55 protein-coding genes (2 of these 55 running past the window's edge) are annotated in these 55888 nt (G+C 68.8%); 44 read left to right on the plus strand and 11 right to left on the minus strand.

Annotated elements, in window-relative coordinates:
• Together ACVFI9_RS02400 and ACVFI9_RS02405 are read left to right on the plus strand one after the other, a co-directional pair.
• Nucleotides 1-281 carry the 3' end of an NAD(P)/FAD-dependent oxidoreductase gene (locus tag ACVFI9_RS02400; protein ID WP_474764444.1) on the plus strand. 940 nt of this gene lie to the left of the window's left edge, so 281 of the gene's 1221 nt are visible here — the last part of the coding sequence; the start codon falls outside the window, past its left edge; the stop codon is at nt 279-281.
• 86 nt (nt 282-367) lie between these two features.
• Nucleotides 368-1198, plus strand: a complete 831-nt coding sequence (locus ACVFI9_RS02405; RefSeq protein WP_474764445.1) for a mycofactocin-coupled SDR family oxidoreductase — start codon at nt 368-370, stop codon at nt 1196-1198.
• Between the two features lie 36 nt (nt 1199-1234).
• Here the strand turns inward: ACVFI9_RS02405 and ACVFI9_RS02410 are convergent, their stop codons facing one another.
• A complete protein-coding gene (locus ACVFI9_RS02410) occupies nt 1235-1924 on the minus strand; it encodes a TetR/AcrR family transcriptional regulator (protein WP_474764446.1) in 690 nt (229 codons plus the stop codon).
• 57 nt (nt 1925-1981) lie between these two features.
• Nucleotides 1982-3616, minus strand: a complete 1635-nt coding sequence (locus ACVFI9_RS02415; protein ID WP_474764447.1) for an AMP-binding protein — start codon at nt 3614-3616, stop codon at nt 1982-1984.
• 36 nt (nt 3617-3652) lie between these two features.
• On the opposite strand from ACVFI9_RS02415, the gene ACVFI9_RS02420 reads away from it, so the two are divergent.
• Entirely contained in the window at nt 3653-4543 is an 891-nt protein-coding gene (locus ACVFI9_RS02420) for an SDR family NAD(P)-dependent oxidoreductase (RefSeq protein WP_474764448.1), read from the plus strand.
• 7 nt (nt 4544-4550) lie between these two features.
• On the opposite strand, the gene ACVFI9_RS02425 is transcribed toward ACVFI9_RS02420, so the two are convergent.
• The gene (locus ACVFI9_RS02425) at nt 4551-5102 is read right to left on the minus strand and encodes a nuclear transport factor 2 family protein (protein WP_474764449.1); all 552 of its coding nucleotides are present in this window, start codon (nt 5100-5102) and stop codon (nt 4551-4553) included.
• A gap of 68 nt (nt 5103-5170) precedes the next feature.
• On the opposite strand from ACVFI9_RS02425, the gene ACVFI9_RS02430 reads away from it, so the two are divergent.
• From ACVFI9_RS02430 to ACVFI9_RS02440, 3 genes are all read left to right on the plus strand, one after another.
• A complete protein-coding gene (locus tag ACVFI9_RS02430) occupies nt 5171-6229 on the plus strand; it encodes an MBL fold metallo-hydrolase (RefSeq protein WP_474764450.1) in 1059 nt (352 codons plus the stop codon).
• A gap of 161 nt (nt 6230-6390) precedes the next feature.
• The gene (locus tag ACVFI9_RS02435; RefSeq protein ID WP_474764451.1) at nt 6391-7629 is read left to right on the plus strand and encodes an ABC transporter substrate-binding protein; all 1239 of its coding nucleotides are present in this window, start codon (nt 6391-6393) and stop codon (nt 7627-7629) included.
• Nucleotides 7630-7715: 86 nt separating this feature from the next.
• Nucleotides 7716-8240 carry a nuclear transport factor 2 family protein gene (locus tag ACVFI9_RS02440; protein ID WP_474764452.1) on the plus strand — a complete coding sequence of 175 codons (525 nt, stop codon included), beginning with the start codon at nt 7716-7718 and terminating at the stop codon, nt 8238-8240.
• On the opposite strand, the gene ACVFI9_RS02445 is transcribed toward ACVFI9_RS02440, so the two are convergent.
• Complete coding sequence (locus ACVFI9_RS02445; protein WP_474764453.1) at nt 8241-9191, minus strand: NADP-dependent oxidoreductase; 951 nt, start codon at nt 9189-9191, stop codon at nt 8241-8243.
• A gap of 44 nt (nt 9192-9235) precedes the next feature.
• Nucleotides 9236-10003 carry an SDR family NAD(P)-dependent oxidoreductase gene (locus ACVFI9_RS02450; protein ID WP_474764454.1) on the minus strand — a complete coding sequence of 256 codons (768 nt, stop codon included), beginning with the start codon at nt 10001-10003 and terminating at the stop codon, nt 9236-9238.
• 151 nt (nt 10004-10154) lie between these two features.
• Here ACVFI9_RS02450 and ACVFI9_RS02455 point away from each other — a divergent pair, with 151 nt between their 5' ends.
• Nucleotides 10155-10886, plus strand: coding sequence for an SDR family NAD(P)-dependent oxidoreductase (locus tag ACVFI9_RS02455; RefSeq protein ID WP_474764455.1), 732 nt, complete (start codon nt 10155-10157; stop codon nt 10884-10886).
• A gap of 202 nt (nt 10887-11088) precedes the next feature.
• Here the strand turns inward: ACVFI9_RS02455 and ACVFI9_RS02460 are convergent, their stop codons facing one another.
• Entirely contained in the window at nt 11089-11835 is a 747-nt protein-coding gene (locus ACVFI9_RS02460) for a glucose 1-dehydrogenase (RefSeq protein ID WP_474764456.1), read from the minus strand.
• A 55-nt stretch (nt 11836-11890) separates the two neighbouring features.
• A complete protein-coding gene (locus ACVFI9_RS02465) occupies nt 11891-13597 on the minus strand; it encodes a class I adenylate-forming enzyme family protein (RefSeq protein ID WP_474764457.1) in 1707 nt (568 codons plus the stop codon).
• A gap of 283 nt (nt 13598-13880) precedes the next feature.
• On the opposite strand from ACVFI9_RS02465, the gene ACVFI9_RS02470 reads away from it, so the two are divergent.
• The 7 genes from ACVFI9_RS02470 (at nt 13881) to ACVFI9_RS02500 (ending at nt 23030) form a co-directional block, all read left to right on the plus strand.
• Nucleotides 13881-15833, plus strand: a complete 1953-nt coding sequence (locus tag ACVFI9_RS02470; RefSeq protein ID WP_474764458.1) for an oxidoreductase — start codon at nt 13881-13883, stop codon at nt 15831-15833.
• Between the two features lie 57 nt (nt 15834-15890).
• On the plus strand, nt 15891-18662 hold the full coding sequence (locus ACVFI9_RS02475) for an ABC transporter permease subunit (RefSeq protein ID WP_474764459.1): 2772 nt from the start codon (nt 15891-15893) through the stop codon (nt 18660-18662).
• Nucleotides 18659-19345, plus strand: coding sequence for an ABC transporter ATP-binding protein (locus ACVFI9_RS02480; protein WP_474764460.1), 687 nt, complete (start codon nt 18659-18661; stop codon nt 19343-19345). The genes ACVFI9_RS02475 and ACVFI9_RS02480 overlap by 4 nt, the downstream gene beginning before the upstream one ends.
• 191 nt (nt 19346-19536) lie before the next feature.
• Entirely contained in the window at nt 19537-19929 is a 393-nt protein-coding gene (locus ACVFI9_RS02485; protein ID WP_474764461.1) for a Zn-ribbon domain-containing OB-fold protein, read from the plus strand.
• Nucleotides 19926-21047 (plus strand): thiolase family protein, encoded by a 1122-nt coding sequence (locus ACVFI9_RS02490; RefSeq protein WP_474764462.1) that lies wholly within the window; start codon nt 19926-19928, stop codon nt 21045-21047. Before ACVFI9_RS02485 ends, ACVFI9_RS02490 begins: the two co-directional genes overlap by 4 nt.
• Nucleotides 21040-22272 carry a cytochrome P450 gene (locus ACVFI9_RS02495; RefSeq protein WP_474764463.1) on the plus strand — a complete coding sequence of 411 codons (1233 nt, stop codon included), beginning with the start codon at nt 21040-21042 and terminating at the stop codon, nt 22270-22272. Before ACVFI9_RS02490 ends, ACVFI9_RS02495 begins: the two co-directional genes overlap by 8 nt.
• Nucleotides 22269-23030 (plus strand): SDR family NAD(P)-dependent oxidoreductase, encoded by a 762-nt coding sequence (locus ACVFI9_RS02500; RefSeq protein WP_474764464.1) that lies wholly within the window; start codon nt 22269-22271, stop codon nt 23028-23030. The genes ACVFI9_RS02495 and ACVFI9_RS02500 overlap by 4 nt, the downstream gene beginning before the upstream one ends.
• 26 nt (nt 23031-23056) lie before the next feature.
• On the opposite strand, the gene ACVFI9_RS02505 is transcribed toward ACVFI9_RS02500, so the two are convergent.
• Nucleotides 23057-23827 (minus strand): SDR family NAD(P)-dependent oxidoreductase, encoded by a 771-nt coding sequence (locus ACVFI9_RS02505; protein ID WP_474764465.1) that lies wholly within the window; start codon nt 23825-23827, stop codon nt 23057-23059.
• Nucleotides 23828-23931: 104 nt separating this feature from the next.
• Between ACVFI9_RS02505 and ACVFI9_RS02510 the strand changes: the two genes are divergently transcribed.
• From ACVFI9_RS02510 to ACVFI9_RS02545, 8 genes are all read left to right on the plus strand, one after another.
• Complete coding sequence (locus ACVFI9_RS02510; protein ID WP_474764466.1) at nt 23932-24699, plus strand: SDR family NAD(P)-dependent oxidoreductase; 768 nt, start codon at nt 23932-23934, stop codon at nt 24697-24699.
• A 96-nt stretch (nt 24700-24795) separates the two neighbouring features.
• On the plus strand, nt 24796-25422 hold the full coding sequence (locus tag ACVFI9_RS02515; protein ID WP_474764467.1) for a PaaI family thioesterase: 627 nt from the start codon (nt 24796-24798) through the stop codon (nt 25420-25422).
• Nucleotides 25419-26135 carry a TetR/AcrR family transcriptional regulator gene (locus tag ACVFI9_RS02520; RefSeq protein ID WP_474764468.1) on the plus strand — a complete coding sequence of 239 codons (717 nt, stop codon included), beginning with the start codon at nt 25419-25421 and terminating at the stop codon, nt 26133-26135. The genes ACVFI9_RS02515 and ACVFI9_RS02520 overlap by 4 nt, the downstream gene beginning before the upstream one ends.
• Before the next feature lie 119 nt (nt 26136-26254).
• Complete coding sequence (locus ACVFI9_RS02525) at nt 26255-27799, plus strand: CoA-acylating methylmalonate-semialdehyde dehydrogenase (protein WP_474764469.1); 1545 nt, start codon at nt 26255-26257, stop codon at nt 27797-27799.
• Between the two features lie 13 nt (nt 27800-27812).
• Entirely contained in the window at nt 27813-28961 is a 1149-nt protein-coding gene (locus ACVFI9_RS02530; RefSeq protein ID WP_474764470.1) for an acyl-CoA dehydrogenase family protein, read from the plus strand.
• Entirely contained in the window at nt 28958-30037 is a 1080-nt protein-coding gene (locus tag ACVFI9_RS02535; protein WP_474764471.1) for an enoyl-CoA hydratase/isomerase family protein, read from the plus strand. The genes ACVFI9_RS02530 and ACVFI9_RS02535 overlap by 4 nt, the downstream gene beginning before the upstream one ends.
• Entirely contained in the window at nt 30034-30963 is a 930-nt protein-coding gene (gene mmsB, locus ACVFI9_RS02540; protein ID WP_474764472.1) for a 3-hydroxyisobutyrate dehydrogenase, read from the plus strand. The genes ACVFI9_RS02535 and mmsB overlap by 4 nt, the downstream gene beginning before the upstream one ends.
• A gap of 10 nt (nt 30964-30973) precedes the next feature.
• Nucleotides 30974-31750, plus strand: coding sequence for an enoyl-CoA hydratase (locus ACVFI9_RS02545; RefSeq protein ID WP_474764473.1), 777 nt, complete (start codon nt 30974-30976; stop codon nt 31748-31750).
• Between the two features lie 12 nt (nt 31751-31762).
• On the opposite strand, the gene ACVFI9_RS02550 is transcribed toward ACVFI9_RS02545, so the two are convergent.
• Nucleotides 31763-32296, minus strand: coding sequence for a MarR family winged helix-turn-helix transcriptional regulator (locus ACVFI9_RS02550; protein WP_474764474.1), 534 nt, complete (start codon nt 32294-32296; stop codon nt 31763-31765).
• 135 nt (nt 32297-32431) lie between these two features.
• Between ACVFI9_RS02550 and ACVFI9_RS02555 the strand changes: the two genes are divergently transcribed.
• From ACVFI9_RS02555 to ACVFI9_RS02580, 6 genes are all read left to right on the plus strand, one after another.
• Nucleotides 32432-33208, plus strand: coding sequence for an electron transfer flavoprotein subunit beta/FixA family protein (locus tag ACVFI9_RS02555; protein ID WP_474764475.1), 777 nt, complete (start codon nt 32432-32434; stop codon nt 33206-33208).
• Between the two features lie 11 nt (nt 33209-33219).
• On the plus strand, nt 33220-34191 hold the full coding sequence (locus ACVFI9_RS02560; RefSeq protein ID WP_474764476.1) for an electron transfer flavoprotein subunit alpha/FixB family protein: 972 nt from the start codon (nt 33220-33222) through the stop codon (nt 34189-34191).
• Between the two features lie 389 nt (nt 34192-34580).
• Complete coding sequence (locus ACVFI9_RS02565) at nt 34581-35882, plus strand: cytochrome b/b6 domain-containing protein (RefSeq protein ID WP_474764477.1); 1302 nt, start codon at nt 34581-34583, stop codon at nt 35880-35882.
• 81 nt (nt 35883-35963) lie between these two features.
• The gene (locus ACVFI9_RS02570) at nt 35964-37154 is read left to right on the plus strand and encodes a thiolase family protein (protein ID WP_474764478.1); all 1191 of its coding nucleotides are present in this window, start codon (nt 35964-35966) and stop codon (nt 37152-37154) included.
• A gap of 65 nt (nt 37155-37219) precedes the next feature.
• A complete protein-coding gene (locus ACVFI9_RS02575) occupies nt 37220-37978 on the plus strand; it encodes an SDR family NAD(P)-dependent oxidoreductase (RefSeq protein ID WP_474764479.1) in 759 nt (252 codons plus the stop codon).
• Nucleotides 37975-38742 carry an enoyl-CoA hydratase/isomerase family protein gene (locus tag ACVFI9_RS02580; RefSeq protein ID WP_474764480.1) on the plus strand — a complete coding sequence of 256 codons (768 nt, stop codon included), beginning with the start codon at nt 37975-37977 and terminating at the stop codon, nt 38740-38742. Before ACVFI9_RS02575 ends, ACVFI9_RS02580 begins: the two co-directional genes overlap by 4 nt.
• A 28-nt stretch (nt 38743-38770) precedes the next feature.
• On the opposite strand, the gene ACVFI9_RS02585 is transcribed toward ACVFI9_RS02580, so the two are convergent.
• On the minus strand, nt 38771-39772 hold the full coding sequence (locus tag ACVFI9_RS02585) for an Ldh family oxidoreductase (protein WP_474764481.1): 1002 nt from the start codon (nt 39770-39772) through the stop codon (nt 38771-38773).
• A gap of 80 nt (nt 39773-39852) precedes the next feature.
• Nucleotides 39853-40545, minus strand: a complete 693-nt coding sequence (locus ACVFI9_RS02590) for a GntR family transcriptional regulator (RefSeq protein ID WP_474764482.1) — start codon at nt 40543-40545, stop codon at nt 39853-39855.
• A gap of 106 nt (nt 40546-40651) precedes the next feature.
• Here ACVFI9_RS02590 and ACVFI9_RS02595 point away from each other — a divergent pair, with 106 nt between their 5' ends.
• The 16 genes from ACVFI9_RS02595 to ACVFI9_RS02670 all read left to right on the plus strand — a co-directional run.
• Nucleotides 40652-41134 (plus strand): tripartite tricarboxylate transporter TctB family protein, encoded by a 483-nt coding sequence (locus ACVFI9_RS02595; protein WP_474764483.1) that lies wholly within the window; start codon nt 40652-40654, stop codon nt 41132-41134.
• A 2-nt stretch (nt 41135-41136) separates the two neighbouring features.
• Complete coding sequence (locus tag ACVFI9_RS02600; protein WP_474764484.1) at nt 41137-42828, plus strand: tripartite tricarboxylate transporter permease; 1692 nt, start codon at nt 41137-41139, stop codon at nt 42826-42828.
• 8 nt (nt 42829-42836) lie between these two features.
• Nucleotides 42837-43850 (plus strand): tripartite tricarboxylate transporter substrate binding protein, encoded by a 1014-nt coding sequence (locus tag ACVFI9_RS02605; protein WP_474764485.1) that lies wholly within the window; start codon nt 42837-42839, stop codon nt 43848-43850.
• Entirely contained in the window at nt 43850-44614 is a 765-nt protein-coding gene (locus ACVFI9_RS02610) for an SDR family NAD(P)-dependent oxidoreductase (protein ID WP_474764486.1), read from the plus strand. Before ACVFI9_RS02605 ends, ACVFI9_RS02610 begins: the two co-directional genes overlap by 1 nt.
• Complete coding sequence (locus ACVFI9_RS02615; RefSeq protein WP_474764487.1) at nt 44614-45600, plus strand: zinc-dependent alcohol dehydrogenase; 987 nt, start codon at nt 44614-44616, stop codon at nt 45598-45600. The genes ACVFI9_RS02610 and ACVFI9_RS02615 overlap by 1 nt, the downstream gene beginning before the upstream one ends.
• Nucleotides 45593-46423, plus strand: a complete 831-nt coding sequence (locus ACVFI9_RS02620) for a sugar phosphate isomerase/epimerase family protein (RefSeq protein ID WP_474764488.1) — start codon at nt 45593-45595, stop codon at nt 46421-46423. The genes ACVFI9_RS02615 and ACVFI9_RS02620 overlap by 8 nt, the downstream gene beginning before the upstream one ends.
• Entirely contained in the window at nt 46420-47226 is an 807-nt protein-coding gene (locus ACVFI9_RS02625; protein WP_474764489.1) for an SDR family NAD(P)-dependent oxidoreductase, read from the plus strand. Before ACVFI9_RS02620 ends, ACVFI9_RS02625 begins: the two co-directional genes overlap by 4 nt.
• Nucleotides 47223-48005 (plus strand): SDR family NAD(P)-dependent oxidoreductase, encoded by a 783-nt coding sequence (locus ACVFI9_RS02630; RefSeq protein WP_474764490.1) that lies wholly within the window; start codon nt 47223-47225, stop codon nt 48003-48005. The genes ACVFI9_RS02625 and ACVFI9_RS02630 overlap by 4 nt, the downstream gene beginning before the upstream one ends.
• A complete protein-coding gene (locus ACVFI9_RS02635; RefSeq protein WP_474764491.1) occupies nt 48002-48802 on the plus strand; it encodes a 2-keto-4-pentenoate hydratase in 801 nt (266 codons plus the stop codon). The genes ACVFI9_RS02630 and ACVFI9_RS02635 overlap by 4 nt, the downstream gene beginning before the upstream one ends.
• Complete coding sequence (locus ACVFI9_RS02640) at nt 48799-49746, plus strand: acetaldehyde dehydrogenase (acetylating) (RefSeq protein WP_474764492.1); 948 nt, start codon at nt 48799-48801, stop codon at nt 49744-49746. Before ACVFI9_RS02635 ends, ACVFI9_RS02640 begins: the two co-directional genes overlap by 4 nt.
• Nucleotides 49743-50759 carry a 4-hydroxy-2-oxovalerate aldolase gene (gene dmpG, locus ACVFI9_RS02645; protein WP_474764493.1) on the plus strand — a complete coding sequence of 339 codons (1017 nt, stop codon included), beginning with the start codon at nt 49743-49745 and terminating at the stop codon, nt 50757-50759. The genes ACVFI9_RS02640 and dmpG overlap by 4 nt, the downstream gene beginning before the upstream one ends.
• Entirely contained in the window at nt 50759-51637 is an 879-nt protein-coding gene (locus ACVFI9_RS02650; RefSeq protein WP_474764494.1) for an alpha/beta fold hydrolase, read from the plus strand. Before dmpG ends, ACVFI9_RS02650 begins: the two co-directional genes overlap by 1 nt.
• A 35-nt stretch (nt 51638-51672) precedes the next feature.
• Nucleotides 51673-52692, plus strand: coding sequence for a VOC family protein (locus tag ACVFI9_RS02655; RefSeq protein ID WP_474764495.1), 1020 nt, complete (start codon nt 51673-51675; stop codon nt 52690-52692).
• 86 nt (nt 52693-52778) lie between these two features.
• Entirely contained in the window at nt 52779-53837 is a 1059-nt protein-coding gene (locus tag ACVFI9_RS02660) for a tartrate dehydrogenase (RefSeq protein WP_474764496.1), read from the plus strand.
• Nucleotides 53838-53911: 74 nt separating this feature from the next.
• On the plus strand, nt 53912-55045 hold the full coding sequence (locus tag ACVFI9_RS02665; RefSeq protein WP_474764497.1) for an acyl-CoA dehydrogenase family protein: 1134 nt from the start codon (nt 53912-53914) through the stop codon (nt 55043-55045).
• Nucleotides 55046-55189: 144 nt separating this feature from the next.
• On the plus strand, nt 55190-55888 hold the 5' portion of the coding sequence (locus ACVFI9_RS02670; RefSeq protein WP_474764498.1) for an electron transfer flavoprotein subunit beta/FixA family protein. It continues 75 nt past the right edge of the window; the window shows 699 of its 774 coding nt (coding positions 1-699); its start codon is at nt 55190-55192; its stop codon lies beyond the right edge, outside the window.

Below are 55888 nucleotides of genomic sequence, written 5' to 3' on the forward strand. Positions count from 1 at the left end.
CGCGGACCCTGCTCGCCGAACTCATCGGCGCGGACGCGCCCGCAGCGCCGCTGAGCCCGGTTCCGTACTTCTGGACCGACCAGGGCGACCTCAAGGTGCAGTCCTTCGGGGCTCCGAACCTCGCAGATCGCATCGAGGTGCTCGAAGGCGACCTCGATGCCGAGTGCGCGATCGGATACTTCAACGGTGACCGGCTCGTGGCGACCGTCCTCTTCGGGCTGAACACGCGGGCGCCCCACTACCGAGGTCTTGTGGCGAACCCGGTGGCGCTCGTCGCATAGTCGGTATTTACACCAAGCGCCCGGTCGAATAAAACCGGAAACCGGAGCGATCGACGGCGATCGCGCTGGCTGACGGGAGCATCGACATGGGAAGAGTGTCCGGAAAGGTGGCCTTCGTCACCGGAGCAGCACGGGGTCAGGGTCGAAGCGACGCGCTGCGCCTCGCGTCGGAGGGTGCCGACATCATCGCCGTCGACATCTGCGAGGACGTGGCCACCATTCCGTACCCGCTCGGCACCCGCGAGGAACTGGCCGAAACCGTTCGCCTCGTCGAGGATCGAGGCCGGCGTGCGATCGACCTCCCGGCCGATGTGCGCGACTTCGATGCGATGCAGCGCGCATTCGATGCCGGCGTCGCCGAACTCGGCGACGTGGAGATCGTCGTGGCCAATGCCGGAGTCGTGGGGTTCGGTCTCTCTTGGAAGCTCACCGAGGAGGAGTGGGACACGATGCTCGACATCAACCTGAAGGGCGCATGGCACACTGCGAAGGCTGCAGTCCCGCATCTCATCGAGAACCGTCGCGGTGGCTCCATCGTGATCAACAGCTCGAAGGAGGGCATCAAAGCGCTGCCGACCCTCGCGCACTACACGGCCGCGAAGCACGGTGTCGTGGGGTTGACCCGGGCACTGTCCCTCGAGCTCGCCGAACACCTGATCCGCGTCAACGCGATCGCGGCCACCGCCGTGAACACGCCGATGATCCACAACGATGCGGCGTACTCGCTCTTCATGCCGCATCTCGAGGACCCCACGCTGGAGGACGCCGCCAAGGCGTTCGGCACCTTGAACCCGATGCCCGTGCCGTGGGTGGAGACCGATGACGTGAGCAATGCCGTGCTCTTCTTCGCGTCGGGTGAGTCACGATTCGTCACCGGAACCACGCTTCCCGTCGACGCAGGGGCTTCTCAGAAGTAGCGTCGGCGGTGCGTCATGACCCTGCCCTGCGGGTCATCATTTCGCGCGATGGTTGATCTGCGACTTCCGGAGCTCCGACAGAGACCCGAAGTCGGCAACGGCGGCGTCTGACGCGACCGACGCCAGCACGAGGCCGGCGAAGTGACCGGAGAGGCGCTTGGTCGACAGCCTGCCCTCAGGGTTGTACCAGGTGGTCACCGAGTTGAGCAGGCCGAGGATGCCGAGGCTGGCCACGCGAACGTCGAGGTCGGGGTCGATCGACCCTTCCTTCTGGCCTTCCTGGAGGATCTTCCGCAGGGCATTGATGTAGCTGTCGCCGCCGGCTGTGATCAATTGCTGACGCTCGGGGGAGAGCGATCGGAACTCTCGGACCTGGATGGTCACGCTTGTGAGGTTGTCCACCGAGAACCGCACGTGCTGGTCGATGTAGTCCTTCAACTTCGCGAGCGCGGTCTGGTCGGAGTTCACGATCGGGTCGACCAGCCGCATGGCGTCGTCGTACGCACGCTTGATGATCTCGAAGAGGAAGTCCTCTTTCGTCTTGACGTAGTAATAGAGGCTGCCCTTCAGGATTCCGACCTCGTCGGCGATGTCCTGGATGGATGTGGCGTCGTAGCCGTTGGCCAGGAACCTGAGCGCCGCCGCGTCGAGGATCTCCTTGAATCGTTCGGGGTCGGGTCCAGTGCGAGGTCGGCCCCGCCGAGGCTTCGTTTCCTGAGTGGTCATTGTGGGGTGGGACTCCATCGACTACGAGCTGCGCGGATGATGCCGGGGACCTCGACTCTAGACCGGGCTGCTCACTTCCTTGGTGATCTGTTGGCGCAGCTCGTACTTCTTGATCTTGGTGCCGGACATCGGCCAGTCCTCGACGAAGCGAACATATCGCGGAACCTTGTACGAGGCGATCTTGCCACGGCAGAACTCGACGATCTCGTCGGACGAGATGTTCCGGCCCGGCATGAGCTCGATGAAAGCGGCAGCGACCTCGACGTAGGTGTCGTCGGGTGCCGAGACCACGGCGACGACCTTCACCGCCGGATGGGTCGCGAGGTAGTCCTCGATCTCGACCGCCGCCACGTTCTCCCCGCCGATCTTGAGCATGTCCTTGATGCGGCCGTGATAGCTCACCTGGCCCTTCTCGTCGACAGACCCGAGATCGCCGGTGTGGAACCATCCGTCAGGGCTGAGCACCTCCGCGGTCTTCTCGGGATCCTTGTAGTAACCGTCGAACACGGCGTACCCCCTGAAGCAGAGCTCGCCCCGCTCGTTCGGAGGCAACGTGTTCCCCTCGGAGTCCACCACTTTCACCTCGAGACCCGGGAAGGGAGTGCCCGCGGTGTGCAGGCGGTCCTCGAGCGGGTCGTCGGGGTGGTTGTAGCAGGTGGTACCAGAGCCCTCGGTGCATCCGAACGCCGAGATCTGCGACGCCCACGGAACGCGGTCCTGCATCTGGCGCAAGCGCTCGGGCGTGCCGACGTTCAGGACGATTCGCAGGCGCCTCAGGTCGCGCTCGTCGAAGTCGGGCTGCGAGAGCACCGCCTGCCAGATCGTCTCGAAGGCGGGATACGCGATCGTCGCCCGTTCGGCTTCGAGCGCGTCGACGGCCTCGGCAGGATCGAAGCGGCGTGTGGCGATCATGGTCGCACCAACCGAGATGCAGGCCGTGAGGGGGAGGATGACGCTCATGTGGAAGAAGGGCAGCGGATCCCAGAGTCGATCCGCCTCGGTCATGAGGAATCTCGCGCTGGCGAAGCCCACTCCATTGCGCACGATGGACTCGTGCGTGAGGACGCAGCCCTTGGGTCGCGCCGTCGTTCCGGACGTGTACATGAGCACCGCGGCATCGCGCAGGCGCACCCGGGAACGGAGCACGTCGATCTCGGCGAGCTCGGTGCGTTCGGCGCGCGCCAGGAGGTCGTCGAACGCGAGGAACCCGGGTCGCGGCGCGCCCCGCAGCACAATGCTGCGCAGCAGCGGCGCGCAGTCGAGGCCGAGGGCTTCGGGATCGCGGTGCGCCAGCCCCTCGAAGGTCTCCTCGAGGATCGCCGGATAGTCGACGAAGTCCGCGATCTCGTCGGAAGTGAACAGGAGTTTGAGATCGGCGTGGCCGACCACGTAGCCCAGTTCGTCGCTCTTGAAGCGCGCGTTCACGGGTACCGCAACGGCGCCGACGCTGGTGACCGCGAACAGGATGACCATGTACTCGATCGAATTCGGCCCGAGGATTCCGACGTGGTCTCCTGCTTCGATGCCCGAGGACCGCAGGGCCCTCGCGAGGGTGTCCACGCGATCGGTGAACTGCCGGTAGGTGACGCGCTGCTCGGGGAACACCAGGAGCTCGTTGTCGGGGAACCGCTGGGCAGTGCGCCTCAGCAGGTCGCCCATGGTGATGGCCTCGGCCCACGTGGTCACTGACATCCTCGCTCCTTTGCGTGTTCCCATCGAAGACGGCTCGTGTCCTCGCAGAATATCAAACAATCGTTTGATCAAACTGTCGGATCGATGCTAATCTTGCCGCACTCTCCCGTCAATGTTGACAGCACCGAGATGGAGAAATGCCCCATGGCGACGAACCAGAACCAGGCCCCCTCGAACGCCGGTTGCGCGCTCGTGACGGGCGGCACCGGCGCCGTCGGCTCCGCCGTCGCCCGCGCCCTGGCCGAGGAGGGGTACCCGGTCGCCTTCACGTTCCTCAGGGCCGTGGATGCGGCCCGTGAATTGACCGCCGAACTGGAGCGCGTCGGCACCGAGGCGCGGGGCTGGCAGGTCGACCTCGCCGACAGCACGGCCGTCGTGGAGGCGGTTTCCGCCGCCGCTGCGCACTTCGGCGGCATCCGCTTGCTTGTGAACGCCGCCGGTCCGCACATCCCGATGACCTACCTCTCCCAGGTCGAGCCGCAGGTCTATTCGGCGCAGCTCGATGCCGAGGCGAAGGCCTTCTTCAATGTCGCCCACGCCGCGATTCCCCACCTGCGTCGCAGCCACGGCAGTATCGTGGCCGTCACGACGGCCGCCACCAGGCGATACGCGATCCGGGACGGCCTGTCGGCGGGTACCAAGGCCGCGGTGGACCAGCTCGTGCAGGGGTTCGCCGTGGAGGAGGGGAAGTTCGGCATCCGAGTCAACGCCGTCGGTCCGGGGATGCTCACGGATGGGATCGGCGCACGTCTCGTGGCCTCAAGGGATCTCGATGAGGACGTCGTCGCCGACGTGCGGAGACGGACCCCGCTCCGTGCCTTCGCTTCGGCCCGGGATGTCGCGGATGCAGTGCTGTTCCTGGCGAGCGACCGGGCGTGCATGCTCACGGGCCAGAAGCTGAACGTCGACGGCGGCTGGTCGATCTGAGTTGCATTCACCGAGCGCGACTCGTCGCACTCGTGGTCCGAGGTGAAGCAGGGAGCACGGTGCTCCAGCTCGCGGGAAGGTCGCCGGCGCTCACCTGATGCCGCGGCCACTCGGCCGGCCGGGCGGCCCACGGGCTCACGCCGAGCGACCGCCCGTAGAAGAGGTGATGTCGTCGTGCCGCGAAGCGCCAGACCCCGTCTGCGCCGCGCGCGTACGAATCGCGGTACAAGACCGATTGCTCGATGAGGTCGCCGTGGAGCTCGATGTGGACGCGTGCGTAGGCGAGTCCGATGGCGGATGTCTCGGTCAGGAGGTCGATCGTGTGCGTGCCGACCTGCATCACCGAGGGGCCGGCGCTGCCCCATGACGGGATGACCGCCTCAGCGATGACCGAGCGATCGAGGTCGGGCAGCGCGGCGCGTTCGGTGCGGATCGCGAAGAGCTCGAGCAGCGTCGACGCATCCCGGGAGTCGAATGCGATCGCATAGCGCGACGGCAGCTCTCGGATCTCCATCAGCGCCAGGGCCCGTTGAGCGGCGGCGCCATCCGATCGAGTCATTCAACGTCCTCTATTTCAACAACTGATTGTTTGGTTGTAGTCTGCCACGACGACGGAAGAGGCGTGCAATGACCAACCCTGAAGTTCCCGCCGACTGGACGACGGCCGGACTGTGGCCGGTGGCGCCGGGCGTCTATCGGGTGCCGCTTCCGATTCCGAACGACGGACTCCACGCCGTCAACGTCTACGTCATCGAGTCTGGAGGCGTGCTCTCCCTGATCGACGCCGGATGGGCGCACCCGGAGACGAAGCGACGGCTGGCCGAGCAGCTGGCTCGACTCGGCGGGGGTCTCGACGCCGTGCGCGACGTTGCAGTCACGCACGGTCACCGTGACCACTACTCGCTCGCGATGGAGATGCGCGACGAGACCGCGGCCCGCGTCCTGCTCGGCAGTGCGGAACGGCCGATGATCGAGGCCGTGCTCGCCGGCACCGGTCGGGGTCTCGAGGCCCACTTCGGACTCCTAGCGCGAGCGGGCGCGCAGAGCCTGGTCGCCGAACTGCGAGAGTGGCTCGCCGACCCGCCCGACTATGCCCGCGCGGATGACCGCTACGAGATGCCCGACACGTGGCTCGCGCACGGAGACGCCCTCGCGCTCGGCGATCGCACGCTGAGCGTGCTGCACACGCCGGGTCACACCGGCGGGCACGTCGTGTACGCCGATCTCGACGCCGGCCTCCTCTTCGCCGGCGACCACCTCCTTCCGCACATCACCCCGTCCATCAGCTTCGAACCGGTACGGCGACCGAACCCGCTGGGTGCGTACCTCTCCTCGTTGCGGGACGTGCTCGCGCTTCCCGACCTCGTCCTGCTTCCCGCCCATGGCCCGGTGGCCGCGAGCTCCCACGCCCGCGCAAGGGAACTCATCGAGCACCACGAAGCGCGTCTCGCCCAGATGTGCGCTGCCGTGCAGCAGGGTGCGGCCACCGCGGCGGATGTCGCCGTGCACGTCGCCTGGACGGGGCGTGGGCGCCGGCTCGGCGAACTCAACGTCTTCAATCGCATGCTGGCGGTGCTCGAGACCCAGTTCCATCTCGATGAGCTGGTGAGCCGGGGGCACGTCGAATCCAAGGCTGCGTCCATTCCGACGTACCGCGCCGTGCCCCGATCCCCTGAGAGCCCCTGAATGGCACGAGAGAGAGGATTTCGAGTTGACAGGGCCTCGTCCTCAAGTATGCTTACTACCAAACAATCGGTTGGTTCATTAATTCACGATCGTCCCGGAATCATGCCACGGCAAGAGAACACCTAACCAGCCGAGTCCCTTCAACGAAGAAGCGAGTTGCAATGACCAGAATCACAGCCCGGACGGCGAGCGCACTCGCCATTGCACTGAGCGCGGCGATCGCCCTCAGCGCGTGTGCGACTCAGGCGACGGGCACATCCGAAGCGGGTGCGGCCGCGCCGATCAAGATCATGACGATCGCGCCGGTCTCGACCACCCTGCAGAGCTACCCCGACGCGGAGATGGGCGCACGTGCCGCCGTCGAGGCGATCAACGCCGCCGGCGGTGTCAACGGCGCGCCGCTCGAGTGGACCTTCTGCAACACGGAGTCGGACCCGAACAAGGCCGCCGGCTGCGCACGCACGGCGACGAAGGAGAACGCGGTTGCCGTCGTCGGGCAGACCGACGCCTTCACGACGAGCAGCCTCCCGGTGCTCGAGGCAGCAGGCATCCCGTCGTTCGGCATCCACTCGGTGGGCAACGAGATCGACTGGGAGAGCAAGGCGTCCTACCCGTTCCACGGCGGTGCACCCGTCGCCCACCTCGCCACCGCATCGGCGCTCGCTCAGGAGGGTGTGAAGACGGTCGAGATCATCGCCCTCGAGGTTGCAGCGTCGACGAGCCAGATCGCCCTCATCGAGCAGGCGGTCGAGCGTGAAGGGATGCAGGTCGCCGGCACGGTCACGATTCCCACGAGCGGAGTCAGCGACTACGCCCCGTACGCCCAGCAGCTCGCCGACAACGGCGCCGACGGCGCGATCTTCCTGACCTCCGCGGGTGTGGCCACCGCGATGGTCAAGGCGGCGCACAGCCTCGGCATCTCCCCGAAGTTCGGCTACAACGGCTTCTCCTTCACCGAGACCGAGTTCCTCGCGCTCGGCAAGGACGCTGAAGGCTTCCTGGTCGCAAGCCCCTACCCGACGTTCCGTGACACGGATCTGCCCGCAGTGCAGCAGTTCAACAAGGAGCTCGAGGACGCCGGCGCCGGTGACGACCCGCTGCTGCGCCGCCTGGTCGGATTCAACGCGTGGCTCGCGGTGCACGCGTTCGCCCAGATCGCGGAAACCATGGACGGTGAGATCACGGCGAAGACGTTCACCGAGAAGCTCGGCACGATCGGCGAGATCGACGTGCTCGGCGTGCTGAAGTGGAACCCCTCGGACCTCGGTTCCGCGAACGCGGACTTCCCGCGACTGCCCGCCACCGAAGAGCGGTTCCTGTCGCTCTCGAAGGACGGTGAACTGGTCACTCGTACCGACCTCGAGCCGGTAGAGAACGCCCTCGCCGGCATCAAGCGCTGACGACGACACACTATTCGCAGGGGTGCTCCCGGGTTCGTATCCGGCGGCACCCCTGCTGTCATTTCCGTCGATCCGAAAGAGAGACCATGTCCATCGATGACCTCCTGGCCGAAGCTTCCATTCGGCAGACCCTCGCCAGATACTGCCATGGCGTCGACCGCGGTGACCGGAGCATGATCCTGAGCGCCTACCACCCGGGCGCGTACGATGACCATGGCGGGTACCGCGGCACCGCGGAAGGCTTCGCCGACTACATCATCGCGAAGTTCGATGCTGCTCCCGAGATCGGGCAGCACCACGTGACGAACGTCCTCATCCAGCGTGAGGGGGACGTAGCGCGAGTCCAGAGCTACTTCCTGGCACTGAACCCGGGTCGTCCCGAGACGGGAGGCGGGCACGACCTGATCGCCGGCCGGTACCTCGATGACTTCGAGTACCGCGACGGAGACTGGCGCATCGCGAAGCGAGTCGTGGTCCTGGATGTCACGCGCGACGATCTGGCCGGAACACCATGGCCGACCGGCGCATTCGCCTCGGGTCGCAGGGGAGTCGCGGATCCTTCGGTGCCCTTCTTCGCCGAGATGCCGTCCGCGGGTGCGCCGACGTCCTGATCAGGGCCAGACGAGGACCTGCCGCTGCCGCACGCCGCCGGCCGCCACCCGAGCGTGCGCGGTCGCGGCTTCGGCAAGCGGCAGGTCGATGGTCGGGCGCAGTCGGAGGTCACCGCGGCTGACCTGGTCCACGAGGTGGTCGAGCCGCGACACGTCGCCCTGGTAGGCGCGCACGCTCACCAGAACGGTGTTCAGAGCGCGGCGCTGCGCCGCATCCATCGCGGACGGGCTGAGGGGGCGCAGCAGCACGAGCGTGCCACCGCTGCGCAACGCCGGCATGACGGCCTCGCCCACAGTCGGGCAGTCGACGAGCGCATCCGCTCCCAAGGGCGCGATCGCCCGGACACCTGGGACGATGTCCCGCCGCGCGACCACATGATCGGCACCCCAGTCCGTCAGCGTGCGGTGATCTTCCTCCGCCGCGACGGCGATGACGGTGATCGCGCGCGCGTGTGCCAGTTGCACGAGGATGCCGCCGACGACGCCCGCGGCTCCGACCACGACGAGCGTTCCGCCCGGGCCCAGGCCGGTGGCGTCGAGCGCGGCAAGCGCGGTCAGACCGTTCATCGGTATCGTGCTCGCCGCACTGAGCGACATGCCCTCAGGAATGATCGCGGCATCCTGCTCGTCCACGACGACGAACTCGGCGTGGGCTCCCCGGCCCGTCGCGATGAAGGTCGTGACGGCGAGCACCCGATCGCCGGGCCGGAGCCGCGTTCCGGGCCCCGCCGACTCCACTTCTCCGGCGACCTCGAGCCCGGGCACCAGCGGTCGTTCCGCGTCGCCCACGAGCCGTGCGACGCCGCCCTCGCGAAACCACACGTCGGCGGGGTTCACGGGTGTCGCGCGGCTGCGGATCCTCACCTGGCCTGCGCCGGGGACGGGGGCGGGGACCTCCACCGTCGAGAGGACCTCGGGTCCTCCGTACTCGACGAATCCGATCGCCTTCATGCTGGAGCCAGGCTCGAGCGGGGCCGCCGCTGCATCCACCCTGTTCATCCGAAGACCGGGGGCATCAGTTGCGGGGTGCGTGCGGCCAAGCCGCCATCGACCGGGAGGTTCACGCCATTGATGAACGACGACCGGGGACTCGCCAGGAACGCGATGGCCTCGGCCACCTCGTCCTGTTCGCCCCACCGTTGCATGGGCGAGGCCCGCCGCAACTCGTCGTACTTCTCGGGGTCCGACTCGGCGATCGGTCGCGTGAGGTCCGTGTGGATCGGTCCCGGTGAGACGACGTTGACGCGGATGCCGTCGCGGGCCAGGTCCATGGCGGCGGAGCGCGCCAGGTTGAGGACCGCTGCCTTGGAGGTGCAGTAGCCCCAGTGGTCGGCTTCACCGCCGAGCCCAGACGTCGATGAGAGCACGATGATCGAACCGCCGCCGCTGCGCCGCATGCGGGGGGCGACCGCCCGGATCCCGAGCGCCACCGCGCGGACGTTGACGGCCATCACGCGCTCGTACGTCGCCATGGGGAGCTCCTCGATCGAGCCCCACGCGGTGATCCCCGCGCTGAACACCGCCACGTCGATGCTGCCGAACCGTTCGAACGTCTCGAGCGCGGCATCCTCATTGACCTGCTCCTCGGTGAGGTCGCCGCAGATCCCGAGTGCGTCGCTATCGTCGAGCCAGCCGAGTCGTTCCTGCTGCACGTCCACTCCGGCGACGCAACCGCCCCGCTCCAACCAGAGTTCGGCGAACGCTCGGCCGAGGCCTGAGCCCGCTCCTGTGACCAGCGCCACCTGTCCGTTGTGCCCGTTCATCTCTCTCCAAGCCGACGCCGTCGTGTGCGTCCTCGCATGCGAACAGCTCCGATGATATCGTAATCAAACATTCGATTGGTGGAATTATCTCGATCCCCTGTTCGCCCGTGCGCGACGCGGGTGGTCGAGGCTCCGAGGAGGCGAGTTGTCCATGGCTGCGAAGCAGAGAACGGTACTGATCACCGGGGCCGCCGGTGGACTGGGGCGGGCGCTCGTGTCAACCTTCGCTGACGCGGGCGACCAGGTCTTCGCCGTCGACTTCAGCCCCGCCGTCGCTGAGCTTTCGGAGCTGCGCGGAGTCACCGGCATCCAGGCGGACGTCAGCGATGAGACCGACGTCGCCACCGCTCTGGCGACGTCGGGAACCGTGGATGTGCTCGTCAACAACGCCGCCGTGATCGACCGCCTCGGGACCGTGCCGGAGACGACCCTCGACGAGTGGCAACGCGTCCTGGGCGTGAACCTCACCGGAGCGTTCCTCTTCTGCAACGCGGCGATCCCCGCGATGCTCGAGGCCGGCGGCGGATCGATCGTCAACGTGGCCTCCGTTGCGGGGCTTCGCGGCGGCAGGGCGGGCGCTGCGTACACAGCCTCGAAGTGGGGTCTCATCGGCTTGACGACTAATATCGCTGCCACGCTCGGAAGTCGGGGGATCCGAGCCAACGCGGTCGCTCCCGGCAGCATCGCGACGTCGATGGGCGCCGGCGAGATCCAGGGCACCATCCTGCCGTCGGCCCGCGAATCGCTCGCCCGCGACAAGGGCAAGCCGGGGCCGGCCTCTGCTCAGGAGATCGCCGACGTGGTGCACTTCCTGGCCTCCGAGCGGGCAGGGCGGATCAACGGGGTGGCCGTCCCCGTGGACGCGGGCTGGATCGCGTACTGAGCCCCCGGCTCGGGCGGAGCGGCGAGCTGGAGTTCCCCGTGAGGTTGTGAACGCGGGTTGATGGGGTGAGTCCGCCGATCGGGGTGGGGTAGGAGCGTGCGTCACGAAGACCTCCGAGCTCAGGACAGTGCGTGTGGTGACCCACATCCTGCACGGTGGTCTTCGCCCACCTCAGCCGTTCACAACTGCCGGGGAGGTACCGCTAACGAGCGGTCCAGCCGCCGTCGACGACCATTTCGGCCCCGGTGATGTACGAGGACTCGTCGGACGCCAGGAACAGCACGAGCTGCGAGATCTCGCGAGGCTCGGCCATCCGCCCGAGGGGTATCGAGCCGAGGATGCGTTCCCGGGTCTTCTCGCCCAGGGTGTCGGACATCGGTGTGCGAATCGCGCCCGGGTGCACCGAGTTCACGCGGATGCCACGCGGGCCGTACTCCACGGCGGCGGCCTTCGACATCCCTCGGACCGCGAACTTGGTCGCCGAGTAGGCGATGTTCGGAGTACCCGGTGTATACCTGAGGCCCGACACCGAGGCGATGTTGACGATCGACCCGGATTCCGCCTCGACCATGCCGGGAATGACCGACTGCATGCCGAGGAAGACGCCTTCCTGGTTCACGCGCTGCAGGAACCGGAACTCCTCGAGTTCCAGTGACGCCGTGCGCGTCATCCGCCCGGCGACACCCGCGTTGTTCACGAGGATGTCCACCCGACCGAATTCCGCGACGGCGACGGCGACGACATGCTGCCAGTGGTCGGCGTCGGCCACGTCGTGCGCGACGAACCGCGCCCGCTCGCCGAGCTCGCCAGCGAGTCGCCTGCCGGGTTCCTCCATGAGGTCCGTGAGCACGACCCTCGCGCCTTCCCGGATGAAGAGCCGAGCGTGCTCGGCCCCCATGCCGCCCGCGGCCCCGGTGATGATCGCGACCTTCCCGCTCAGCCGACCCACGTGTCCTCCTTCGACGGTGCTGCGGGTGCCGCGCCGTGAAGCGATCGAATCCGCCTCAGGCACGAGTTCTCAGCTTCGGTGCGCGATCGATGCCCTTCAGACGCAGGTCCTCCGCGATCATCTCGCGCAGCCTGAACTTCTGGATCTTCGTGCCCGACATGGGCCACTCGGTGACGAACCGCACGTATCGTGGCACCTTGTAGGTGGAGATCCGGCCGAGGCAGAACTCGATCATCTCGCGCTCGGTCGCATCGAATCCCTCTCGAAGCTCGATGTAGGCCGCGGGCACCTCCGTGTACGTCCCGTCGGGTGCGGCCACGACCTGCGCGAGCCGCACCGCCGGATGCCGCGCGAGGTAGTCCTCGACCTCGGCGGCCGACACGTTCTCCCCACCGACCTTGAGGATGTCCTTGTAGCGTCCGAGGAACGTGTACCTGCCCGCCTCGTCGAGACGCCCGACATCGCCCGTGCGGAACCATCCGTCCTCGGTGAACGATGCCGCGGTCAGGTCCTCGGCGTTATAGTACCCCGAGAACAGTCCGACGCCGCGGAGCTGCGTCTCGCCCTGTTCGCCGGCGGGCACGGGCTCACCGGTCGTTGGATCCGTGATCCGCACCTCGATCGTCGGAAGCGGGTAACCGCCCGTTCCCAGCCGGATCTCCTCCGGGTCCTCCGGACGGTTGATGGCGAAGTACGACGTCGATTCCGTCATGCCGCTCGACTGCAGGTTGGTCGCCTGCGGGAAGCGCGCCTGCATCGCCCGCTGGGTCTCGGGCACGCCGGCGGTCTGGACGATGCGGAGGTGCTCGAGGTTCGCCGTGCCGAAACGAGGGTGGTCGAGCACGGGCAGCCACATCGGTTCGAACACGGGCATCGCCACCGAGACGCGCTCCTGCTCGAGCTGTTGGATTGCGGCATCTGCGCTGAAGACCCCCACGTGACAGTAGGTCGCGCCCGTGGCGATGCACGCCATGAGCGACATGATGCCGCCCGTGTGGAACATCGGCAGCGGCGTCCAGAACCGGTCGGAGGCGCAGAGTCCGAACGCGACGGTGCCGATGCACTCGGCCTGGGCCACCACGGCCGCGTGGGAGATCATCGCGCCCTTGGGTCGTGCCGTGGTTCCCGACGTGTACATCACGATGGCCGTATCTCGCGGAGCGTATGCCGACTGGCGCGACTCCAGCTCGCCGATCGCCGCGGAACGGGCTCGCTCGTCGAACTGCTGACGCGACATCCCACCGGCAAGCGGGGTGCCCTGCAGCCAGACGACGGAGCGAAGAGCCGGTGCGCTGGCGAAGCCGCCGGCTGGGACGCCCTCGGCCAGCTCCGGAAGGACCTGCGGGATGACCGCATCGGCGGACCATGCCCCGTCGGTACCCGGCGCCTGGCCCGAGGTGAGCAGGGCGAGGGAATCGGAGTCTCGCAGGAGATGGGCGAGCTCGTGCTCCTTCGCCCGGAGGTTGATCGGGACCGCGCACGCGCCGATCGCCATGATCGAGACCAGCGCGATGGCGCAGTCGGCGCTGTTCGGAAGCATCGTCGCGACATGATCGCCCGGCGCGATCCCGAGCCCGCTCAGCGCGTCGCCGACGTTCCTGACCTCGGCCTCGAACTGCCGCCACGTCAGCCGACGCTCGGGGAACACGAGGGCTTCCCGGTCGGGCTGCGCCTTCGACTGCCGACGCAGGAGCTCCCAGACGCTCCGGGCTCCCGATTCGGTGGGCAGCTCAACCCGCGATGGTGCTGACGTCGTCGTCATCTCGAACACTCACTTCTCCGCTGAGGGAAACGTTTGCTGCGCTGTACACCAAACGATTGTTTGGCTAAGATCTTGTCAGGCGCCTTCCGCCCTGTCAACAACGCGCCACAGGAGCGCGGAGTCGATCCGGACCCGCTCGCCACTCGCGGTTGACATCTGACCGAGAGGCCGCCGATAATCATTTCCACCAAACATTTGCTTGACAACTATCCATGGCTCGACAGCGCAGTCGCCTGACGCAGTTCGTCGCATGTCGCCGCCGAAGCCGACCGGGAGGACCCGCGTGAACGACCCAGCTCAAGGCGTGTACCCAACCCTGTTCTCGCCGCTGCCCATCGGCCCGCTGACCTTGCGAAATCGGGTCGTGCTCTCGGCGATGACCACCGGCTTCGGGTTCGACCGAGGCGCCCCGACCGAGCTCATCCACACCCATCTCCGGCGCATCGGGTCCGACGTCGGGCTCGCCACGGTGGCCTTCGGAGCTGTGGCCCCCGAGGGACGCGTCGAGAATCAGGTGCCATGGATATGGCACCCGGAGACCACGCCTCACCTCGCCGCATTGTCCGCCACGATCAAGGAGCACGGTGCTCTCGCGTCGATGCAGCTGGGACACGGGGGACGGCAGGTGTCGTCACGGGTCACCGGGCTGGAAGCCGTCGGTCCGTCGGCCGTCGCACCCGGAGCCCACGTCAAGACGCCGCCCCGCGCGCTGACCGTCGTCGAGATCCGCGAGATCATCGCCGCGTTCGGGCGCGCCGCTCGGCGCGCCCAGGATGCCGGCTTCGACGCCGTGGAGATCCACGGCGGGCACGGATACCTCGTGCAGCAGTTCCTGTCGGGCGAGAGCAACATCCGCGTCGACGAGTACGGCGGGCCCGACATCGCGGCCCGTTCGCGATTCGGGCAGGAACTCGTCGCGGCGGTGAACGACCAGGCCGCCGGTCTGGCCGTCATCGTCCGCCTGAACGGCGACGACATGGTGCCGGGTGGCATCACCCCCGCAGACGCCGCCGTCGCCGGCCGCGCGTTCATCGAGGCGGGCGCCCACGCCCTGCTGGTCTCGGGTGGCGTCTACGGGTCGGTGCCGTGGACCATTCCCGTCCTCGACGACACCGAGCCGACCTTCCTCACGGCCGCACGCTACATCCGTCAGCAGCTCGGTGTTCCCGTCATCGCCGTGGGCGGCATGCGCAGTCCCGCGGCAGCCGAAGCCGCCTTGCGCCGTGGCGATTGCGACGCGGTCGCGGTGGGGCGGTCCCTGCTCGCCGATCCCGAGTGGGTACGCAAAGCCGCAGAAGGCAGGTCCGGCAGCATCCGGCCGTGCATTGCGACCCTGCAGGGCTGTGCAGGAAAGCTCGAGCACGGTGGAGAGATCTCCTGCAGCGTGAACCCCGAGATCGGCAGAGCAGAACGCCACCGGGCGATCACGGCGGACCCGCAACGTGTCGCCGTGATCGGGGGCGGGCCGGCCGGACTCGAGGCAGCACGGAGAGCGGCCGAACTCGGCCATACGGTCACGCTGTTCGAAGGCACCGACCGACTCGGCGGCGCGGCGATGCTCGCGGCACTGACCCCACCGCTGCGCCACTTCACCAAACTCGTCGCCTGGTACGAGCGCACCCTCGCCGACCTCGGGGTCGACGTGAAGCTCTCGCACCCCATCGCAACCGACGCGGACTTGCCGGCCGACGCCCAGCGCGTGATCGTCGCCACCGGATCGGAACCGTTGATCCCCGTCATCGAGGGCTATGACGAGCTGCCCACCTGGATGCTCGACGACTTCCTCCGGCACGAGCACTCCACACTCGACTCCTCCATCCGCCCGGCACGAGCCCTCATCGTGGGTGGCGGCACCGCGGCCGCCGCCGTGGCGCTGCTGCTGGCCGAGGCCGGCAGCGAAGCGGTGATCCTCACCACGGACGGCCTCGGGCGCGACACCAGCGGCATCGCCAGGAGGGCGCTGCGCACCAGGCTCGAGCGTGCAGGCGTGCAGATCGTGGTCGGCAGCCTCGAACGGCTCGATGCCGACGGCGCCCACGTCCTCGCGGATTCGGGGGAGACCAGACACCTCGCGTGCGACGGCGCGATCATCGCGGGATCCCGCGCCGCCTCCGGACCAAACGTCCTCGGCTGGAATGTGCAGGTCATCGGGGACGCCAAGGACCCGCGGGACCTCGCGATGGCCATCGAAGAAGGACGCGTGACCGCGGAGGAACTCGATGTGGTCGCCGCCTAGCCCCCAACCAGCCGCTTCCGTGGAACGCACCACCCGACACCTCAGGGATGAAGAATCATGATCACGACCATCCTGCAATTCGCACTGCTCGGCGTCGGCGCCGGGGCGGCTTACGCACTGCTCGCACAGGGGCTCGTGCTCATCCATCGCGGCTCGGGGGTGGTCAACTTCGCCCACGGTGCCATGGCCCTCGTCGGCGCACTCCTGTACTACGAACTCCACTCGGTCCGCGGGCTCCCCCTGCTCGTGGCCCTGGTGATCGCCGTGCTGGCGACGGCGGCCATCGGCGCCGGCGTGTACCTCGTGATCATGAGGCCACTCCTGCACCGATCGGCCCTGTCGAAGATCATCGCCACGCTGGGCCTCCTCATCATCTTCCAAGGTGTCAGCTCGCTGATCTGGGGCGACCTGCCGAAGCTGGTCGAGCCGATCTTCCCTGCGACACTCGCCCGCTTCGGTGCGATCGCCATCGGCGAGGACCGGTTCTACCTCCTGGCGGTCGGAGTGCTGGTGACCATCGTGCTGTGGCTGGCCATGCGCTACAGCAGGACCGGGATGGCGCTGCGGGCCAACGCTGAGAACCCCGTCGCCGCAGCCACACTCGGCTGGTCGTCGCAGGTCATGGGAACGCTGACCTGGAGCGTGGGTGCAGCCCTGGCCGCCCTCGCCGGCATCCTCATCGCCCCGCTCACCGGCATCGAGGCCGGGCAGATGCCCCTGCTCGTCATCCCGGCGCTCGCGGCGGCACTCATCGGCCGGTTCACGTCCTTCCCGGTGACCCTCGCCGCCGCGTTGCTGATCGGCGTGCTCCAGTCGGTGACCACCCGCTTCGTCGAGATCCCGGGTATCGGCGAGGCCCTTCCGTTCCTCATCATCCTCGTCACGCTCATCATCGGGCGCCAGGGCATCAAGGAGCGCCGGCAGGCCCACGAGGTCCTTCCCACGCTCGGAACGGGCAGAGTGCGTCCAGTCGCCGTGATCGTCACGATCGCCGTGGCATCCGCCCTCATGTTCGTGCTGCCCGTCGAGTTGGTCTACGCGCTCACCGCGACGATTGCCGTCGCCATCGTCATGCTGTCGGTCGTCGTGCTTCTCGGCTACACGGGCCAGCTGTCCCTCGCTCAGATGGCCATCGCAGGAATGGGCGCCCTCATCGCGGGCCGCTTGGTCAGCGACACCGGGGCGCCGTTCCTCGTGGCACTCGTGGTGGGCGTGCTCGCCGCAATCCCGATCGGCGTCCTGTTCGCGCTCCCAGCGCTGCGCACGAAGGGCGCGAACCTCGCCGTGGTCACGCTGGGACTCGCAGTCACCACCTCCGCGATCGTGTTCAACAACGCCGCCTTCACGGGTGGTGCCGAGGGGACCTCGGTGGGATATCCCACGATCTTCGGCCTCGAGATCGACGCCAGCATGTACCCGGAGCGGTACGCGATCGTGGTCATCGTGTTCTTCGCGCTGTGCGCGCTCGTCGTGACGAACATCCGGCGCGGGAGCTCCGGACGACGGCTCGTGGCCGTGCGCACCAACGAGCGGGCGGCGTCGGCTCTGGGTGTGAACGTCTTCGGCGCGAAGCTCTTCGCCTTCGCCCTTGCTGCGGCCGTCGCCTCGCTGGGCGGAATCCTGATGGCGTTCCGGAACCCGTTCATCCTCTATCAGGACTTCTCGCCCCTCAACTCGATCCTCGCAGTGGCGTATGTCGTCGTGGGTGGAGTGGGCTACATCTTCGGTGCGATCAATGGCGGCACCCTCGTCGCCGGCGGGATCGGTGCGTGGATCATGCACGCCATCGCCGCGGACGCGAGCCCGGTGTGGCTGCACATCATCGGCGGCATCCTCGTCACGGTCGTGGTCGTGCTGGTGCCCAACGGGCTGGCCGTCGACCAGATCCACCTCGGACTCAAGATCCGCTCGTTCTTTATCCGGTCGAAGAAGAAGGTCTCGGTCACGGCGGAGGATTTCGACAACATCGCTCCGTCGAAGGTCACGCCGGCCACGCTCTCCGTCGAGAACCTCACGGTGCGGTTCGGCGGGGTGACCGCGAACGATCGCGTCTCACTCACCATTCGTCCGGGCGAGTTGCTGGGCCTCATCGGCCCGAATGGCGCCGGCAAGACCACACTCATCGACGCCGTCACGGGCTTCGTGAACCCGAGCGAGGGCGCCGTTCGGCTCAACGACCAGAACATCACGTCGTGGAAGGTGCACCGCCGTTCGCGAGCGGGTGTCTCCCGATCGTTCCAGGCGCTCGAGCTGTTCGAGTCGAGCACCGTTCGCGAGAACCTGCGCGTGGCCTCCGACCCGGTCGGATCTGGCGCCTACCTTCGCGACCTGCTCTGGCCGAAGCAGCATCCGCTCTCACCCGCCGCCCGAGACGCCGTGCACCTGCTCGGCCTCGAGGGTGAACTCGACAGCGTCGTCGGCGACATGTCGTATGGTCGTCGTCGGTTGGTGGCCATCGCCCGCGCCGTCGCCTCCGCGCCGTCGGTGCTGCTGCTCGACGAGCCGGCGGCGGGCCTCAGCGCCGAGGAGACTGCAGCACTCGGCCAGGTGGTCAAGGACCTCGCCCGCAACTGGGGCATCGCGATCCTCGTCGTGGAGCACGACATGAGCTTCGTCATGAGCGTCTGCGACCAGCTCACCGTGCTCGACTTCGGTCGCCAGATCGGGTACGGCACGCCCGCCGAGATCCGTGAGAATCCCGCCGTCGTCGCCGCCTACCTCGGCGGTGAGGCCCCGGCTTCGAGCGACATCCGGCCCGCGGACGCCGCTCCCGCCCCAACCGAGGAGCCCGGCCTCGCGGAGCTCCCGACCCGATTGGTGAACCGATGAACATGGCACTCATCCAGGCTCGATCCCTCGATGCCGGATACGCGGGACATCCCTTCGTCCGGCATCTCGACCTCGAGATCAGGGAGGGGGAGATCACGGCGCTGCTCGGACCGAACGGCGCCGGAAAGTCGACCACCCTGATGACGCTGGCCGGTCAGATGGCCCCGCTCGGCGGCGCACTTCTGGTGGGCGGCAAGCCCACGAAGCAGACGCTCAGCTCTCGCGCACGCAACGGACTCGGGCTCGTGACGGAGGATCGTTCCGTCTTCATGCACCTGACCGTGTGGGAGAACCTGCGGGTCGGGCGATGCGACACCGAGTACGCGCTTAGTCTCTTCCCTGAGCTGAAGCCGCTGTTGAAGCGGACGGCGGGCCTGCTCTCAGGTGGCGAGCAGCAGATGCTGACCGTCGGTCGCGCCCTGGCCCGCCGACCCCGCGTCCTGCTGCTCGACGAGCTCTCTCTTGGCCTCGCGCCGCTCGTCGTGATCCGCCTGCTCGATGCGATTCGCGCCGCCGCCGATGGGGGACTGGGCGTGCTCCTCGTCGAGCAGCACGTGGAGCAGGCGCTCCGCGTGGCCGACCACGCCTACGTCATGCAGCGCGGCGAGGTCATCTTCAGCGGCACCGCCGCGGAACTCTCGGAACGACGCGGCGAGATCGAGCAGTCGTATCTGATCGGCTGACCGGCGCTGATCGCTGACCGGCGCGCCCGACGACGGGGTCCCTGTTCGGACAGGGGCCCCGTCGTCGCGTGGGGACCGCGTCCAGCCCGTGGGCGAGGCAGGCCGGCATTCCAGTATTGCCAAACAACCGTTTGGTGTGTAACGATGAATCCAGGCGTTCACCGCTGAACGCCGCTTTCAAGGAGGGCCATATGGCGAACGCCCAGACCATTGACCGAAGGCCGACGGTCGTCGAGGCGGACGGCGAGCACTACATCGCCGGATACCGCTGCACGACGTGCGGCTACCCGATCGTGCAGCCGGTTCCGCGCTGTCCTGAGTGCCGCGGCACGATGGTCGACGACCGCTTCGGTCCCGCGGGGGACGTGGCGGCGTCGACCTGCCTCAGGGTGCGGGTGCCGGGCTACCAACCGCCTTATGCGATCGCCTACGTCGACCTCGACGGTGGACCGCGTGTGCTCGCGCACGCGCCCGACGGCATCGTGATCCCCGTCGGCACGCGAGTATCGATCGCCGGTACGACGTCGCTCGGCGACATCGCCATCGCGGTCGCGTCCGCGACGGCGGAGGAGGCAGCAGCATGAGCTCCTACGTCTACGGGGTCGGCACCTCGAACTTCGGGCGTCAGCCGCATCTCACCGGACCCCAACTCGCCCAGCAGGCCGTGGTCGAGGCGCTCGACGATGCCGGTGTCGAAACCGTCGAGGCGGTCTACGTCGGCACCGTGTTCGGCGCCCCGGGAACCGCGCAGCGGGCGCTGCAGACCCTCGGCATCGTGAACGTCCCCATCCTCACCTTCGAGAACGCGTGCGCCTCGAGCTCCACGGCGTTCCACGAGGCTGTGGCTGCGGTCGATTCCGGACGGTACTCGCGCGTCCTCGTGCTCGGCATCGAGACGATGACCAGCGAGTTCGCCGGGCCGATCATTCCCACCGCGAGCGACATCGAGGGGCGAGCGGGACTCGCGATGCCCGGCATCTACGCGATGGTGGCGAGCCGCTACGAGGCGCTCTACGGCCTCGACATGCGTGCGCTCGCCCAGATCTCGGTGAAGAACCACAAGCACGGCACGGCGAACCCGCGCGCCCAGCACGGCGTCGAGGTCACCGTCGAAGAGGTGCTCGCCTCCCGCATGATCGCCGACCCGCTCACCCTGCTGCAGTGCTGCGATATCGCGGATGCCGCATCCGCCGCCGTCATCGGACCCGACCGCGGTGTGCAGCGCGACGTGAAGATCCGCGGCACCGCACTCCAGTCGGGCGGGCTCTGGGACCACCGAAGCGTGCACCCGTGGGGCTTCGAACTGGTGCGCGACACCGCAAACGAGCTCTACGAGCGGGTCGGTGTCGGACCCGAGGACGTCGACCTGTTCGAGGTGCACGACGCGTTCACGATCGGCGAGCTCGCGACCACCGAGGCGCTCGGCATGGCCGACCCGGGCCGGGGTGCGGAGCTCGTGCTCTCGGGGCACACGACCATCGGCGGCAGGCAGCCCGTGAACCCCTCGGGGGGGCTCCTCAGCCGCGGCCACCCTCTCGGGGCCACCGGGGTCGCACAGATCGCCGAAGCCGTCTGGCAACTGCGTGAAGAAGCCGGCGATCGTCAGGTCGCCGGAGCCAAGCTGGCCGTCGTCGAGACCATGGGCGGCGGCACGGCAGGAATCGATGGAAACGGATGTGTAGTGGTGATGCTCGGTGACTGAACAGACTGTGTCCCTGGACGACGAGATCCTTCGGCCCGACCGTGTGGCCGACCCGTACCCGTATCTCGCGGACGTGCGGGAGCACGAGCCCGTCTACTGGAACGAGGAGATGCGTGCGTGGTTCATCACCAAGCACGAGGACATCTTCGCAGCGCTGCGCGACCCGCGATTCTCGTCGGACCGCATCCGGCCGTCATACGACCGCCTGAGCGACGAGCAGCGCGCGGCGCGGCAGCCCACGTTCGATGTGCTCCTCAACTGGATGGTCTTCATGGACCCGCCGGAGCACACGCGCCTGCGCCAGCTGGTGCAGCCGGCATTCACGCCTGCCGCCATCGAGAAGATGCGGCCCAGGGTGCAGCAGGTGGTCGACGAGGCGATGGCCAAGATCGTCGACCGCGAGAAGTTCGACTTCATCCGCGACTTCGCGTACCCCGTTCCGGCGATCGTGATCGCCGAGCTGATCGGCGTGCCGGCCGAGGATCGCGACCTGTTCAAGCACTGGTCGGATGAGATCCTGGTGCTGGTCTTCGGTGCCTCGGGAGGAGCCGAGCGACGGGTCCGTGCTCAGAAGGCCCTCGTCGAGCTCAGCGACTACCTGCGCGCGCTGATCGCGAAGGTGCGTGAGGAACCGGGCGACAACATCATCTCGAGCCTGATCCAGGCCAAGGACGTCGAACCGCCCCTGAGTGACCAGGAACTCGTCGCCACCCTCGCCCTCCTCGTCTTCGGCGGTCACGAGACGACGACGAACCTGATCGCGAACGGGACCCGCGTGCTGCTGCAGCATCCGGACCAATGGGACAAGCTTCGTGACAACCCGCACCTGATCCGCACGGCCGTGGAGGAGATCCTGCGCTTCGACGGACCGTCGAAGATGGAGGGACGCGTGATGGCGGAGGACGTCGAGCTGCGCGGCAAGACGCTTCGCAAGGGCGACGCGGTGTACCTCGCACAGGGCGCCGCGAACCGCGATCCCGAGGCGTTCGACAGCCCCGACGAGTTCGACATCGAGCGATCCCCGAACCGCCACGTCGGTTTCGGCTTCGGCCTGCACCACTGCCTGGGCAACTTCCTCGCCAGACTCGAGGGCGAGATCGCCTTCACCTCGGTCGTGAACAACCTGCCCGGTCTGCGGGAGAGCGCAACCGAGCAGGAGGTGTGGCATCCGACGCTGATGAGCCGTGGCATGATCACGTTCCCCGTCGAGCGGAGTGTCGCGTGAACGGCGCCCCCGTCCTTGAGGGCAAGATTGCGATCGTCACGGGAGCCAGCGGCGGGATCGGGCGCGAGATCGCCCTGCGTCTCGCCGCTGCCGGCGCCGATGTCGGTCTCATCGCGCGCCGACGCGAAGCCCTCGAGGAGACGGCGGAAGGCGTTCGCGCCGCCGGTGCCCGCGCGGCGATCGGCGTCGCCGACGTCGGCGACGAGAGCGAGACTGCGGCGGCCGTCGCGGCGATCGAGTCCGAACTCGGCGGGATCGACATCCTGGTCAACAACGCGGGCGGGGCGCGATTCATGGCCCCGATGCTCGACACCGCGGTGAGCGGCTGGAACAAGGTGCTCGCGCTGAACCTCACGGCGCCGCTCGTCGTCGCCAAGTCCGTCGTACCGGGGATGATCGCGCGCGGCGGCGGGGCCATCGTGAACATCGGCTCACTGGTGTCGTTGCAGTCGCAGCCCTCGCTGGCCGGATACGCCGCAGCGAAGAATGGGCTCATCAGCCTTTCGCGCACGATGGCTCGCGAATGGGGCGTGCATGGCATCCGAGCGAATACCGTCATCCCGGGTCTCGTGCAGACGGAAGCCTGGGGTCACTACGAGAACAACTCCGACATCGATCGCCTGGCCGGTTCGGACATCCCGCTCGGTCGTTGGGCGAGCGCTCGCGAGATCGCCGATCCCGTGGTCTTCCTGGCCTCCGACGGGGCGTCGTACATCTCGGGCGCGGCGCTGGTCGTCGACGGCGGCGCCTTGGCATGACGGACGAGGGTGGACGCGGGTGGACGCTACCGCGTCAGGTGGGTTCCTCCGTTGGGGGAGATCACCTGGCCGGTCGTCCACCCGCTTCCCTCCGAGAGGAGCCAACGCACACACGAGGTGATGTCCGCCGGAACTCCGACACGTCCCACCAGCGATCGGCCGGCGACGGACTCGGCCGGCAGCGCGGCGATGTGGCGCTCGTGGCCGAAGAACTCGGTCTGGTCGACGGCACCCGGTGCGACCACGTTCGCGGTGGCTCCCCGACGGCCGAGCCGGCGCGCGAGGTCCCTGCCGTACCCGTGCAGCGCTGCCTTCGCCGTCGCGTAGGGTCCACCCTGGCCGTCGAGGGCGGCGACGGAACTGATCAGGACGACCCTGCCGATATCCGGTTCCAGCGACGGAATGAGCGATTCGACGAGGTGCACGGCTGGAAACAGGTTCCGTCGCAGCGCTTCGGCCCAGGCATCGTGGGCCGCCATGGCGCCGGAACCGGTGCGATACCGGTCGCCTTGCCCGCCCGCCGCCGCCACGACCCCGCGCACCGCGCGGCCGTTCAATGCGGAGAGCAGCGCGATAGAGGACTCCGGGTCCGCGAGGTCGGCGGCGACGAGCGCGAATCGCTCCGGAGGTGTCGAATCCTCCTCGGTCGCGACGCGCACCGTCTCGCGAAGCGAGGCCATCCGCCTTCCGACGATGAGTACCTCCTCCCCGTCTCTCGCAAGCGACTGGGCGAGGTGGCACCCGATGCCGCTCCCTCCGCCGCTGATGACGGTGAGCGATGCCTGCGGCAGGTGCATGTCTCCTCCTGGGGATCTGCGCGGGGAACTCCCGGGTCTCGGGAGGACCCGATAATATCTATCAAATGATTGGTCGAAGTTGATCAAGACACGAGGGAGCATACATGTCGTTCCAGCAGCTCGAGGGCACCGCCATCGTGATCGGCGGCACGGGGGCAGTGGGGGCCGAGACGTGCCGGCTCCTGGCAGAACGCGGGAGCAACGTCGTCTTCACGTACAACCGCAACGCCGCCAAGGCGAATGAGGTCGAGGAGCGCATCCGGGCGCTGGGTGTCGTGGGCACCGGTCGGCAGCTCGACGTGACGGATGACCGCGCCGTCGAGGCCTTCATCGACTCGACCGCCGCGGACGCCGGGGGTCTGCACACCCTGATCCACGCTGGTGGGCCCTTCGTGCCGCAGCAGTACGTGAGCCGCACCGACCCCGAGTCGTTCCGCCGGCACGTCGGTGAGGAGGTCGTGGCGTTCTTCTCCATCGTGCACGCCGCGCTCGAGCACCTGCGCGCCACCAGAGGCAGCATCGTGGCGATCACCACGGTGGCCAATCGGAGGTTCCCGATCAAGGACTCGCTCTCGTCGGGCGCGAAGGCGGGAATCGAGTCGCTCGTTCGCGCGATCGCCGTCGAGGAGGGCCCTCGTGGCGTGCGCGCCAACATCGTCGGCCCGGGACTGCTGCAGGACGGCATGGCTGCACGGCTGATCGAGAGCGGCGAGTTCTCGCCCCAGGGCCAGGCCGCCGCGCTCGCGACCATCCCGCTTCGCAGGTTCGGCACCGCGGTGGATGTCGCGGAGGCGGCCTGCTTCCTGGCCTCACCGCAAGCCGCATACATCTCAGGCCAGTACCTCGACGTCGACGGCGGCTACCAGCTCTAGGCCGGCCCCACCGCAATCCCCGGAGTTCTCATGACCCAGACCACCCCCGATTCCCTGCAACTACGGCGCCAGCGCACGGCCGAGTTGGGGAAGGCCATGCGCGACGCGGTGCTCGCGAGCATCGAGACCGAAGTGGACGCCGACGATCTCGACGCAGCTGCACGGGCGGTTGCAGCGGTCGCCGAACGTCTGGGACAACGACGACGGCCGCGCAATGAACTCGCCCGCATCGACGACCTTGAATCCGGCATTCGCCACTTCAGCCCGGTCGCCGGCGCTGGCAGCCCCCTCGCGCCTCCTGCGCGCTTCGAGACCACCCCCACCGGCATCCGTGGCACCGTCACTCTCGATCGGCGATTCGAAGGGCCGCCCGGTCACGTGCATGGGGGCATCATTTCCCTGTTGTTCGACGAGACGTTCGGACAAGCAATCACCCGGGCGGGCAGGTGGGGACTCACCGCCTTCCTCAACGTCACCTATCGTCGAGCCACGCCGCTGTACACCGACCTCGAGCTCTACGCCACGTTCGACCCGAACGGCGGCCGAAAGGTCGCGGTCGAAGGCGGGATCCGGTCCGTGTGCGACCCGGAACGCGTCTACGCCACGGCCACCGCGCTGTTCGTGGAACCGAGGGAGGAGCGTCACGCCGAGTACTTCGGAGACATCGTGGATGCCGCGGGGGCCCCGACCTCAGTGAGACTCGGCGGCACGTCCGGGTGGTGACCGAGCACCGACATCCAGCAACACCATCGACCATCGGAGGAAATGGCATGGCAACATCGGCGAAAGGCCGCGCCGCCACGAAACGCAGCAGTGACGGCGTCGTCGACGCGTCTCTCGAGCTGACCGCGCGTCACCAGGAACTCATCGACGCCGCTGCCGCCGTGTTCCATCGCAAGGGGTACAACGGTGCGTCCATCCAGGACATCGCGGATGTCCTCGGCATCCTCAAGGGCAGCGTCTACTACTACGTGAAGAGCAAAGAGGATCTGCTCTTCGCGGTGATCAACGAGATCCACGAATCCGCTCTCGCCACGATGTCGGGCATCGAGGCGATCGAAGCCACGCCCCATGAACGCATCGCCGAGTTCGTGCGCCGACACGTACTGCACAGTGCCGACCACATCGAGCGAGCCACCGTGTTCTTCCGCGACTTCGGCGCCCTCTCTCCGGAACGCCGCGCGAAGGTGCTCGCCGATCGCGAGCGCTACACGTCCGTGCTCACCGCGCTCATCGTCGAAGCGAAGGATTCCGGCCACACCCGGCCGGATCTCGACGTGCGGATGGTGGTGCTCGCGATCCTCGGCATGACGAACTGGACCTACCAGTGGTACCGTCCCGGCGGTCCGTATGCCGCGGCGGAGATCGCCGAGAGGTTCGCCGAGTTCGCGCTCGACATGATCCGTGGCGAACGGGAGCGCGCCGCCACGAGGTGACCTCACGGGCCAGCCCACGAATTCTTCATGATAAAATAGTTGCATTACCTAGTAGTTCATCGGATCCCCAATTAGACTTGCCGAATGCGCCGACGATGTGCGCGCGAAGGGACGCTGAAATGACCACCGAACTGACCGAGACGCAGACGCCGACGTCGACCGACCTCAAGACGCTGACCCACTTCATCGGGGGTCAGCACGTCGCCGGCACCTCCGGCCGCTACAGCGACGTGTTCGACCCGAGCACCGGCGCCGTGCAGGCCAGGGTTCCGCTGGCGAGCACCGAAGAAGTCGAGGCCGCCATCGCGAACGCCGAGCGGGCGCAGGTCGCGTGGGGCGCCACGAACCCGCAGAAGCGGGCCCGGGTGCTCCTGAAGTTCCTCGAACTCGTGGCGCGGGACATGGACGAGCTTGCACGCCTGCTCTCGAGCGAGCACGGCAAGACCGTCGATGACGCGAAGGGCGACATCCAGCGCGGTGTCGAGGTCATCGAGTTCGCCGCGGGAGCCCCGCACCTGCTCAAGGGCGAGTATTCGGCCGGGGCGGGCACGGGCATCGACGTCTACTCGATGCGTCAGCCGCTCGGGGTGGTTGCGGGCATCACGCCCTTCAACTTCCCGGCGATGATCCCGCTCTGGAAGATGGGGCCGGCGCTCGCCGCGGGTAACGCGTTCATCCTGAAGCCGAGCGAACGCGACCCCTCCGTGCCGTTGCGCATCGCCGAGCTGTTCCTCGAGGCGGGCCTGCCCGCGGGCGTGCTCAACGTCGTCAACGGCGACAAGGAGGCCGTCGACGCGATCCTGAACGACGACCGCGTCAAGGCGGTCGGCTTCGTCGGGTCGACTCCGATCGCGCAGTACATCTACGCGACCGCGGCGGCCAACGGCAAGCGAGCGCAGTGCTTCGGCGGCGCGAAGAACCACATGATCGTGATGCCCGACGCCGACCTCGACCAGGTCGCCGACGCCCTGATCGGCGCCGGCTACGGGTCGGCCGGCGAGCGTTGCATGGCGATCTCCGTCGCGGTTCCGGTCGGCAAGGAGACGGCCGACGCGCTCGCCGCCAAGCTGACGGAACGCGTGCAGCACCTCACGGTCGGGCCTGCGCTCGCCGAGGGCGCCGACTACGGCCCCCTCGTGACCTCCGACGCACTGAAGCGCGTCGAGGACTACATCCAGATCGGTGTCGACCAGGGCGCGACCCTGCTCGCCGACGGGCGCGGGCTCACGGTCGAGGGCTACGAGAGCGGCTTCTATCTCGGCCCGACCCTGTTCGACCACGTCACAACCGACATGACGATCTACCTCGAGGAGATCTTCGGCCCGGTGCTCATCATCGCCCGTGCCGACGACTACGAGCAGGCCCTCGCAATGGCGACCGACCACGAGTACGGCAACGGCGTGGCGATCTTCACCCGCGACGGCGACACCGCCCGTGACTTCAGCGCCCGCGTGAACGTCGGCATGGTCGGCGTCAACGTGCCGATCCCGGTGCCGATCGCGTACCACACCTTCGGCGGCTGGAAGCGCTCGGGCTTCGGCGACCTGAACCAGCACGGCCCTGACGCGTTCCGCTTCTATACGAAGACGAAGACCGTCACGAGCCGCTGGCTGTCGCACGACATGCGGGAGGGCGCCAGCTTCGTCATCCCGACGATGCACTGAGGCAGGCCGACTCATGACGATGATGACCGAAGAACGCCTCGCGATCGTCGAGGCGGTGCGTGACTTCGCGTCGACGGTGCTCGCGCCGAACGCGGGGGAGTGGGACGCGGCGAAGCACTTCCCGGTCGACGCGCTGGCGCAGGCGGGCGAGCTGGGCCTCGGCGGCATCTACGTGCGCGAGGATGTCGGCGGCTCGGAGCTGTCTCGGGCCGACGCTGTCGCGATCTTCGAGGAGCTCGCCAAGGGCGACACCACGATCGCGGCGTACATCTCGATCCACAACATGGTCGCCTGGATGATCGACACGTTCGGCAACGACGTGCAGCGTCACACCTGGGTGCCCGGCATGGTGGCGATGACCGATCTCGGCAGTTACTGCCTCACCGAGCCGGATGCGGGGTCGGATGCCGCGGCGATCACCACCTCGGCCCGGCGCGACGGCGACGACTACGTCATCAACGGCGTGAAGCAGTTCATCTCGGGTGCGGGCTCGTCGGCGGTGTACGTCGTCATGGCCCGCACCGGCGAACTCGGCTCGGGTTCGCGGGGGATCAGCGCCATCGTGGTGCCCGGTGACACCCCGGGACTGAGCTTCGGCCCCAACGAGCACAAGATGGGCTGGAACGCACAACCCACCCGCCAGGTGATCTTCGACGGCGTGCGCGTGCCGGTCGCCAACCGACTCGGCGCCGAGGGCGACGGGTTCGGCATCGCGATGAAGGGCCTCAACGGCGGTCGCGTGAACATGGGCGCGTGCTCGCTCGGGGGAGCCCAGTGGGCGCTCGAGCGCGCACTCCAGTACGTGCAGGAACGCCAGGCGTTCGGAGCACCGCTCGCGGCGAACCAGTCGATCGTCTTCACCCTCGCCGACATGGAGACCGAGTTGCAGGCCGCGCGTGCGCTCCTGCAGCGGGCGGCGGAGAAGATGGACGAGGACGCGCCCGACGTGGCAACGGCGTGCGCGCTGGCGAAGCGGTTCGCAACGGATGCCGCGTTCCAGGCCGCGAACGCGGCGTTGCAGTTGCACGGCGGCTACGGCTACCTGCACGAGTACGGCATCGAGCGTGTCGTGCGCGACCTGCGCGTGCACCAGATCCTCGAGGGCACCAACGAGATCATGAAGCTGATCATCGGTCGCGACCTGCTGGCGGGCGCACGATGACCGCCGCCGCCGCAGACGCCGAGGTGATCGTCGAGCAGCGAGGTCGTCTCGGACTGCTCACGTTCAACCGTCCGAAGGCGATCAACGCCCTCACGCACAACATGGTGAAACTCATCAGTGACGCGCTCGACCGGTGGGCCGACGACGATGCCATCGCCACCGTCGCGGTGGTCGGTGCCGGCGACCGCGGTCTTTGCGCCGGCGGCGACGTGGTCGGCCTGTACCGCGACGTGACCGCCGGCGACGGCATGGGGGCGGCCGCGTTCTGGCGTGACGAGTACGCGATGAACGCCCGCATCGCCCGCTACCCGAAGCCGTTCGTCGCGATCCAGGACGGGATCGTTCTCGGCGGCGGCATCGGCGTCTCCGCGCACGGCTCGCACCGCGTGGTGACCGAGCGATCGAAGCTCGGCTTCCCCGAGGTCACGATCGGCTACATCCCCGACGTCGGTGCGACCTGGCTCCTCTCGCGGGCGCCCGGCGAGCTGGGCACCCGGCTGGCCCTGTCGGCGGCGACGATCGGGCCGGCCGATGCGATCCTGGTCGGCTTCTCGGATCACTTCGTGCCGAGCGACCGCATCCCCGTTCTGTTGAGGACGTTGGAGGCCACGAACGCGGACACGGCGATCGCATTCCTCGCGGAACCGAGTGGACAAGGTGTGCTCGCTGCTCAGCGCGACTGGACGGATCACGCGTTCAGTGCGGACTCCGTCGCCGGCATTCTCGACCGTCTTCGCCAGCACGGCTCCGAGGAGGCATCCGCGCTCGCCGACTCGATCGCCCAGAAGTCACCGCTCGCGCTGGCGGTGACGCTCCAGGCACTGCGCCGTGCGCGTCACCTGCCCGATCTGGAAGCGGCGCTCGACCAGGAGTACCGCGTGTCGCGCCACTCGTCGGGCACCCATGATTTCGCTGAGGGCATCCGCGCTCAGCTCATCGACAAGGACCGGAACCCCCGGTGGAACCCGTCGACCCACACCGCAGTGACCGACGGTGACGTCGAGGCGTTCTTCGAGGTCCCCGCCGACGGCGACCTCGACCTGTCAACCGCATTCGCGTCGAAGGAGACAGCATGAGCAGGATCGCATTCATCGGACTGGGCCACATGGGCGGCCCCATGGCGGCGAACCTCGTGAAGGCCGGTCATGACGTCGTCGGCTTCGACGTCGTTCCCGCGGCCCTCGAGGTAGCAGCCGCCGCCGGCATCGAGATCGCATCGTCGGGGGCGGATGCCGCGACATCCGCCGACATCGTCATCACGATGCTCCCGAGTGGCCGGCATGTGATCGACGCGTACGACGGTTCCGACGGAGCGACGGGCCTGCTGGGCGCGGCACGACCGGGGACACTGTTCATCGACTCGTCGACGATTGCGGTCAACGAGTCTCGGGCGGCGCACCGACTCGCCGAGGTCGCGGGGCACCGCAGCCTCGACGCCCCGGTCTCCGGCGGAGTCGTCGGAGCGGAGAACGCGACGCTCGCCTTCATGGTCGGTGGCAGCGACGAGGACTTCGCCGAAGCGCTGCCGGTGCTCGAGGCCATGGGCCGCCGAATCGTGCACTGCGGTGGTCCGGGTTTGGGCCAGGCGGCGAAGATCTGCAACAACATGATCCTCGGCATCTCGCAGATCGCGGTCGCCGAGGCCTTCGTGCTGGGCGAACGACTCGGCCTCACGCACCAAGCCCTTTTCGACGTGGCCTCGAATGCCTCGGGCCAGTGCTGGGCACTCACCACCAACTGCCCCGTGCCCGGACCGGTGCCGACGAGCCCGGCGAACAACGACTACCAGCCGGGCTTCGCGGGCGCGTTGATGTCGAAGGACCTCGGGCTCGCCGAGCAGGCCATCGAGCTCACCGGCGTGGACGCGAAGCTGGGCCTGCTCGCCCGCAGCATCTACGAGGAGTTCGCCGCCGGAGAAGGCGCAGGCAAGGATTTCTCGGGGATCATCAACACCGTTCGGGACCAGTCGCGCGCGGACGTCGCCGCGAACGTCGAGGCATGAAGGAGGCCAAGTGACCGACTACGAGACCATCATCGTCGAGACGCGCGGACGTGTCGGGTGGATCACCCTCAACCGACCCGAGGCTCTCAACGCCCTCAACTCGACGCTCATCCGTGAGATCGTCACGGCGGGCAAGGAATTCGACCACGACCCCGGCATCGGCGCGATCGTGCTGACGGGATCCGAGCGCGCGTTCGCGGCCGGGGCCGACATCAAGGAGCTCGCCGACAAGGGGTACGCCGACATGTACCTCCGCGACCCGTTCAAGTCATGGGCCGACTTCGGCCGTCTCCGCACTCCGGTAATCGCCGCCGTCGCCGGCTTCGCGCTCGGCGGCGGGTGCGAGCTGGCGATGATGTGCGACATCATCCTCGCCGCCGACACCGCGAAGTTCGGACAGCCCGAGATCAACCTCGGCGTGATCCCCGGCATCGGCGGCACGCAGCGCCTGCCCCGGGCGGTCGGCAAGTACAAGGCCGCCGAGCTCGTGCTGACGGGCCGCATGATGGGCGCTGAGGAGGCCGAGCGTGCGGGCCTCGTGTCGCGCGTCGTGCCCGCGGCCGACCTGCTCGACGAGGCGGCGAAGGTCGCCGAGATCATTGCGTCGAAGTCGCTGCCCGTCGTGTACGCGGCCAAGGACGCGCTGCAGGCCGCCCAGGAGACGAACCTCGGGGAGGGCCTGCGCATCGAGAAGCAGGCGTTCGCCGCGACGTTCGCCCTCGACGACCAGACCGAGGGGATGGGGGCGTTCCGTGAGAAGCGTACGCCGGAGTTCACCCACAGCTGAGCGAGCGCGGACTCACAGTGGTTCGGGGAGCGGCTCGGGATCGGCGAAGTCGCCGGCCTCCTTGCGGAACCTCGCGAGGATGCGGACGAGCTGCAGCAGGTCGTCGTCGGGCAGCCCGGGCTCCGCGAACACCGCGTTGAGTGCGAGCGTCGCCTGCTCGACGAGCTCCCGCCCCTCGGCCGTCAGCGAGAGGAGCGCCGCGCGCCCATCGGTCGGGTGCGGCTCCCGCCGCACCAGGCCATCACGTGAGAGTCGGTCGACCGTGTTCGTCACGCTGGTGGGATGCACCTGCAGGCGTGCGATGGCGCTGGCCATCGGCATCCGACCCTCTCGTGTGAATGCGAGCAGGCGCAGCATCTCGTATCGGGCGAACGAGAGTCCGAACGGCTTGAGCGCCCGCTCGACGCGCCCGAGCATGATCTGCTGTGCGCGCATGATCGACGTCACGGCGGACATGCCGGCTGCGGCATCCGTCCATCCGTGCGTCGCCCACTGGCGTTTCGCCTCGGCGATCGGGTCGACCGCGAGTGGTTCGTGCCGTGCCATGCGCCCTCCGTTCTCCGGTCCTACCGTACTCACACGTTGCGGCCGCCAGGCTCGACAGGTCCCTCGCGGGCTGTCGGCGGATTCCGCGACACACACACCGAAGGGCGCAGATTCGCCCGGTTCTGAGGAGATGCTATGAGGATCGTTGTGCTGGTGAAGGAAGTTCCCGACACGTATGGTGAGCGCCGGTTGTCGCTCGAGACGGGGCTTGCGGATCGCGCCGCGAGCGAGTCGGTGCTCGACGAGATCGGGGAGCGTGCGCTGGAGGTGGCGTTGAGTTACGCCGACTCGCACGCCGACACTGAGGTGGTGGTGTTGTCGATGGCGCCCGAGGGGTCGGCGGCGACGCTGCGCAAGGGTCTTGCGATGGGGGCCGGGTCGGCGGTGCAGGTGGCCGATGAGGGCCTGTTGGGGGCTGATCTCGGCCTGACGGCTGAGGTGCTGGCGGCCGCGGTGAAGCGGACCGGGTTCGACTTGGTGATCGGAGGCAACCTGTCGACGGATGGGTCGGGTGGGGTGCTGCCGGCGATGATCGCGGAGTTGTTGGATGTGCCGGCGGCGACGAACCTGACCTCGGTGGAGATCTCCGACGGTGCGGTGTCGGGTGATCGGGCCAGCGATGGGGCGACGATGCGGGTGTCGGCTGAGCTGCCGGCGGTGATCTCGGTCACGGAGCGGTTCCCGGATGCCCGGTTCCCGAACTTCAAGGGCATCATGGCGGCGAAGAAGAAGCCGTTCGAGACGCTGACCCTGGCCGACCTCGGCGTGGATCCCGAGGATCCGGCGGCGGCGCGCTCGATCATGATCGGGTTGGCCGAGAAGCCGCCGCGTGCGGCGGGTGTGAAGATCTTGGACGAGGGCGACGCGGGCGAGCAGCTCGCGGACTTCCTGATTCAGAACCGGCTGGCGTGAAGGGCGTGACCATGGCTGATTTCAAGAACGATTCGATCCTGGTGCTGCTCGACGTGACGCCGGCGGGTGAGCTCGCGAAGAGCGCGGCCGGGCTGCTGGGTGCCGCCGCCCAGGTGGGGACGTCGGTCGCGTTGGTGGTCTCCGACGGTGCAGGGCTGACGGATGCCGCGGCCGCCCTCGGCGCCACGACCGTGCTGGTCGCCGCGCCCGGCGCAGGACTGACGGTGCCGGTGGTGGACGCGCTGGTCGCGGCATCCGAACTGGTCAGGCCGGACGCGATCCTGGTGTCGAACTCGGTCGAGGGCCGCGAGGTCGCGGGCCGGTTCGCCGCCCGCACCCGGTCGGGACTCGCGGTCGACGCGGTGGGCGTGTCACGCGATGCGGAAGGTGTGGTCGCGCAGCATTCCGTGTACGGCGGGGCCTACAACGTGGACAGTGCGGTGACGTTCGGCGCCCCCGTGATCACGGTGCGGCAGGGTGCGGTCGACGCGCGTGCCGAAGCGGTCGTGTCGCCGGTCGTCGAGACGCTCACCGTGACGCCGTCGGGACGCAAGTCGGTGACCGTCGAATCGGTCGAGGCGCTCGTCGTGGAATCGTCGCGTCCCGAGCTGCGCGGTGCGGCGAAGGTCGTCTCCGGTGGTCGCGGGCTCGGTTCCCAGGAGAAGTTCGTGCTCGTCGAGGAGCTCGCCGACGCGCTCGGCGCCGCGGTCGGCGCATCCCGTGCCGCGGTCGACGCCGGATTCATCCCGCAGGCGCATCAGGTCGGTCAGACCGGGGTGTCGGTGTCGCCGCAGCTGTATGTCGCGCTCGGGATCTCGGGCGCGATCCAGCACCGCGCCGGGATGCAGACGGCGAAAACGATCGTCGCGATCAACAAGGACGCAGATGCCCCGATCTTCGAGATCGCGGACTTCGGCGTCGTGGGCGACGTGTTCACCGTGGTGCCGCAGCTGGTCGCCGCGCTCGACGCGAAGAAGAAGTAGGAACGCCCATGGCGACGTACGCTCGATCGATTCGACGGGGACTCCCGCGGTGGCCCGGCGGTGAACCGTGGCCTCCCGCCGGCTCGGTCGCTGAGCCCGTCGAAGCGCCCGTCGCGCTCGCTGAGCCGGTCGACGCGCCGGTCGCGCTCGCTGCGACCGTCGAAGCGCCGGTGGCGGCTTCCGTTGCTGAGCCTGTTGTCGTTTCGGTCGTTGAACCTGTCGGAGCACCCGCAGCACCCGCGGCCGCGCCCGGCGCGACCAGGCCGATCCGGCGAGGACTGTCCCGGGCGCCCGGCGGCGAGCAGTGGCCACCGGCCCGTGAGGTGGCCGTCGCCGCCGCGGCCTCCGTCGCCGAGCTGATGCCTGTCGCCGGCGTCGCATCAACGCCGGTGACCACTTCGGCGGTCGCCCCGGCCGCTGCTGCCCCGGCGCTTTCGGCCCAGACGGCTGCGGCGGCATCCGGTCGTCCGCTTCGTCGTGGCCTGCCGCGCGTGAAGGGCGGCGAGCCGTGGCCTGCGGCCGGGTTCGCGCCCGCGACCGCGGCACCCGAACCGGTCGCTCCGGCCGCGGTTGAGCCGGTCGCTGCGCCCGCGGTACCCGAGCCGGTCGCGCGGCCCGCGGCTGCGGCAACCGTCGTCGCCGCGACCGCCGCTGCGCCGATGGCGCAGCCGGCGCGCGCACCGATGGCCCGCCCGGCTGCTCCCGCCCGCCCGGCAGCGATGGCTCGCCCGGCGGCGCCGGGGCGTCCGCGTCCGGTCGCGGCGCCGGTGAACGAGCCCGGACGGTTCGACGGGTACTCACGCGGGCAGTTGGTGGCGACGGTGGTCCTCGGCGGGTTCGGCCTGCTGCTGCTGGCGACGATGGCGGTGGTGGGGGCGTCCTGGTTCCTCGCCTCGCCGGCCGGTCGGGACTTCTTGGCCGTGTTCCCGGGCGAGTATCACCTGCCCGAGGGCGCGATGCCCGGGTTCCCGGTGTGGGTGCAGTGGCAGCACTTCTTCAACGTGTTCCTGATGGTGCTGATCATCCGGTCGGGGCTGCAGGTGCGCACCGAGAAGAAGCCGTCGGCGTTCTGGACGCCGAAGTGGTCGAAGAACGGGCAGGGCAAGATCAGCCTGACCATCTGGTTCCACCAGTCGCTCGACCTGCTGTGGCTTGTGAACGGGGTGGTGTTCGTGGTGTTGCTGTTCGTCACCGGACACTGGGTGCGGATCGTGCCGACCAGCTGGGAAGTGTTCCCGAACGCGATCTCGGCGGCCCTGCAGTACCTGTCGCTGGACTGGCCGACCGAGAACGGCTGGGTGAACTACAACAGCCTGCAGCAGATCATGTACTTCCTCACCGTGTTCATCGCCGCGCCGCTGGCCGCCCTCACCGGGGTGCGGATGAGCGGGTTGTGGCCGAAGAACGCGAAGACCCTGAACCGCATCTACCCGATCGAGTTGGCGCGGGCGATCCACTTCCCGGTGATGCTGTACTTCGTCGCGTTCATCATCGTGCACGTCGCGCTCGTATTCGCGACCGGGGCGCTGCGGAACCTGAACCACATGTACGGCGGCACCGATGTGGTGAACTGGGCCGGGTTCTGGATCTTCTCCGGCTCGCTGGTCGTGATCGTGGCGGGTTGGGTCGCGGCGCGGCCCTTCCTGCTCGCTCAGATCGCGAAACTCACCGGCAAGGTCAGCGCCCGCTGAACGCCGCTTGCTCTTCTGCCGCCCGTCTCACGAGTGAGCCCGCGGCATCCGTCATCAGAATCGAGAGGTAAGGAACCCGACATGGCCGGCACGAACGAGAAGGTCGTCATTCTTTCCGGGGCACGTACGCCCGTGGGTAGCTTCGGCGGCGTGTTCCGCGACACCGCGGCACACGAGCTCGGCGCTGCGGCCGCCATCGAGGCGCTGCGGCGCGCCGGCGTCGCGGCAGATGAGGTCGATGAGGTGGTGATGGGCTGCATCGGCCAGGTCGTCGGGGACGCGTACAACGCGCGCCGGGTGGCGTTGGCGGCCGGGCTGCCGGTGCGCACGCCCGCGTTCACGGTGAACCGGTTGTGCGGGTCGGGATTGCAGGCGATCTGGTCGGGTGCCCAAGAGCTGCTCTGGGGTGGCACCGATGTGGTGCTCGCCGGCGGCGACGAGAACATGACGCGGATGCCGTTCTACGACTTCAACGCCAGGTTCAACGATCGGCTCGGTGACCGGACCCTGGTCGACGGCACGGTGGGGATCCTGACCGACCCGTTCTCGAACACGCACATGGGTGTGACCGCCGAGAACGTCGCCGACAAGTACGGGGTGTCCCGGGTCGAGCAGGACGAGTTCGCGGTCGAGAGTCAGCGGCGGGCGGCGTCGGATGCCGCGAAGGCGGCGTTCGCGGAGGAGATCGTGCCGGTCACCACGAGCGGCCGGAAGCCGGTCGAGGTGTCGGTCGACCAGCACCCGAAGCCCGACACCACCCTGGAGGTCCTCGCGGGGTTGCGGCCGGCGTTCCGGGACGGCGGCACGGTGACCGCGGGGAACGCGTCGGGCATCAACGACGGCGCCGCGGCGACCGTGCTGATGCGCGAGTCCGACGTGCGGGCGCGGGGCCTGAAGGGTCTGGTCACCTTGGAGGCGGTCGCGACCGCCGGGAACGAGCCCGAGCTGATGGGCTACGCGCCGGTGTACGCGCTCGAGCGGCTCTGGAAGCGGACCGGACTCACCGCCGCGGACGTGGACGTGATCGAGTTGAACGAGGCGTTCGCCGCGCAGGCGGTCGCGGTGATCCGCGACGCCGGCCTCGATCCCGAGAAGGTCAACCCATACGGTGGCGCGATCGCGCTCGGGCACCCGGTCGGGGCCACCGGGGCGATCCTCACCGTGCGTGCCGCGCTGGACCTGCACCGCCGTGACCTCGAGTACGCCGTCGTGACGATGTGCATCGGCGGCGGGCAGGCCCTCGCCGCACTCATCCGACGCTGGGACGCGTAGCAAACAGGCCCGGCGCGACCGACCGGACACCGACTTCGAGTAGACATCGAGAGGAACACACGCAGATGAGGATCGACAACGCGACCGCGCTCGTGACCGGCGCGGCATCCGGGCTGGGGGCTGCGACAGCCGCCCGCCTCGCCGCTGAGGGAACACAGGTCATCGGGGTGGACCTGGCGAAGGGCATCGAGACCGCCCCGGCCGTCGAGCGTGTCCGGTACGTTGCCGCCGACGTAACGGACCCGGCCGAGGTCGAGGCCGCGCTGACCGCCGTGCGGCAGACCGGGCGGCCGCTGCGTCTCGTCGTGAACTGCGCCGGGATCGCGCCCGCCGCCCGGATCCTCTCCTCGCGTGGGGTGCATGACCTGGGCGTGTTCCGGCGCACCATCGAGATCAACCTCGTCGGCACGTTCAACGTGCTGCGCCTGACCGCCGAGTTGATGGCGGGCCAGGATGCCGATGACGACGGTCAGCGCGGGGTGATCGTGAACACGGCATCGGTCGCGGCATACGAGGGCCAGATCGGGCAGGCCGCCTATGCGGCTTCCAAGGGCGGTGTCGTGAGTCTCACGATCGCGGCTGCGCGGGATCTGGCCCGTTCCGGGATCCGGGTCAACACGATCGCGCCCGGCATCGTGGCCACGCCGATGCTCACCTCGCTCGGCGAAGAGGTCGGCGCGTCGCTCGCGAAGTCGGTGCCCTTCCCGGCGCGCCTGGCGAGGCCCGACGAGTACGCGGACCTCGTGTCGATGATCGTCGCCCACGACTACCTCAACGGCGAGACGATCCGCATGGACGCCGCGTTGCGGATGGCCCCGCAATGAGCGGGCTGCGCGTCGAGCGAGCGGGGGCGATCGCACGTCTGACGCTCGATCGGCCGGCGTCCGGGAACGCACTCGACCTCGATCTGGCGCGGGCGCTGCGGGACACCGCGACGGCGCTCAGTGCGGACGAGAGCTGCGCGGTGGTGGTCCTCGAGGCGGCGGGTGCGTTGTTCTGCAGTGGCGGCGACCTGGCGGCGATGTCGGCGGCGCCTTCGCCGGCGGACTACGTCCGGGACCTCGCCGGCACGATCCACGATGCGCTGCTCGCGTTCGCCTACTCCGACAAGGTGGTCATCGGCGCGGTCCAGGGCGCGGCCGCCGGGGGCGGCTTCGGGATCGTGATGAACTGCGACTACGTCGTGGCCGCCGAGAAGTCGACGTTCGTGAGCGCGTATTCCAAGGTCGCGCTCAGCCCCGACTGCGGCTCGTCCTACCTGCTTCCGAGGATCGTTGGCCCAACCCGGGCCACCGAGTTCGTCATGGTCGGACGCGTGCTCGACGCGCAGACCGCGCGTGAGTGGGGCGTCGTCAACGTGGTGGAGCCCTCCGAACAGGTCGCGTCGTCCGCCTTGCGGGCCGCAGAGAAGGTGGGACGGATGCCTCCTGCGGCCCGCGCGGCGTCCAAGCGGCTGCTCACCGCCGCGTGGCTGCCCGGCTACCGCGATCACCTCGACCGAGAGCGCGACACCATCGCGGCCCTCGCCGCGACCGAGGAGTCGACCTCGCTGCGCGCCGAGTTCCTCGGTCACGCCCGCGCACGGTGAGCGGTCGCCGGCGGATGCTGCGCGGTCTTCACGCCGCGAGCAGCCCGAGCACTTCCAGCGCGTTCTCGTCGAGCACGATCGATCCGGCCGCAGCATGCGCGTCTCGAATGAGCCGGCTCTGCTCACCGGGCAGCCGGCCCCCGGCCGCGACGATCTCGCCCAGCAGGCCCTCGATCGCGGCGTTCCCCGCTGCCGAGTCGCCGAGCAGGTTCGGGTCGAACGCGAGGTAGAGCGCTCCGAAGTCATCGGGTTCGTGCAGCACGTCGCCGCGCTTGTCGGCGCCGGTGCGTCCGGTCACGTAGCCGGAGACGATCAGTTCGATCATCAGCGCCAGGCCGAAGCCCCGGTGGCCGCCGAACGGCAGCACCCGGCCGCGGCCGTTCGGATCGACGACGGCATTCGGATCGGTCGTCGGATCCCCATGCTCGTCGAGCGCGACCCCCTCGGGGAGGGTGCCGCCGAGTGCGCGGAGTCGCATGACGTTGTTGAACGCGATGGCCGAGGTGGCCATGTCCAGCACCAGGGGGTGCGCGCCGGGGCGCGGCAGTGCGATCCCGATCGGATTCGTGCCCAGCACCGGCTGGGTCGTCCCGGGCGCGACCACGACCAGCGGCGTGCTGTTGATCGCGATTGCGACGAGCCCGCGATCGGCGACGCGTTCGACCAGGTAGCCGAGCGCGCCGCTCACGCCCGCGTGACGGACGCCGACCATCGCGATGCCGGCGATCGCGGCCTTCTCGGCGAGGAGGTCCACTGCCATTCGGTGGACGTAGGGTGACAGATGGTAGCCGCCGTCAACCGTGGCGGATGCCGTGGTCTCGTGCTCCACCCGAATGGGACCCCTGCGCGACGCACCCTGCCGGTACTCGGTCGCGATGTTGCGCAGCAGGCGGACCCCGTGCGAGCGGTGCTCGCGCAGCTCGGCGTCGATGCACATCTCGGCGGCGGCGGCGGCCTCGTCGCTCGGGGCGCCGAGGTCTTCGAAGGCGCGCAGCAACCGGTCGCGCAGCTCATCGAGCGAGATTTCCATGGATTCCTCTTCAATTCCGGGTTCCGACCGGCTGGTCGACGGCGTGCGACCGCGTCAGTGGTCGACGGCGCGCGATCGCGTCAGTCGTCGGTGGGGATCTCCACGAAGCCGGATGCCAGCATCACCTCGAGCGACCGGTTGTAGTGCTCGGTCAGGAGCTCAGTCGCACGCGGGGCGTCGCGATCGAGCACGGCTTCGAGGATCAGCTCGTGCTCGTGCGGCACGTCGCGTTTGAGCGCGGCGGGTGACGGCGCCGACCAGCGGCGGTAGAGCTCGGTGGAGTCGAACAGGGTGCGCGAGAGATCGATCAGCAGCGGCACGTTCGAGCCGGCGACGAGTGCAGCGTGGAACTCACGGTGCGCAACCGACCACTCGTCGCGGATGTGCAGGGGGTCGTCGCCCGAGCGGCGTTCGGTCCTGGCGAGCACGTGGTGCCTGCCCATCACGTCGGTCTCCCAGTCGAGGTCGCCGCGCTCGATGGACAGCCGCAGCGCGAGCGTGTCGGTGTGGATGCGCACCATCGTGAGGTCTTCGAGATCCGTCGTCGTGAGCGCCGGAACCGAGAACCCCTTGGCGGGTTCGCTCACCGCGAGGCGCTCCGCGCCGAGCCGCACGAGCACCTCGCGGACGACGGTGGTGCTGGTGCCGTAGATCTTCGACAGCTCGGCCGGCCGCAGGCTCGCGCCCGGGGCCCAGCGGCCGTTCATGATGTCGTGGCTGACCAAGTCATAGACGTGCGACGCCAGCGTCTTCGATTCTCCCTGTCGAGCCATGCCGGAAAGCATAACGCAATCGAGAATGCATTCCAGTTTGACAAATGCAAAACACCCTGCCTATGGTCGGTCCTCGTACCCGAACCACCGACACGAAGAGGTGTGCATGTCGACAGAGAAAGCGCCGCCGTTCTCGCGGTTCCGGCTGAACAGCCTGTTCGTCGTGCTGGTCGGCGTGGTCTTCCTGGTCATGTCCCTGCAGCTTCCGCTCGGGACGTTCCAAGCCCCCGGAGCCGGCATGTGGCCGCTCCTCGTCTCGGCCGCGATGATCGTGGGTGCCCTCTTCCTGCTCGTCACGGAACGTGACGGCGAGGATTACGAGCCGCTCACCAAGCGCTCGCTGATCTCGGTGATCGGCTTCGTCTGGATCGGCACCTTCGTCGTGATGTTCTCGACCATCGGCTTCACGCTCGCCTCTCTGATCTTCTCCGTGGTGTGGCTGCGCTTCCTCGCGAGGGAGAGCTGGAGGTTCGCGCTCATCGCGTCGGCGCTGTTCACGATCGCGTTCGTCCTCATCTTCTCCGTCGCGCTCGGCGTGCCGGTACCGCACGACCCGGTGCTCTCCTTCATCACCGGCGGGAGATTCTGACCATGGACATCAACGGCGTGCTCGAAGGCTTCGCGGTTGCACTGCAGCCGATCAACCTCCTCTTCGTCTTCATCGGCGTGCTCCTGGGCATGGTCGTCGGAGTACTGCCCGGCCTCGGTCCGGCCCCGACCATCGCGCTCATGCTCCCCCTCACGTACGTGCTGCCGACCGAGGCGGCGATCGTGATGCTCGCCGGCATCTACTACGGCGCGTACTACGGCGGCACGATCACCTCCGTGCTCATGAAGCTGCCCGGTGAGGCGGCCAGCGTGGTGACCGTGTACGACGGACACCAGATGGCGCTGAAGGGACGCGCCGGTCCGGCGCTCGGCATCTCGGCCATCGGATCGTTCATCGGCGGCACGGTCGCGATCATCGGCCTCTTCCTCTTCTCGCCGGTCATCGCGCAGTTCGCGGTGAAGCTCGGTCCGCCCGAGTACGCCATGCTCGCCCTCGCCGGCCTGCTCATGGTCACGGTGCTCGGTCAGGCCAAGCCCTCGAAGAACCTGATCATCGCCGCGATCGGCCTCTTGGTCGCCACTGTCGGCATCGACATGGTGTCGGGCGTCTCGCGCTTCACCTTCGGCTCCCCGGAGCTGTTGCGCGGGATCGACTTCGTGGCCGTCTCGATGGGGCTCTTCGGCCTGGGCGACGTGCTCTACGACCTCGAACACGAGGTGAGGGCGGCGCGCGTGTCGGGCAAGATCGGCCGCGTCCTGCCGACGAAGCAGGACATGAAGGACTCGGCCGGTGCGATCACGCGCGGATCGATCCTGGGTTTCTTCCTCGGCCTCCTGCCAGGCGGCGGCGGGGTGGTGTCCTCGCTCGCCTCGTACTCCGTCGAGAAGAAGGTGTCGAAGCACCCCGAGGAGTTCGGCAGGGGCGCGATCGCAGGCGTCGCCGGCCCGGAGACCGCGAACAACGCCGGATCGACGTCGTCGTTCCTGCCGCTGCTCTCACTCGGAATCCCCTCGAACGTGGTGCTCGCCCTGCTCTACGGCGCGCTGCTCATCCAGGGCATCACTCCCGGGCCCACGCTGGTCACCGATCACCCCGAAGTGTTCTGGGGCGTGTTGGCCTCGATGATCCTCGGAAACCTCATGCTGCTGGTGCTGAGCATGCCGATGGTCGGCCTGTTCGTGAACCTGGTCCGGGTGCGCATCGGCGTGCTCGCCACCGTGATCGTGCTGATCACCATGATCGGCGTCTACAGCGTCTCGAACTCGATCTTCGACATGTGGGTCATGCTCGCCTTCGGCGTGGTCGGCTACATCATGCGCAAGACCGGCTACGACCCGGGACCCCTTGCGCTGGCCCTGGTGCTCGGTCCCCTGCTCGAGAGCTCGTTCAAGCAGAGCCTGCTCATGTCGGGCGGCAGCCTCGGCATCTTCGTCTCGCGCCCCGTCTCGCTGATCTTCGTGCTCATCATGGTCGCGCTCGTGGTCTTCCAGATGATCGCCCGCCGACGGAGCAGGACCGAGCGGAAGTACTTCGCGATCAGCCACGCGATGCTGCACGGCGAGGAGATCCCCGATGCCACCGGCGCGGTCGTCGCGGTCGACCTCGACGCCGAGCGGGCGCGCGAAAAGCCTGACAGCGGCGAACCGGTTCCACCGCTCGCCGACGTCACGGAAGGCGGCGCCGGTTCCGGCGATGCCGACTCCACCACCCACCCTCCGACAAACAGAACATGAGGAGAACAATGAAGTTTTCGAACTTCCGTCGTCCCGCGGGCGTGCTCGCACTGGCGACCGCTGCACTGGTCGGCCTCTCGGCCTGCGCCAGCTCGACGGCCGCGGGAACCGCTGAGGAGGATTCGGCAGCCGTCGAGTTCCCGACCGACAGCATCACCCTGATCGTGCCCTACGGCGCCGGAGGACCCTCCGACATCTCGGGTCGTGCCCTCGCGCAGGACCTCGAGGCCGAGCTCGGCGTGACCGTCGTCGTCGAGAACCGCCCCGGCGCCTCGGGCATCACCGGCCTCAGCGAGGTCGCGATCTCCGACGCCGACGGCTACACGCTCACATACACGACGGGCGACTCGTTCGTGCAGTCCGAGCTGCGCGAAGGCGTGCCGTTCACCTTCGACAGCTTCATCCCGGTCGCAGGCACGATCAGCCAGCCGTACGTCCTGGTGACCGGCTCCGAGGGTGTCGCCGACTTCGAGGCGCTCGCCAAGAAGTCGAGTGTGACCTACTCCACGACCGGCAACGGCACCCCGACCCACCTGAACTCGCTCATGATGTTCGACGAGCTCGGCATCGAGGCGACGCAGGTTCCGTTCAATGGTGCAGCCGAGTCCACCCAGGCGCTCGTCGGCAACCAGGTGGATGTCGCCATGCTCGACGTCTCCGTCGCGATGCCGCAGATCAACAGCGGCGCCCTGAAGGCCCTCGCCGTGCTCACCCCCGACGGCGAGGAGCTGGACTACCTCAAGGGCGTGCCCACGCTCGAGTCGCTGAAGGTCGACACCAGCGCGATGACGCTCACCGTCTGGGGCGTCGCCGCGCCGGCCGGCACCGACGAGGCGGTCGTCGAGATCCTCCGTGAGGCCGTGCTCGCCGCCGCCGAGGGAGAGAACTTCCAGGAGTTCACCCAGGCGAACTACATGCCGCTGCTGACCGAGGAGGGCGAGGCGGCCTGGTACACCAGCCTGCAGGACACCGCGAAGACCTCGAAGGCCGCGCTCGAGAAGTTCGGGATCTCCCTCACCTGATGAGCCGGCTCACGTCTCTCTCGACCGTCGTCACCGGGGCGGGTACAGGAATCGGTGAGGCGATCGCGCGCCGCTACGCACTCGAGGGTGCGCAGGTCGCGATCGCCGACATCGACCTCGCCTCAGCGGTCGCCCTGCGCGACGAGATCGTCGCGCAGGGGGGCGCCGCCATGGCGGTCGAGATGGACGTGACCGATCGGGGTGCCGTCCGGGCCGGTCTCGCCGCAGTGCGGGACCGGTTCGGCCGCCTCGACGTGATGGTGAACAACGCCGGCATCTCGATGTCGACCGGCGTGTTCGACACCACCGCGGAACAGTGGATGCGACACCAGCGCGTCAACGGCCTCGGCACGCTGATCGGCATGCAGGAGGCCGCCGCCCTCATGATCGAGCAGGGCGGTGGCGGCAAGATCATCAACGTCAGCTCCATCTCGGGCCGTCGCAACAACCTCGACTGGGTGGCCTATGCCGCCAGCAAGGCGAGCGGTTCCTCGCTCATCGCGAGCGGGGCACGCGCGCTCGCGCCCCACGGCATCACCGTCACCGGGATCGCTCCGGGCATCGTCGAGACGCCGCTGTGGCGCGGCGTCTACCAGGACGATGCTGCTCGGGAGGCCCGATTCGCGGCCTACGCCTCCCAGATCCCGCTCGGGCGCACCTCGGTCCCCGACGACCTCGTCGGCGCGGCGGTCTTCCTCGCCACGCCCGATTCCGACTACATGACCGGTCAGACCATCACCATCGACGGAGGGATCACCGCCTGATGCGTGCAGCCGTACTCACTGCGCCGGGCCGCCTCGAGGTGGTCGACGACTGGCCGGAGCCGACCTGCGGCGACCACGACGTGATCGTGGCCGTCGCGGCGACCGGCATCTGCGGCACGGACCTCGCCTACGTCGCCGGCCAGCGCGAGATCGTCGCCGGTGGCCTCCTCGTCGGCCACGAGCCCTTCGGCACCATCGTCGAGGTGGGTGCGCGGGTCGACCCCGCTCGCCTCGGCGAGCGCGTCGCCGTCGAGCCCAACTACCCCTGCGGGGCCTGCCGGCCCTGCCACGAACACGTCACCTCGCTGTGCACGGCCAGGCGCAGCCCCGTGGTCACCGAGCAGGGCTTCCTCGCCGACCGCGTGGCCGTGCCCGCCGACTTCGCGTGGCCGCTGCCCGAGTCGATCTCGGATGAGGACGCAGCCTGCATCGAACCCCTCGCCGTCGCGCTCGGCGCGGTGCGGCGCGCCGGCGACCTCTCGGCGCGGCCGCGCATCGCGATCACCGGCGCGGGCAGCATCGGCCGCATCCTGACCGACGTGCTGGTGCGTCGTGGCATCGTGCCCGCCATCCTCGACCTCTCGGAGGGGCGAGTCGACCGTGCGGTCGCGCTCGGCGCGAGACGCATCGATGCCGGCGAGCGATTCGATCTCGTCTTCGAGTCATCCGGAGCGGGCAGTGCCGCCGCCGAAGGGGTCGAACTGCTCGACCCCATGGGCATGCTCGTGGTGATCGGCGTCGGCAACTCCCCGTTCCCGGTCGACACCAAGACCCTCGTGCGTCGTGGCATCACCATCGTCGGTTCGATGATCTACGACCACCCGAGCGATTACGCGGCCGTGATCGACGCAGTGGCCCGTGGCGAAGCCCGACCCGGCATCGTGCTCGGCGAGGCGCTCCCACTCGACCAGGCGGCCGAAGCCCTGATCGGAGCAGCCGCTCGGCCCGACAAGACCTGGATCAGGGTGGGTGACACCCGTGCGTAGCATCGGCATCGACCATCTCACCGAACTCGACCTCGCACCCCGGGAGTTCGTCCGCGCCGCCGCCCAGGCGGGGTTCGCGAGCGTGAGCCTCCGCACCATCCACGTGGTCGGCGGCGAGCCATCGTGGGCCGGAGCGCCCATCGACACGGCAGCCCTCGGCCAGGAGATCGCCGACGCGGGGATGCGGGTGCACGCCGTCGAGGCGGTCGCCGTCACCCCGACCCTCGGCCGCGAGATCGACCGACTGCGTCCACTGCTGCAGCAGGGGGCGGAGCTCGGCGCCGACCTCCTCTACTCGTTCTCGGACGATCCCGACGCCGCACGCTGCGCCGACGCGATCGCGCTCCTCACCGAGGTCGCGGCCGAGTTCGGCCTGCGGCTGGCGCTCGAGCCCATGCCCTACCGGTCGGTCGCGACGCTGGAGCAGGCCGCCGGCATCGTCGCGAGCGCCCCCGGCGCAGGACTGATCGTCGACACGCTGCACGCAACCCGCGGTGGAACGGCACCGGCCGACCTCGCAGGCCTCGCTCCCGAACTGCTCGCCGTGCTCCAACTCTGCGATGCGCCGGCGACGCCTCCGAGCGCGCCGGCGCCTTCCGGCCTGCATCCGCTGCTCCACGAGGCGCGCTTCGATCGTCGGCTGCCGGGCACGGGCGACCTGCCGCTCGCGGCCTTCGCCTCGGCGATGCCCGACGGCACCCTCGTGACGGTCGAAGCCCCCGCGCCCGCCGACGGTGCTGACCCGGCCCGTCGCTTCGCTCGGGTCCTCAGCGCGACGCTCGAGGCACTCGCTCGACCTGTCGACGAGGGGAGCGCCGCATGAGCACCTCGAACGACATGCGCGCCCTCGTCACCGGCGCGTCGTCGGGCATCGGCCGCGCGATCGCGGTCGAACTCGCCGACCGAGGCTACGGGCTCGTGCTCGTGGCCAGGAGCGAGGATGCGCTCACCGAGCTGGCGGCGGAACTGCACCGCGGCGGCGGACCCGCGCACGAATGGCTGATCGCCGACCTCGGCGACGCGCAGGGCGTCGAGCGCGTCGCCGAACGCCTCGCGGACTCGGCGCATCCCGTCGACCTGCTGGTGCACTCCGCGGGAGTCGGACTTCCGCCGGGCGGCTACCTCGGCAATCCGCTGGAGGCATCCGCAACGGTCAATCGCGTCGCCATCGACGCCCTCACCGCGCTCGCGCATGCGGCGCTGCCCGGAATGCTCGAACGTGGACGCGGCGGGTTGCTGACGGTCTCGTCGATCGCGGCATTCCTCCCCGGATCCCCGGCGATCACCTACGCCGCATCGAAGGCCTGGGCGCAGGTGTTCGGCGAAGGACTCAATCAGCTCACCCGGGGCACGGGCGTGACGAGCACGGTCGTGGCACCCGGCTTCGTGCGCAGCGGCTTCCACAGCCGGGCTGGCCTGGGCGCATCCGGCATCCACGACACGATGTGGTGCACGCCGGAGCACGTGGCACGGGCAGCCGTTCGCGGCTTCGAACGTGGTCGCGCGCTCGTCGTGCCCGGAGCGATCTGGAAGGCCGTGTACGCGGTGCAGCGGCTGACCCCGCGATCGTGGTCACGGGCCGGCTTCGCGACCTACATGGCATGGACAGCGAGGAGAGCAGCATGAGCGGGCCGAGACGTCTGCAGGGGCGGCGCGCGGTGGTCACCGGTGCCGGCAGCGGCATCGGTGCCGCGATCGCGCGCGGATACGCGGCGGAGGGCGCCGAGGTGATCGTGGCCGATCTCAACGGCGAGGCCGCGGAGGCCGTTGCGCGGGAGATCGTGACCGCCGGTGGGGTGGCGCACGCGCATCCGGTGGATGTCGCGGACGAGGCATCCGTCGCCGCGCTCTTCGCCCGGGCCGACGAGGTGCTCGGCGGGGTCGACGTGCTGGTGAACGGTGCGGGCGTGCTGCGCCGACAGCCGTTCCTCGAGACTGACGAGCAGAGCTGGGACCTGGTGCTGCGCGTCAACTCGCTCGGCCCGTTGCTCTGCACCCAGCAGGCGGCGCGGCGCTTCATCGACCAGGGCGAGGGCACGCGAGGCGCCGGCAAGATCGTGAACATCTGCAGCACGTCATCGCGGCAGGCAACGGGCGACTTCACCGCCTACGCCGCGAGCAAGGCGGCCCTGCTCTCACTCACCCAGTCGACGGCCAAGGGCCTCGCACCCCACGGCATCACCGTGAACGGCATCGGCCCCGGCATCGTCGACACGCCCCTGTGGCGTGCGGATGCGCTCACGCTCGCCGACCGCAGGCTCGAGGACTACACCTCGAAGATCCCGCTCGGTCGTCTTTCGCAGCCCGAGGACGTGGTGCCCACCGCGGTGTTCCTGGCCTCGGATGATTCGGACTACATGACCGGGCAGTTGCTCATGGTCGACGGAGGGATGGTGATGGCATGAGCGAGTCGGACGCGCGGTCACAGGTCGTGCGGCAGGTGGCCGATGCGCTCTACGAGGCGCACGCGGAGGCCCGCGCGATCGATCCGGTGCGCGGTCTCCTCGGTGACGGTGACGTGGATGCCGCGTACCTGGTGCAGGAGCTGGTGATCGCCAGACGCGAGGCGGACGGCTTCGCCCGGATCGGTCGCAAGGTCGGCCTCACCAACCCGGCGGTGCAGCAGCAGCTCGGCGTCGACCAGCCCGACTTCGGCGTGCTCCTCTCGGACATGGACGCGACCGGCAGGGGCACGATCGACATGTCGAGGCTCGTGGCGCCGCGTATCGAGGCGGAGATCGCCTTCGTGATGGGCAGGGACGTCGACGCGGTGGATCGCGACTCCGTGGTGGCCGCGGTCGACTCGGCCGTCGCGGCCTTCGAGCTCGTCGACTCCCGGGTGCGCGACTGGCGGATCTCGATCGTGGACACCATCGCCGACAACGCCTCGAGCGCACTGTACGTGCTCGGCGACGTCCGCGTCCCGCTCGACGAGTTCGATCCGGTGAGCGCGACCATGTCGATGACCGAGGACGGCGTGGCGGTGTCGAGCGGGAGCGGCGCCGCGTGCCTGGGCGACCCGATCAATGCGCTGGTCTGGGTCGCGGAGACGGCCGCACGGCTCGGCCGGCCGCTTCGCGCGGGCGAGGTCGTGCTGTCGGGCGCGCTCGGACCCATGGTGCCGTTCACGGCGGGCAGGACCTACATCGCCGAGATCACTGGTCTCGGCGCGGTGAAGGCGATCGCAGGAGGAGAAGCGTGAGCAAGACGAAAGTGGCCATCATCGGGTCGGGCAATATCGGCACCGACCTGATGTTCAAGGTGATGCGGCTGAGCGAGACGCTCGAGGTCGGGGCGATGGTCGGCATCGACCCGGCATCCGACGGCCTCGCCCGCGCTGCGCGGGTGGGCGTGCCGACCACGCACGAGGGCGTCGACGGGCTCATCGCGATGCCCGGATTCGACGAGATCGAGATCGTGTTCGACGCGACCAGCGCGGGGGCGCACGTGCACAACGCCGAGAAGCTGGCGCCGTTCGGCAAGCAGCTGATCGACCTCACGCCGGCGGCCATCGGCCCCTACGTGGTGCCGGCGGTCAACCTCGACGAGCACCTGGGCTCGGCGAACGTGAACATGGTCACGTGCGGCGGGCAGGCCACCATCCCGATCGTCGCCGCCATCTCGGCCGTGACGCCCGTGAAGTACGCCGAGATCGTGGCCTCCATCTCGTCGCGGTCGGCCGGTCCCGGCACGCGCGCCAACATCGACGAGTTCACCGAGACGACCTCGCGTGGGCTCGAGGTCGTCGGCGGCGCCGCGCGCGGCAAGGCGATCATCGTGCTGAACCCGGCCGAGCCGCCCATGATCATGCGCGACACCGTGCAGGTGATCGTCGCGCGGCTCGACGATGCCGGTCGCGGCGAGATCGCGGCCGCCGTCGAGGCGCAGGTGGCGAAGGTCGCCGAGTACGTCCCCGGCTACCGGATCAAGCAGCGCGTGCAATTCCTCGACGAGGGCACGGTGCTCGACGCCCTCGTTCCGGCGAGCGTGCGAGCCCCCGAGTACACCAGGGTCACCGTGTTCCTCGAGGTCGAGGGCGCCGCCATGTACCTGCCGAGCTACGCCGGCAACCTCGACATCATGACCAGCGCCGCGTTGCGCACCGCCGAGCGCTTGGTCGCGGCACGAAAGGAGCCGGCTGCATGAGCACGAAGATCTACCTGCAGGACGTGACCCTGCGCGACGGCATGCACGCCGTCCGCCACCAGCTCTCGCCCGCGAAGGTGGCCGAGATCGCCAAGGTGCTCGACCGCGCCGGCGTCGACGCCATCGAGGTGACGCACGGCGACGGCCTCGCCGGCTCGAGCCTCACCTACGGCCCCGGCTCGCACACCGACCTCGAGTGGATCGAGGCCGCTGCCGAGGTGATCGAGCACGCGGTGCTCACCGCGCTCATCCTGCCCGGCATCGGCACCCTGCACGAGCTGCGTGCGGCCTACGACGCGGGCGTCCGCTCGGTGCGCGTCGCCACCCACTGCACCGAGGCGGATGTCTCGGCGCAGCACATCTCCACCGCGCGCGAGTGGGGCATGGACGTGTCGGGCTTCCTGATGATGTCGCACCTCTCCGACCCGGCGAGCCTCGCGCAGCAGGCGAAGCTGATGGAGTCGTACGGCGCGAACTGCGTGTACGTGACCGACTCGGCGGGGCGCCTCACGATGGACGGCTACCGCGAGCGGGTGCGGGCCTACCGCGACGTGCTCGACGACACGACCCAGATCGGCGTGCACGCGCACCAGAACCTCTCGCTCGCCGTCGCCAACTCGGTGGTCGCGGTCGAAGCGGGCGCGTACCGGGTGGATGCCTCGCTCGCCGGCCACGGTGCCGGTGCGGGCAACACGCCGATCGAGCCGTTCGTCGCGGTGGCGAAGCTGCAGGGCTGGGAGGTCGGTGCGGAGCTCTTCGCCCTCCAGGATGCGGCCGACGACCTCGTGCGCCCCCTGCACGACCGTCCGGTGCAGGTCGATCGCGAGACGCTCACCGTCGGCTATGCCGGCGTCTACTCGAGCTTCCTGCGGCACGCCGAGCGGGCCGCGGAGACCTACGGGCTCGACGCCCGGGACATCCTCATCGAGGTCGGCGCCCGTCGTCTCATCGGTGGTCAGGAGGACATGATCACCGACGTGGCGCTCGACCTCGCAAGCAGAAAGGCCAAGTGATGGCAGACGTTCTCCCCTACACGAGCACGTGGATGGACCTGGTCGAGACGACCTTCTCGCAGGGCTACCTCGACGCCGGCGGCTACCGGACCCGGTACCTGCGAGCCGGCGACCCCGACAACCCGCGCAAGCTGCTGCTGCTGCACGGCATCACCGGGCACGCCGAGGCGTACACGCGCAACCTGAAGGCGCACGGCGAGCACTTCGACGTGTTCGCATTCGACTTCATCGGCCACGGCTACTCGTCGAAGCCCGAGCACCCGCTCGAGATCGAGCACTACATCCGGCACGTGCTCGGCGTGATGGATGCGCTCGGAGCCGAGAAGTACTTCATGTCGGGCGAGTCCCTCGGCGGCTGGACCACCGCGAAGTTCGCGCAGACCCACCCTGAGCGCGTCGAGCGCATCGTGCTCAACACCATGGGCGGCACGATGGCGAACCCCACGGTCATGCAGCGCCTCTACACGCTCTCCATCGAGGCCGCGAAGGACCCGTCGTGGGAGCGCGTGAAGGCCCGCCTCGAGTGGCTGATGGCCGACCCCACGATGGTCACGCCCGACCTCATCCGGGTTCGCCAGCGCATCTTCGAGCAGCCGGACTGGGAGATGGCCTGCCGCATGAACATGGCGCTGCAGGACCCCGAGACCCGCAAGCGCAACATGCTGACCGACGACGACCTGCGCGAGATCCAGGTTCCCGCACTCGTGCTCTGGACCACGAAGGACCCGTCGGGACCGGTCGACGAGGCCCGACGCATCGCGAGCCTCATCCCGAACGCCGAACTCGCCGTGATCGACGAGGCCGGCCACTGGCCGCAGTACGAGAAGACCGAGGAATTCAACCGGATCCAGCTCGAGTTCCTGCTCCGCGACGCCTGACCCACCAACCAACGCACCGAACGAGAAAGGCGATCATGGCACACCTGTCAGATCAGTACGACCCGGGACCCGGCATCTCGCACGCCGGCTCCATCAGCCTGGGCACCAAGGACATCGAGAAGTCGCTGTGGTTCTTCCGCGACATCCTCGGCATGGAGGAAGTGGAGCGCGACGGCGACGTCGCCTACCTGCGGGCCTACCAGGAGCTCCGCCACCACTCGCTCGTCCTGCGCCAGCAGGACGAGGCCGTGGTGAACGCGTTCAGCTTCCGCACCCGCCGCGCCCAGGACGTCGAGCTCTTCTACGAGCACCTCCAGCGGCAGGAGATCGAGTCGGTCGAGGTTCCCGCGGGCACCGAGAGCGGCCGCGGCACCGCCGTGCGCTTCCTCCTTCCCGGCGGCACCCACCCCATCGAGCTCTACTTCGACATGGAGAAGACGCCGGCGCCCGAGGGCATCCGCTCTCGCCTGCCCTCCAACAGCTCGACCCGTCGTGGCCTCGGCGTCCGTCGCCTCGACCACTTCAACGTGCAGACGTCGCCCCAGACGATCAACGCCACCGAGCAGTGGGCGCGGGAGAACCTCGGGCTCAAGCGCCGCGAGTTCGCCTACCTGCCGAACAACCCCGGCACGCTGATGGCGTCGTGGACCTCGGTCACCTCGCAGATGCACGACATCGCCTTCGTCGCCAACGCGCAGGAGAAGACGGGTCAGATGCACCACCTGGCCTACAACCTCGAGAACATGAGCGACGCGCTCACCGCTGCCGACATCCTGCGCGACCTGGATGTCTCGTACGGCGTCGGTCCGGGCAAGCACGGCATCGGCCAGGCCATGTACCTCTACGTGCACGACCCCGGATCCGACCACCGCGTCGAGCTGTACGCCGGCGGCTACCAGATCTTCGACGAGGACTGGGAGGCCATCGAGTGGCGGCCCGAGGACTTCCCGGAGGGGCTCACCTGGTACGGCGACCCGATCGACACGGCGCCGGGCAGCCGCGGCCGCGACACGACCGGCGTCGCGGGCTTCGACAACCCCCTGCTGAAGAAGTAGCACCAGCCACCTTCCGCGGCCCGGGCGGCTCTTCGGAGCCCCCGGGCCGCGGCGCACCCACTGAAGAACCGAGCGAGGAAGACCACATGCGCACGCACACCATCGACGTCATCGCCGGCGACGGGATCGGCAAGGAGGTCGCACCGGCCGCCGTGGCCTGCATCGACGAGGTCGCGGCCCGGCACGACTTCCGCATCGCCTGGCGCGACCGGGACTGGGGCTCCGACCGCTATCTCGCCGACGGCGCGATGATGCCGGCCGACGGCATCGACCAGCTGCGCGACGGCGACGGCATCTTCCTCGGCGCGGTGGGGCACCCCGACATCGACGACACCGTCACGCTGTGGGGCCTGCTGATCCCGATCCGCCGCGCGTTCCAGCAGTACCTCAACATCCGGCCGGTTCGCCTGTTGCCGGGGGTACAGCCCCGCGTGACCCGGAACGCCGAGATCGACGTCGTGATCGTGCGGGAGAACGTCGAGGGGGAGTACTCCGAGGTCGGCGGACGGGCGTACGAGGGCACGCCCGAGGCGATGGCCTTCCAGCAGTCGTTGTTCACGAGGCGCGGAGTCACTCGCGTGGCCGAGTACGCGGCCCAGCTCGCGTCGACGCGCCGGGGCCACCTCGTCTCGGCGACGAAGTCCAACGGGCTGCTCCATTCCATGCCGTTCTGGGACGAGACGGTCGCCGAGACCGTGGCCCGCTTCCCCGACGTCGAGCTCGAGAGCGTGCTCATCGACGCCCTCTCCGCACGCATGGTGCTGGCACCCGACAGCGTCGACGTCATCGTCGCCTCGAACCTCTTCGGCGACATCCTCTCGGACCTGGCTGCCGCGGTCGCCGGATCGATCGGCATCGCGCCGTCGGCCAACGTGAATCCCGACCGGACGATGCCCTCGATGTTCGAGCCCGTGCACGGCACCGCGCCCGACATCGTCGGCACGGGCCTCGCGAACCCGGTCGGGCAGCTCTGGGCCGGCGCCATGATGCTCGAGCACCTCGGCGAGACCGACGGCGCCGCCGCATTGCGCGGAGCCTTCGAGCAGGCGCTCGCCGACGGCGTGAGCACCCGCGACCTCGGCGGCACGGCCAGCACGGGCGAGTTCACCGACGAGGTGGTGCGCCGGATCCGCTCAGCGGGCTGAGGCGCGCTGAGGCTCGGAGAACCGCGCCGCGCAAGCACTGTCGCCCCAGCGTCGACATCCGGTAGACCGGGACCATGACCGAAGAGCGGGACGCCCTGATCCAGGCGGTGCGCGAGTTCGCCGACGCGGAACTCGCGCCGAACGCCGAGCGCTGGGACGCCGAGCATCACTTTCCCGTCGACACGTTGCGCCTGGCCGGCCAGCTGGGCCTCGGCGGCGTGTACGTGGGTGAGGACGTCGGCGGCTCGGGCCTCTCGCGTCTCGACGCCGTGGCGATGTTCGAGGAGCTCGCCAAGGGCGACACCACCATCGCCGCCTACATCTCCATCCACAACATGGTCGCGTGGATGGTCGACACGTTCGGCGACGACGACCAGCGCCGGCGATGGGTTCCCGGCCTCGCCGCGATGACCGACCTCGGCAGCTACTGCCTCACCGAACCGGGAGCGGGGTCGGATGCCACGGCCCTCATGACCTCCGCCCGCCGGGACGGCGACGACTACGTGATCAACGGCGTCAAGCAGTTCATCTCGGGCGCCGGGGCATCCGCCGTCTACATCGTCATGGCACGCACGGGGGAGCCGGGAGCCGCGGGGATCAGCGCGATCGTGGTGCCGGACGGCACTCCGGGCCTGAGCTTCGGGCGCAACGAGGAGAAGATGGGCTGGCACGCGCAGCCCACTCGCCAGGTCATCCTCGAAGACGTCCGGGTGCCGGTCGCCAACCGGCTGGGAGCCGAGGGTGACGGATTCCGCATCGCCATGCGCGGCCTCAACGGCGGCCGCATCAACATCGGCGCGTGCTCGCTCGGCGGCGCGCAATGGGCGCTCGACCGGACGCTGCGCTACGTGCACGAGCGGGAGACCTTCGGTGCTCCGCTCGCCGCCAACCAGTCGATCATCTTCACGCTCGCCGATATGGAGACCGAGTTGCAGGCCGCGCGGGCGCTCGTGCAGCGGGCCGCGATGAAGCTCGATGAGGGGGCATCCGATGTCGTCTCGGCCTGCGCGATGGCGAAGCGGTACGCGACGGATGCCGCGTTCGGTGTCGCGAACTCGGCGCTGCAACTGCACGGCGGCTACGGGTACCTGCGCGAGTACGGCATCGAGCGCGTCGTGCGCGATCTCCGGGTGCACCAGATCCTCGAGGGCACCAACGAGATCATGCGGCTCATCGTCGGGCGGCGGCTCGTCGACGGTTCGGCGTGAGCGCGACTTCGGGCGTCAGGATCCGGCGTCGAATCCGGCGTCAGGCGGGCGAGGAGTCCACCGTGACATCCGGCTGGGTTAGGCATGATTAACTAGGTTCCGCAAGCGCTGCCGCTCGACGGATGAGGAAAGGACCCGCGCCTGATGAAGATCATCGTCCTCGTGAAAGAGGTCCCCGACACGTACGGGGAGCGCAAGCTCGACCTCGAGACGGGTCTCGCCGACCGCGCCGCGAGCGACCCGGTGCTCGACGAGATCGGCGAACGCGCCCTCGAGGTCGCCCTGTCCTACGCCGACGCCAACGAGGCCGAGGTCGTGGTGATGTCGATGGCGCCCGAGCGTGCCGCGGCGACGATCCGCAAGGGTCTCGCGATGGGCGCGGCGTCCGCGGTGCAGATCGCCGACCCCGCCCTCGCCGGAGCCGACCTCGGCCTCACCGCCCGCACGCTCGCCGCCGGCATCCGCAAGACCGGCTTCGACCTCGTCATCTCGGGCAACCTCTCGACCGACGGGAGCGGCGGGGTGCTCCCGGCCATGCTCGCCGAGCTGCTCGACGTGCCGAACCTGACCGCGTTGTCGACCGTCGAGATCGCCGCGGACTCGGTGTCGGGCACGCGCACCACCGACGACGGCACGATGCGGGTCAGCGCGCCGCTCCCGGCCGTGATCTCGATCACCGAAGCGCTGCCCGACGCGCGCTTCCCGAACTTCAAGGGCATCATGGCGGCGAAGAAGAAGCCGTTCGAGACGCTCACGGCGTCGGAGGTCGGCGTCGACCCGCAGGACCTCTCGTCGGCCGCATCGATCATGACGGCGATCGCCGAGAAGCCGCCGCGCGCCGCG

It is taken from the genome of Agromyces sp. NSFZ (assembly GCF_056156205.1).

Coding starts and splice junctions, on each gene's coding strand:
- ACVFI9_RS02405 (WP_474764445.1), top strand. CDS start 368: ATGGGAAGAGTGTCCGGAAAGGTGGCCTTCGTCACCGGAGCAGCACGG.
- ACVFI9_RS02410 (WP_474764446.1), bottom strand. CDS start 1,924: ATGACCACTCAGGAAACGAAGCCTCGGCGGGGCCGACCTCGCACTGGA.
- ACVFI9_RS02415 (WP_474764447.1), bottom strand. CDS start 3,616: ATGTCAGTGACCACGTGGGCCGAGGCCATCACCATGGGCGACCTGCTG.
- ACVFI9_RS02425 (WP_474764449.1), bottom strand. CDS start 5,102: ATGACTCGATCGGATGGCGCCGCCGCTCAACGGGCCCTGGCGCTGATG.
- ACVFI9_RS02430 (WP_474764450.1), top strand. CDS start 5,171: ATGACCAACCCTGAAGTTCCCGCCGACTGGACGACGGCCGGACTGTGG.
- ACVFI9_RS02435 (WP_474764451.1), top strand. CDS start 6,391: ATGACCAGAATCACAGCCCGGACGGCGAGCGCACTCGCCATTGCACTG.
- ACVFI9_RS02440 (WP_474764452.1), top strand. CDS start 7,716: ATGTCCATCGATGACCTCCTGGCCGAAGCTTCCATTCGGCAGACCCTC.
- ACVFI9_RS02445 (WP_474764453.1), bottom strand. CDS start 9,191: ATGAAGGCGATCGGATTCGTCGAGTACGGAGGACCCGAGGTCCTCTCG.
- ACVFI9_RS02450 (WP_474764454.1), bottom strand. CDS start 10,003: ATGAACGGGCACAACGGACAGGTGGCGCTGGTCACAGGAGCGGGCTCA.
- ACVFI9_RS02455 (WP_474764455.1), top strand. CDS start 10,155: ATGGCTGCGAAGCAGAGAACGGTACTGATCACCGGGGCCGCCGGTGGA.
- ACVFI9_RS02465 (WP_474764457.1), bottom strand. CDS start 13,597: ATGACGACGACGTCAGCACCATCGCGGGTTGAGCTGCCCACCGAATCG.
- ACVFI9_RS02475 (WP_474764459.1), top strand. CDS start 15,891: ATGATCACGACCATCCTGCAATTCGCACTGCTCGGCGTCGGCGCCGGG.
- ACVFI9_RS02480 (WP_474764460.1), top strand. CDS start 18,659: ATGAACATGGCACTCATCCAGGCTCGATCCCTCGATGCCGGATACGCG.
- ACVFI9_RS02485 (WP_474764461.1), top strand. CDS start 19,537: ATGGCGAACGCCCAGACCATTGACCGAAGGCCGACGGTCGTCGAGGCG.
- ACVFI9_RS02490 (WP_474764462.1), top strand. CDS start 19,926: ATGAGCTCCTACGTCTACGGGGTCGGCACCTCGAACTTCGGGCGTCAG.
- ACVFI9_RS02505 (WP_474764465.1), bottom strand. CDS start 23,827: ATGCACCTGCCGCAGGCATCGCTCACCGTCATCAGCGGCGGAGGGAGC.
- ACVFI9_RS02510 (WP_474764466.1), top strand. CDS start 23,932: ATGTCGTTCCAGCAGCTCGAGGGCACCGCCATCGTGATCGGCGGCACG.
- ACVFI9_RS02515 (WP_474764467.1), top strand. CDS start 24,796: ATGCGCGACGCGGTGCTCGCGAGCATCGAGACCGAAGTGGACGCCGAC.
- ACVFI9_RS02525 (WP_474764469.1), top strand. CDS start 26,255: ATGACCACCGAACTGACCGAGACGCAGACGCCGACGTCGACCGACCTC.
- ACVFI9_RS02530 (WP_474764470.1), top strand. CDS start 27,813: ATGACGATGATGACCGAAGAACGCCTCGCGATCGTCGAGGCGGTGCGT.
- ACVFI9_RS02535 (WP_474764471.1), top strand. CDS start 28,958: ATGACCGCCGCCGCCGCAGACGCCGAGGTGATCGTCGAGCAGCGAGGT.
- mmsB (WP_474764472.1), top strand. CDS start 30,034: ATGAGCAGGATCGCATTCATCGGACTGGGCCACATGGGCGGCCCCATG.
- ACVFI9_RS02550 (WP_474764474.1), bottom strand. CDS start 32,296: ATGGCACGGCACGAACCACTCGCGGTCGACCCGATCGCCGAGGCGAAA.
- ACVFI9_RS02555 (WP_474764475.1), top strand. CDS start 32,432: ATGAGGATCGTTGTGCTGGTGAAGGAAGTTCCCGACACGTATGGTGAG.
- ACVFI9_RS02560 (WP_474764476.1), top strand. CDS start 33,220: ATGGCTGATTTCAAGAACGATTCGATCCTGGTGCTGCTCGACGTGACG.
- ACVFI9_RS02570 (WP_474764478.1), top strand. CDS start 35,964: ATGGCCGGCACGAACGAGAAGGTCGTCATTCTTTCCGGGGCACGTACG.
- ACVFI9_RS02575 (WP_474764479.1), top strand. CDS start 37,220: ATGAGGATCGACAACGCGACCGCGCTCGTGACCGGCGCGGCATCCGGG.
- ACVFI9_RS02580 (WP_474764480.1), top strand. CDS start 37,975: ATGAGCGGGCTGCGCGTCGAGCGAGCGGGGGCGATCGCACGTCTGACG.
- ACVFI9_RS02585 (WP_474764481.1), bottom strand. CDS start 39,772: ATGGAAATCTCGCTCGATGAGCTGCGCGACCGGTTGCTGCGCGCCTTC.
- ACVFI9_RS02590 (WP_474764482.1), bottom strand. CDS start 40,545: ATGGCTCGACAGGGAGAATCGAAGACGCTGGCGTCGCACGTCTATGAC.
- ACVFI9_RS02595 (WP_474764483.1), top strand. CDS start 40,652: ATGTCGACAGAGAAAGCGCCGCCGTTCTCGCGGTTCCGGCTGAACAGC.
- ACVFI9_RS02600 (WP_474764484.1), top strand. CDS start 41,137: ATGGACATCAACGGCGTGCTCGAAGGCTTCGCGGTTGCACTGCAGCCG.
- ACVFI9_RS02605 (WP_474764485.1), top strand. CDS start 42,837: ATGAAGTTTTCGAACTTCCGTCGTCCCGCGGGCGTGCTCGCACTGGCG.
- ACVFI9_RS02610 (WP_474764486.1), top strand. CDS start 43,850: ATGAGCCGGCTCACGTCTCTCTCGACCGTCGTCACCGGGGCGGGTACA.
- ACVFI9_RS02615 (WP_474764487.1), top strand. CDS start 44,614: ATGCGTGCAGCCGTACTCACTGCGCCGGGCCGCCTCGAGGTGGTCGAC.
- ACVFI9_RS02625 (WP_474764489.1), top strand. CDS start 46,420: ATGAGCACCTCGAACGACATGCGCGCCCTCGTCACCGGCGCGTCGTCG.
- ACVFI9_RS02630 (WP_474764490.1), top strand. CDS start 47,223: ATGAGCGGGCCGAGACGTCTGCAGGGGCGGCGCGCGGTGGTCACCGGT.
- ACVFI9_RS02635 (WP_474764491.1), top strand. CDS start 48,002: ATGAGCGAGTCGGACGCGCGGTCACAGGTCGTGCGGCAGGTGGCCGAT.
- dmpG (WP_474764493.1), top strand. CDS start 49,743: ATGAGCACGAAGATCTACCTGCAGGACGTGACCCTGCGCGACGGCATG.
- ACVFI9_RS02650 (WP_474764494.1), top strand. CDS start 50,759: ATGGCAGACGTTCTCCCCTACACGAGCACGTGGATGGACCTGGTCGAG.
- ACVFI9_RS02655 (WP_474764495.1), top strand. CDS start 51,673: ATGGCACACCTGTCAGATCAGTACGACCCGGGACCCGGCATCTCGCAC.
- ACVFI9_RS02660 (WP_474764496.1), top strand. CDS start 52,779: ATGCGCACGCACACCATCGACGTCATCGCCGGCGACGGGATCGGCAAG.
- ACVFI9_RS02665 (WP_474764497.1), top strand. CDS start 53,912: ATGACCGAAGAGCGGGACGCCCTGATCCAGGCGGTGCGCGAGTTCGCC.